This is a genomic window from Brevundimonas albigilva (assembly GCF_023503965.1).
In the GTDB taxonomy this organism is placed as follows: domain Bacteria; phylum Pseudomonadota; class Alphaproteobacteria; order Caulobacterales; family Caulobacteraceae; genus Brevundimonas; species Brevundimonas albigilva.
The window spans coordinates 2,774,727-2,829,007 of the sequence record NZ_CP097298.1 but is presented as its reverse complement, the minus strand read 5'-3'; the positions used below and the strand labels follow the sequence as shown (position 1 = coordinate 2,829,007).

Here is a 54,281-nt window from a genome sequence, read left to right as displayed (position 1 = left end):
GAGGCCCCCAAGGTGGATGAGGACGGCAAGCGCATCCACCCGAAGGAAAGGGGCCGGGCCAAGAAGCGGCTGCAGAGCCTGCGGGCGCTGGACAGCCTCAAGGCCTGGCGGGACGCCTAGATCCGTCCCCGCAGGCTGGCCCAGAGCAGGCGCAGCCGCTTGACCGGCTCGGGCTCGTCCTGACCGATCAGGGTTGCGGGCGCCACGGCGGGAAAGGCCGCCGTCGGCAGTCCCTTCAGGGCCGCGTTGGCGCCCGCGCGCGCCGCCTTGGCCTCGTCCGACCGGCCCACCTGCGCCATGCCCCGAACCCGTCCGGCTCCGACCGCCTTGTCCGCATGGCCTGGCCCCGCCAGGATATGCGTCGCGACCTGCATCGGCCCGACGTAGAAGGCGTCCAGGTCGTGCGGTTCGCCGTGAACCCGGCCGATGTGCGCCTCGATCAGGGCGTCGAACGGCGCCCGGTCCAGGCCGCGCCGCGCCACCATGTCGGTCAGGGCCTCCAGCACCGGGTGCCCCTTGCGCGCGACGCCGGCGAAGACCCCGTCCATCTGTTCCGCCCACCAGGTGTAGCGCATCTCGGCCAGCAGCGGCTGGGTCACCCGCGTCGGGATGGCCATCAGCTCGGCCTCGAACGCATGGAGCGCGATCAGGTCGGCGCGCGCGCGCGCATCCGAGACCAGGCGGCTGGACAGCCAGCGGTCCAGGTCTGCGTCCCGGACCTGTTGGTCCAGCAGCGCGTCGGTTGAAGGGGCGCCCTCGGTCAAGCCGCGCGCGACACCGCGAAGTCGGCCAGGTCTTCCAGCGCCGTGCGCCAGTCCGACGCCGGCAGGGCCGACACCGCCGCCTTGGCCCGGTCGGCGTAGTCTCCGGCCAGGTCCAGCGTCGCCCCGATGGCGCCCGATCCGACGATCAGTTCGCGCGCCCGGCCGAAGTCCTCGGGCGTGCGTTCGCCCTTGGTGATGGTGCGCTCCCAGAACGCCGCCTCGCGCCCGCGCGTGCGCGCCGCGCCCAGCAGCAGCGGCAGGGTGGCCTTGCCCTCGTTGAAGTCGTCGCCGGCGTTCTTGCCCAGGGCCTCGGCCGTCGCGCCATAGTCCAGCGCGTCGTCGGCCAGCTGGAAGGCGATGCCCAGCGCCATGCCGTAGTCGCGCAGCGCCTTGACCGCGGCGGCGTCGGCCCCCGCCCCGACCGCGCCCGCCTCGGCCGCGGCGGCGAACAGTTCGGCGGTCTTTGCCGAGATGATCTGCAAATAGACGTCCTGGTCCAGGTTCAGGTCGTGCGCCCGCGTCAGCTGCAGCACCTCGCCCTCGGAGATGACCCGCGACGCCTCGGCCAGGATGCCCAGCGCGCGCATCGAATCCGTCTCGACCATCAGCTCGAAGGCGCGGGCGAACAGGAAGTCGCCGACCAGGACGCTGGTGGGCGCGCCCCAGATCAGGTGCGCCGCCACTTTGCCGCGGCGCAGTTCCGAGGCGTCCACGATGTCGTCGTGCAACAGGGTGGCGGTGTGGATGAACTCGACAGCGGCGGCCAGCTTCCTGGGCGCGTCGATGTCGTCGCTGGCGCCGGTCGCGCGGGCGGCGGCGACGGTGATCAGCGGACGCAGCCGCTTGCCCCCGCCGAAACCAGATGCTCGGCCAGCTTGGGGATGATCGGCACGTCCGATTGCATCCGGTCCAGGATCAGGGCGTCCACGGCGGCCATGTCGGTCTGGGCCAGCCGGACCAGGGCGTCGACGTCCCCTTTCGGGCGGGCAGCGGCGGCGATGGCGACGTCCAAGGGAGAGACTCTTTCACAGGGGCGCGCGGTGGTCCGCGACAGGCGAAGGCGGGCCGACGACTTGCCGGATCGCGATGCGGCGCACAATGGTGGTCGGCCCCTTGAGGGTCAAGGAGATTGAGGCTTGGACCAGCCCGCCCCGGCGTCGCCGGACATCGTCGATAACGGCCTGCTGAACGGCCGCGTGCGCCTGCGCCAACCCGCGCGCGGCTACCGCGCGGGTCTGGATGCGGCCCTTCTGGCCGCCGCCGTCCCGGCCCTGCCCGGCCAGCGCGTGCTGGAGGCGGGCTGCGGCGCGGGCGGCGTGCTGATGCCGCTCGCCGCGCGACGGCCGGGCGTCACCCTGACCGGGTTGGAGCGCGACCCCGCGATGGCCGGCCTGGCGCGGGAAAACGCCGCCCTAAACGGGGTCCAGGACCGCACGACGATTCGCACCGGCGACGTCGCCGCCGGCTTTCGCACCCTGGACCTGCCGCCGTTCGACTGGGCCGTGTCCAATCCGCCCTTCTTCGACGACGCCGCGACCCTGCGCGCCCCGGCCGAGGGCAAGCGCGGCGCCTGGATAGCCGACGACGGCCTCCAGGCCTGGACGGCCTTCCTGCTGAAGGCGGTGCGCGAGGGGGGCGCATCGTCGTCATCCACCGCGCCGATCGGCTGGCCGACCTGCTGTCGCTGCTGGGCGACAAGGCCGGGGGCTTCGCCGTGCGCCCCGTCCACCCCTTCGCCGACCAGCCGGCCAAGCGGGTCCTGGTCCACGCCGTCAAGACCGGCCGCGCGCCCTTGCGCCTTCTGCCGCCCCTGATCCTCCACGACCGCTCGGGCGCCCAGCACACGCCCGAAGCCGACGCCATCCTGCGCGGCGACGCCGCCCTGGACTGGTGAGGCGCCGGCGCGTCCCGCCGTGGCGCGAATCCCCCGCGCGCCCTATCTTCGACGCCTCATGCCCATTCGTCGCCTCCCGCCCGAGACCGTCAACCGCATCGCCGCCGGCGAGGTGGTCGAGCGGCCGGCCAGCGCCATCAAGGAGCTGGTCGAGAACGCCCTGGACGCCGGCGCCGCCCATATCGAGATCCAGGCCGACGGCGGCGGCCTGTCGCGCATCCTGATCGCCGACGACGGCAAGGGTATTCCGCGCGACGAACTGCCCCTGGCGGTCGAGCGCCACGCCACGTCGAAGCTCGAGGCCGACGACGCCGGCGACGTGGACCTGCTTCGAATCCACACCCTGGGCTTCCGGGGCGAGGCCCTGCCCTCCATCGGCTCGGTCGCCCGCCTGTCGATCACCACCCGCGCCCGCGACGAACGCGACGCCTGGGCCATTCGCGTGGAGGGCGGCGATCACCGCCCCCTGGCCCCCGCCGCCTTCCCCGGCCCGCACGGCGCGCGGGTCGAGGTGCGCGACCTGTTCTACGCCACCCCCGCCCGGCTCAAGTTCATGAAGTCCGAACGGGCCGAGGCCATGGCCATCTCGGAAGAGATCAAGCGCCAGGCCATGGCGCACGAGGCCGTCGCCTTCACCCTCTCGCTGGACGGCAAGACCACCCTGCGCCTGCCGGCCGAACATCCCGGCGACGAGGGCCGCCTGAAGCGCCTGTCCGCCCTGCTGGGCCGCGACTTCGAGGCCAACGCCCTGCTGATCGACCAGGAACGCGACGGCGTGCGCCTGTCGGGCTACGCCGGCCTGCCGACCTACAGTCGGGGCAACGCCGCGCACCAGTATCTGTTCGTCAACGGCCGCCCGGTGAAGGACCGCCTGCTGCAAGGGGCCCTGCGCGGCGCCTACGCCGACTTCCTGGCGCGGGACCGTCACCCGGCGGCGGCCCTGTTCCTGGACATCGATCCGCTCTTCGTCGACGTCAACGTGCATCCGGCCAAGGCCGAGGTCCGCTTCCGCGATCCGGCCCTGGTGCGCGGCCTGATCGTCGGGGCCCTGAGGCACGCGCTGCACGCGGCCGGCCACCGCGCCTCCACCACCGTCGCCGCCGACGCCCTGTCCAGTTTCCAACCCCGCAGCGGCGCGTCGACCGCCCCGGCCTACAGCCCCAGCAGCCCCTCGGCCCAGGGTTTCAGCGGCTGGACCGGCTGGTCCCAGCCCGCCGCGGCCGCCCAAGTCCTGCCCGGCCTCAACGAACGCAGCGCCCGCGTGGAGCCGGCGTGGGACGGCCCCGTCACCAGTCATGACTTACGAGTCACGCCATACGACCCGCCCCTCGACCCCATCGACTACCCGCTGGGCGCCGCGCGGGGCCAACTCCACGCCAACTACATCGTCGCCCAGACCCGCGACGGCCTGGTCATCGTCGATCAGCACGCCGCCCACGAGCGCCTGGTCTATGAGCGGATGAAGGCCCAGATGGCCGAGGGCGCCGTGACCCGCCAGGCCCTGCTAACGCCCGAGGTGGTCGACCTGGACCCGGCCGAGGCCGAGCGCGTCGCCTCGCGCGCCGACGAACTGGCCGAGATGGGCCTGGTGGTCGAACCCTTCGGCGCCGGCGCCGTCCTGGTGCGCGAGACCCCGGCCATGCTGGGCGACGCGGACGTGCAGGGCCTGATCCGCGACATCGCCGACGACCTGTCCGAACACGGCCAGGCCCTGTCGCTCAAGGAGCGCCTCGCCGCCATCTGCGGCACGATGGCCTGCCACGGCAGCGTCCGCTCGGGCCGCGTCCTGTCCGCCCCCGAGATGAACGCCCTGCTCCGCCAGATGGAAGCCACCCCCACTCCGGCCAATGCAACCACGGCCGTCCCACCTATGTGGAGCTGAAGCTGCACGACCTCGAAAAGCTGTTCGGGCGGCGATGACGACCGCGCTCAATCGTCGGCCCCCGACCCCCTCCATCCTCTTCGTCTGCCTCGGCAACATCTGTCGCTCGCCGCTCGCCGAGGGGGCCCTGCGTGCGGACGCCGGGCGCCTCCGGCTCGATCTGATCGTCGATTCCGCCGGGACCGGGAACTGGCACGCGGGCGAGCCGCCGGACCCGAGGGCGCAGGCGACGGCGCGGCGGCACGGGGTCGACATCTCGGGCCTGAAGGCGCGGCAGGTGACGCCGGCGGACTTCCGCCGCTTCACCCACATCGTCGCCCTGGACCACGACAATCTGGCCAACCTGCGCCGCCTGGCCCCCGTCGACGCCGCCGCCGAACTCAGCCTGCTGCTCGACCACGTGCCCGGCCGCGAGGGCCAGGCCGTGGCCGACCCCTATTTCGGCGACGACGACGGCTTCGAGGTCACCTGGGCCGAGGTGACGGCCGCGGCCCGGACCCTGGCGCTCAGCCTGCGCGGCCGGTGATCTTGCGCCAGATGCGCTTGCGCGCCTCGACCACCGACACGCCCAGCAGGGCCGCCACGGTCCAGAAAAGGGCCTCGGTCGCCACCGCCGCGACGATGGCCAGGGTCAGGCGCGTCCCGCGCGGGACGTCCAGATAAAGCCCGATGCCCAGGGACGCCCACGCCCCGATGGCGGCGACCAGCAACAGGCCGGCCAGCACCTTCAGGAACCCTTTTCCCCGCGCCAGCGCGCCGGCCTTCGGTTGGTCCTCGACATCGCTCTGGATGGTCATGGCGAACTCCTCTCGTTTTTCGACGCCTGACCTGAAAGTCTCGGCCGACATCGGAGTCTTTCATCCCGACCGACGATTTTTCCGGAGAGCGCCGCGCTGGGACGCGACCAGACCTTCGAAGCCCTGCTGGCCGAACACGGCGCCATGCTGCGCCGCATCGCCTCGGCCTATGAGGCGGACCGCGAGCGGCGGCGCGAACTGGAGCAGGACATCCTGCTGGCCGTCTGGCGCGCCCTGCCGAAACATCGCGGCGACGCGCCGCTGCGCCACTTCATCGCCCGCGTCGCCCACAACCGCGCCGTCACCCATGTGGCGCGCGAGGCCGCAGAGCCGCGCCGCCAGCCTCTGGACGAGGCCGCCCCCAGCGACGCCCCCACCCCGCACGAGGCGGCCGAGGCGCGCGACCTGCACGACCGGCTGGCCGACGCCGTGCGCGCCCTGCCCCTGCCGCTGCGCCAGCCCGCCCTGTTGACCCTGGAAGGCTTCCCCGGCCGAGATCGCCGAGATGCTGGGCCTGAACGCCAACGTCGTCTCTATCCGCCTGACCCGCGCCAAGGCCGCCCTGCGCAAGGCCATGAACCCGGAGGCTCGGTCATGAGCACGCCCCCGAAGACCACGCCGACGACTGGACCGACCTGACCCGGGCGTGGAGCGCCGCGCCCGACGACGGCCCGCCGCTGGACGCCGCCCTGATCCGGTCGCTGCGCCGTCGCGACCGGCTGGCCCGGTTGAACTTCATCTCCGAGATCGTCGGCGGCCTGGCCGTCGTCGGCGTCATGGGCTGGGCGCTGTGGCGCGGCGTCGACCTGCCGGTCGTCCTGGCCGCCCTGGGCTTCGCCGTCTTCGCCCTGGTGATGACCTTGTGGTCGCGGCGCGGCGATCCGGGCCTTCTGACCGACACGCCCGAGGCCGTGCTGCGCTCGGCCCTGGGCCAGGCCCGCACGGGCTACCGCTGGGCCCTGGCCGGGGTGGCGATCAGCCTGGCGGGCATGGTCTTCCTGATCGTCATGCTGTGGGTCGCCGAACCGGTCGCGGAGATGCGCGGCCCGATTCTGGCGGGCGCCGGCCTGTTCCTGGCGGCCTGCATCGGCTTCTACCTGCGCCATGCGCGACGCTGCCGACAGCGCATGGCGGCGCACCGCGCGGCGCTGGAGGCGCTGCGGGACGGCCGCGCCTGAGCCTTGTTCAGACGCGGCGCCTCATTCGGCCCGCAGGAACAGCACCCGCGCCGCGCCATAGTCGCGCGCGTCCAGCCGGTCATAGCCCGGCGTGTCGATCTCGGGCTCGTCGGACCCGCGCTCGAACACCACCAGGGCCCCCGGCTTCAGCCAGCCGCCCTCCTTCAGCCGCGCCAGCGTCTGTTCCCCCAGCCCCTTGCCGTACGGCGGGTCCAGAAAGGCGATGTCGAACGCTTCGGCGACGGGACCCGGCCGCACGCCCAGATCGGTCGCGCTGCGCCGATGCACCCGCGTGCGCCCCATCAGGCCGTAGGTGTCGGCGTTCTCGCGGATGGCGCCGCGCGCGTCGTCGTCGATCTCGACGAACAGGCAGAAGGCCGCCCCCCGGCTGATCGCCTCGAAGCCCAGGGCGCCCGAGCCCGCATACAAGTCGATGACCCGCGCCTCGTGCAACGGCTCGGCCCAGGCGGCGTGCTCCAGCACGTTGAACACGGCCTGGCGCGCGCGGTCGCTGGTCGGGCGCGTGCCCCGCCCTTCCGGCGCCACGATGGCCCGGCCCTTCAGGCTGCCGGCGACGATCCGCACAGCTTTCAGGCCTCGGGTGGGGCGAACTGGGCGTAAAGTTCGGCCGTGGTCAGGCGCGGCCGATCCCCCGCTAGGGCGTAGGTCTCGGGCTTGCTCTCGATGCAGAACTCGTCCTCCAGCACAAAGCTGGACGCGTTATCGAACGCCTGGGCCGAGACCATGGTGATTCCCCCATCGTTGGCGCGCCAGAACAGGCCGGTCCCGCACGCCGGGCAGAACTGGCGCGTCCCCATTCGGACGAGGTGTAGGTCGCCACATCTCCCCGCACCTGGACGCTGTCGCCGCAATCCACGCTGAACAGGATCCCGCCCGACAAGCGTCGGCACGTGCCGCAATGGCAGGCGTGCATCCCGCCCTTGGGCGTGGCGCTGAAGGTCACTGCGCCACACAGGCATCGGCCGGTCTGGACGGTCATGGTCTCGCTCCTCCGCTAAGGGCGATCAGCGCGGACCCCGCGGCTTGCCGCCGGGGCTGCGTCCGCTGGTTCCCGACGGGCCGGCGGGCTTGCCGCCCGTGCGGGGCTTGAAGTCGCGCCCGCCGGGCTTGGCGCCCGCGCGCGGACCCGGCTTGGCGCCAGAGCGGCCCGCGGGCTTGCGCCGGTCGTCGATGAACTGGTCGTCGCGGGGCTTGAAGGGGCGCTTGGGCCGGTCGCCATCCGTCCGCGCCGGGCGCTCGCCCTCGGGGGCGGTGCGTTCGCGCGGCTTGAAGGTCTTGGCGTGCTCGAACTTGGGCTTGGCCTTGGCCCAGCCGTCCTTCTTCGGCGCCCGCTCACGACGCTCGACCGCCTCGGCCTGAGCGCTCTCGGCGGCGCGGACGCGGCTGGGCTTCCTCGACGGGTCGGACATGGCCGAACCCGAGCGGCCCTTGACGATGGGCGTCGAGATGCGCCTTCCGGGGATCGGCGCGGGCGTCTCGACCGTATTGCCGGTCGGCAGGTTCTCGGGCCGGATGTGCTCGCCCAGCAGCTCGCGGATCACGCGGGGCCCCACCTCCTCGACCGACCCGACCGGCAGGACGTCCAGCCGGAACGGACCATAGGCGAGGCGGATCAGGCGATTGACCGTCAGGCCGATCGACTCCAGCACCTTCCTGACCTCGCGGTTCTTGCCCTCGGTGATCGAGACCGAGACCCACAGGTTGGCCGGCGCCTTGCCATCGTCGGATTTCGACTCCTTGGCCTTGTCCAGCGTCGCCTCGATGGGGCCGTAGGACACGCCGTCCACGACCACCCCGTCCTTCAGCTTGTCCAGGTCGGCCTGGGTGATCTTGCCGCGCGCCCGGGCCCGGTACTGGCGGACCAGGGCCGTCGACGGCAGCTCCAGCGCCCGGCTCAGCTCGCCGTCGTTGGTCAGCAGCAGCAGCCCTTCAGTGTTCAGGTCCAGCCGGCCGACCGAGATCACCCGCGGCAGGCCCGCCGGCAGGGCGTCGAACACCGTCGGCCGCCCGGCCGGGTCGTTGTGGCTGGTCAGCAGGCCCGCCGGCTTGTGATAGCGCCAGACGCGCGTCGCCTGGGCCGCGCCGATCGGCTTGCCGTCCACGGTGATCACGTCGTCGCGCGTCACCAGGGTGGCGGGCGTGTCCAGGATGCGGCCGTTCACCGCCACCTTGCCCAGGCCGATCAGCCGCTCGACCTCGCGGCGCGAGGCGATGCCGGCGCGGGCCATGGCCTTGGCGATCTCGCTCGCTGCGGACCGGGGCGGCGTCGGCCTTGCCGGACTTGGGGGCGGCTTGCCGTCCTTGGCGGCGCGCGGACGATCGCCCGTGGGCTTGTCGCCAAACGGCTTTCTCGGCCTGTCGCCGAAGGGGGCCTTCCCGTCGCCGCTCTTGCGGGGACCGGAGGATTTGAAGGGCCGGGGCGACCGTTCGTCTTGACGGGCGCGGGGCTTCTTGTCGTTGTCGTCTGTATGGCGGACCATGATGAGCGGTTCATGCGCATGGCGCTGGACCAAGCGCAAGCGGCGGCGGACGCGGGAGAGGTCCCGGTGGGCGCAATTCTGGTCGATCCGGCCACGGGAGAGGTGATCGCCAGCGGCGCCAACGGCCCCATCGGCGCCCACGACCCGACCGCCCACGCCGAGATCGTGGCCCTGCGCCGCGCCGCGACGGCGCTGGGGAACTACCGCCTGACCGGCCTGACCCTCTATGTCACGCTGGAGCCCTGCGCCATGTGCGCCGGGGCCATCAGCCACGCCCGCATCGGCCGGGTCGTCTGGGCCGCCGACGATCCCAAGGGCGGCGCCGTGATCCACGGTCCGCGCCTGTTCGAGCAGCCGACCTGCCACTGGCGCCCGGCGACCGACTCGGGTCCTCTGGCGCAGGAGGCGTCCGCCTTGCTCCGCTCCTTCTTCCGTTCGCGGCGGGGAACGGCCGCGTCGGGCGCACGTTAGGACGCCGCGCCAAGCGGCGCCGTGGGAGGGACGACTGCCTTGATAAAGCTGGATCCGCCGCAATCCATCCTGTTCGCGGGCCTGGCGGCCCTGACCGTGATGACCGCCTGCGGCCCTGACCCGTCGCGCGCGCCCACCACGGGCGACGAGGTCAAGGAACGCGCCATCGAGGCCCAGACCGCCCGCAAGCGCACGGGCGCCGAGCTGCAGGACCGCATCCTCAACAACGTCGTCCACGCCGTCTATCTGTGCGACAACGGCGAGCGCCTGACCGTCGACTTCGACAATCCGCGCGAGATGGCGACCGTGCGCAACTCCTCTGGCGAGGCGGTCGACCTTTACCAGCAGCGCGCCGCCGACGGCATCTGGTACCGCGCCTCGGGCGTCGAACTACGCGGCAAGGGCGTCATGGCCACCTGGTCCGTCGAAGGCCGCCAGTCGACCGACTGCCGCGCGGTGGATTAACCCGCCGCACCTTCCTCGATCAGGAAGGCCCTGACGCTGCTCGCATCGACGCCCTTGGCCACGAAGGCCTGGCCGATCCCGCGCGCCAGGATCAGGGTCAGCGCGCCCCCCTCGGCCTTCTTGTCGCCGGCCATCAGGGCCAGCAGGCGATCCGCGTCGAACGTCCCCGCCTGGTCCAGCCGCGTCGGCAGGCCCGCCGCCGCGATCACGGCCTCGACCCGCCGGGCGTCGGCCTCCGGGCACAGACCCTCGCGCGCCGAATAGCGGAAGGCCAGGCAGCACCCCAGGGCGACCGCCTCGCCGTGCGCCAGGGCGGCCTTCTCGAAGCCCAGCTCCGCCTCGACCGCATGGCCGAAGGTGTGGCCCAGGTTCAGCAGGGCGCGACGCCCCGCCTCCTTCTCGTCCTCGCTGACGACGGCGCTCTTGATCTCGACCGAGCGCACCACGGCCCGCTCCAGCGCGGCCGGATCGCCGCACGCGCCGCCCGCCCCGTCGCCCGCCAGCCAGTCGAAGAAGGCCGCGTCGCAGATCAACCCGTGCTTCAGCACCTCGGCCCAGCCGGAACGCAGCTGCTTGTCGGGCAAGGTCGCCAGCACGTCGATGTCGGCCAGCACCAGGCGCGGCTGATGAAAGGCGCCGACCAGGTTCTTGCCCCTCGGCGTGTCGATGGCGGTCTTGCCCCCGACGGAGGAATCCACCTGCGCCAGCAGGGTCGTCGGGACCTGCACGAAGTCGATCCCGCGCATGTAGAGCGCCGCCGCCAGACCGGCCAGGTCCCCCACCACCCCGCCGCCCAGGGCCACCACCACGTCCTTGCGGTCCAGCCCGATCTCCAGCAGCCGGTCCAGCACCCGCTCCAGCTGAGCAAAGGACTTGGACGCCTCGCCCGCCGGCACGGTGATCGTCTGGGTCCGCACCCCGGCCGCCTCCAGCGACGCCGACAGGGCCTGGCCGTGGATCGCCGCCACCGTCTCGTCGCTGACGATCACGGTCCGTCCCTTGGCCAGCGGCGCGATGCGTTCGCCCGCGCGCGCCAACAGGCCGCGTCCCACCACCACGTCATAGGGCCGGAACCCCTGGCCGCCCACGGTAAGGGTCGTCATGTCTTCGTCTCCGCGCATCGCTTGCGCCGCCAATGCCGGCGCAGTTCGCGATGGATGGCGTCCACCGCCTGGCCGTGAGACCCCTCGCCCACGTCCACCGTCAGGTCCGCCTCGGCGTAGAGGGGGTAACGCGTCTCGGCCAGGCCTGTCAGCACCTCCCGCGGATCGCGCCCCCGCAGCAGGGGTCGCGTGTCGCGACGGGCCACCCGTTCCGCGATGACGCCCAGGTCGGCCCGCAGCCACACCGTGTCCGCCCGTTCGCGCAACAGCGCCCGGGTCTCGGCGTTCATCATCGCCCCGCCGCCCGTGGCCAGCACGATCGGCGGCCCCTCCAGAAGGCGGCGCATCACCCGGGCCTCTCCGGCGCGAAATCGCCCTCGCCCATGCTGGCGAAGATTTCGGCGATGGTCATGCCGGCCGCCGCCTCGATCTCCACGTCGCCGTCGGCGAAGGGCAGCTTCAGCCGGTTGGCCAGCCGGCGCCCGACCGAGGATTTGCCCACCCCCATCAGCCCGACCAGCGCTATGGTGCGTCGCGGCGGCGGATCGCGCGTCGTCTCATCCGGGCGCACCGGCGAACAGACGTGGCAAGAAGGCGGCGAGGCGGGCGGACATGATCGACCAACCCTCTACACGATGCGCCGCCCCGCGCCATACGCCGCGGCGCCGGATCGTCCGATGACGCCCCAGATCGAGGCCTTTCTGGAGATGATGGCGGTGGAGCGCGACGCCTCGCCCCACACCCTGGCCGCCTACGCCCGCGACCTGGCGACGCGGAGACGGCGACCGGCGGCCTGATGCAGGCCGATGCGGAGGGGCTGGAAACCTGGTTCGCCGACCTGTCGCGGCGGGGCCTCTCGGCCGCCACCGCCGCGCGTCGCCGTTCAGCGGTGCGTCAGTTCTATCGCTTCGCCCTGGCCGAGGGCTGGCGCGGCGACGACCCGTCGCGTCGCCTGGACGCGCCCAGGCAGGGGCGCGCCCTGCCCAAGGTGCTGTCGCGCGACGAGATCGACCGGCTGCTGCAGGCCGCCGCGCGCAAGGACGCGGCCGCCGGCCTGCGCCTGGTCGCCCTGGTGGAGCTGGCCTACGCTTCGGGCCTGCGCGTGTCGGAGCTGCTGGCGCTGCGAGTCGAGGCCGTGCGGCGCGATCCGGCCTATCTGATCGTGCGCGGCAAGGGCGGCAAGGAACGCCTGGCCCCCCTCAACGGCGCGGCGCGCGAGGCGGTCAAGGCCTGGCTGGCCGCCCGCGACGAGAAACGTAAGCCCGAGACGCCCGACAGCCCCTGGCTGTTTCCGTCCTCGGGCCGAACCGGCCGCCTGACCCCCCGCCGCTTCGCCCAGCTGCTGGACGAGGCCGCCCTGGCCGCCGGCCTGGATCCCGCCCGGGTCAGCCCCCACGTCCTGCGCCACGCGTTCGCGACCCATCTGCTGGAAGGCGGCGCCGACCTTCGCGTGGTCCAGACCCTGCTGGGCCACGCCGACATCGCCACCACCCAGATCTACACCCACGTCGCCACCGACCGGCTGACCCAGGTCGTCCGCCAGAACCACCCCTTGGCGCGCGACGACTGACGGCGCATATTCGCCGGATGGCGCACTCGTTCTACGTCAAGGCGATCTGGGACCCCGAAGCCGAGGTCTGGTGCAGCGAATCCAACATCCTCGGACTGGTATTGGAAACGGCGACTCTGGGTGAGTTTGAATCGCTAGCCCGCCATTTCGCGCCTGAGCTTCTGGCGGAAAACCTAGGAATCCACGGCGAAGTACCCGTTCGTTTCGAGGCCGTCGGCGGCTTCGACGTTGTCGCCGCATGATCTGCCTGTGCGTTGAGAACGCACGCCTCGAATCCATCATGAGCCATCTCATCTGATCGAGGCGGGCGTGCCCAAGGACTTCTATCCGCAACTCACCGCCCTCCTGTACGCCGCCGGTTGGCGACGCGTCGCGAACGCCAAGGGCAGCCACGAGAAATGGCGACATCCTGATCAGCCGCACGCCATCACTGTTCCTCGCTCCAAGAGCCGGCACACAGCCAACGAAATCCTCAGACAGGCCGGATTGCCCAAGGCCTTCTGAACCCCCGCTTGCCGGGCGGCGTTGACGTCTCTAGGTTCCGCCGCCTTCCCTTGGGTCGCCCCGCGCCCCGCTGTTCCGGACGCCTTAGATGGCCACGCACTACCTCGACTTCGAAAAGCCCATCGCCGATCTGGAAGCCAAGATCGCGGAGCTGTCGGCCCTGTCCGAGAGCGCAGGCTCCTTCGACGCCGAGATCGCTGGCCTGCGCCGGAAGGCCGACCAGCTGCGCAGGAAGACCTACGCCGGCCTGGACCCCTGGATGAAGACCCAGGTCGCCCGCCATCCCCAGCGTCCGCACTTCGTCGACTACGTCCAGGGCCTGTTCACCGACTGGAACGAGCTGCACGGCGACCGCCAGTTCGGCGACGACCAGGCCATCCTGGGCGGCCTGGCCCGGTTCCGCGGCCGGCCGGTGGTGGTCATGGGCCACGAGAAGGGCCACGACACCGACACCCGCCTGCGCCACAACTTCGGCATGGCCCGGCCCGAGGGCTATCGCAAGGCCGTGCGCCTGATGGACATGGCCGAACAGTTCGGCCTGCCGGTGCTGACCTTCGTGGACACCGCCGGCGCCTATCCCGGCCTGGGCGCCGAGGAGCGCGGCCAGGCCGAGGCCATCGCCCGTTCGACCGAGCGCGGCCTGACCCTGGGCGTTCCTTCCATCGCCACCATCACCGGCGAGGGGGATCGGGCGGCGCCATCGCCATCGCCGCCGCCAGCCGGGTGCTGATGCTGGAGCATTCCATCTATTCGGTCATCTCGCCCGAGGGCGCCGCCGGCATCCTGTGGCGCGACGGCGCGCGGGCCAGGGACGCGGCCATGGCCATGAAGATCACCGGCCCGGACCTGATTCAGCTGAAGATCGTGGATCGCCTGATCGACGAGCCCGTCGGCGGCGCCCACACCGAGCGCGCGGCGGCCATCGCCACGGTCGGCGACGTCCTGGCCGAGGAGCTCAAGACCTTCGACGGCCTGACGCCGCAACAGATCCGCAAGGCGCGCGCCGACCGCTTCTACGCCATCGGCGCCCTGGCCTGACCGCCGTCAAAGCCGCCTTGGGCGAACAGCGTTAACGCCCTGTCCACCCGGAATTGCGACCTTGGCGGCAGCTGACGGGGAATCGAGCATGATCCGCACCACGGGATCGACAAAGCGCGGGCACGCATGACCACGCTGGGCGATTCCCTGCGCGAAAGCGCCGTGTTCAACCTGGGCGGCGCGGTCACCATGATCGTCGACGATTCGCCGTTCTCCCTCACCCTGACGGCCAACGCCCTGGCCGGTTTCGGCATCCGCCCGGCCTTCACCGTCGGCAGCGGCGGGGACGCCAAGCGCATCCTTCAGGAAAAGCCCGTCGACCTTCTGGTGGTCGACACCGACATGCCCGACATCGACGGCTTCGAACTGGTGCGCTGGCTGCGCCGGTCGGGCCTGAACCCCAACGCCTTCTCTCCGGTGATCATGACCGCCAGCCACATCCGGCGCGGACGCCTGAACCAGGCCCGCGACTGCGGCGCCAACTTCCTGGTCACCAAGCCCTTCAGCGCGGCGATGCTGCTGGAGCGCATCCTGTGGGTCGCGCGCGACAACCGCCCCTTCCTGGAGGTGGGCGACTATTTCGGTCCCGACCGTCGCTTCCGCGACGAGCAATGGGACGGCCCCGAACGCCGCGCCGACCGCATGGGCGCGACGAAGGCCTCCAACACCGTGGAGATCGCATGACCGTCATCACCCACGTCCAGCGCAAGTCGCGCCTGGCCCAGATGGTCGACAAGCCCGGCGGGATCAGCGTCGGGGTCGCCCTGGCCCAGGCCAAGGCCAATCTGGACGGCCTTCAGGACCAGGCGATCGCGCTGATCGCCCAGAACATCGCCGCCCTGCTGGCGCCGCCCACGCCGGGCCTGCCGGAGAAGATGCGCCTGGAGATGGCCTACGCCTCCTCCAGCCAGATCATCGACGCGGCCAGCCCCTTCGCGATGGACGACCTTTGCATCGCGGCGCGGGGCCTGTGCGACCTGCTGGACGCCGCGCCGCGCGACGGCGGGTTCGACTGGCGCATCCCCACGGTCCACGCCCAGGCGATGAAGCTGCTGCTGGCCCTGCCGGGCGACGCGACCGAGGCCCGCCAGGCCATCGTCGACAATCTGCGCGAGGTGCTGCGGCGCAAGCTGGGCGCCGGTCAGGCGGGCTGACCCGCCCGGCCCGCGCGGGTCTGCTTCTTCCACAGGGCCGCGTATTCGCCGCCCACGCGGGCCACTAGTTCGTGATGGGCGCCCCGCTCCACGATGCGGCCGGCCTTCAGCACCAGGATCTGGTCGGCGTCGGCCACGGTCGACAGCCGGTGCGCCACCACCAGGGTCGTGCGCCCCGCCCTGGCCTTTCGAAGCGTCTTCTGGATCGCGGCCTCGGTGCGGCTGTCCAACGCGCTGGTCGCCTCGTCCAGGATCAGGATGCACGGATCGGCCAGCAGGGCGCGGGCGATGCCGACCCTCTGGCGTTCGCCGCCCGACAGCTTCAGCCCCCGTTCGCCCACCTTGGTCTCCAATCCCTCGGGCAGGGCGCGGATGAAGTCGGCCAGTTCCGCCGCCTCGGCCGCCGCCCAGACGGCTGCGGCGTCGGCGTCCGGCCGGGCGAAGGCGATGTTGGCGGCGATGGTGTCGTTGAACAGCGCCACGTCCTGCGGCACAGGGCCACCGCCGACCGCAGCGAGGTCTGCTTCACCGCCCGCACGTCCAGGCCGTCGATCAGCACCCGCCCCTGCTGCGGGTCAAGCAGCCGCAGGGCCAGCTTGACGATGGTGGACTTGCCCGCGCCCGACGGCCCGACCAGGGCCGTGGTCGTGCCCGGCGCCGCGAGGAAGCTGACGTCCTCCAGCCCGTTCGCCCGCGCGTCGTGGCGGAAGCCCACATGATCGAACGCCAGGGCGGCCCCGCGCGCGTCGGCCGGCCGCGGCAGGGCGACGGCGTCCGGCGCGTCGGCCACCTGCGGCGTCTGGCGCGTGACCTTCAGCATCTCCTCCATGTCGATGAAGGACTGACGGATCTCCCGATAGGCGAAGCCCAGGATGTTCAGCGGCGCGTACAGCGAGATCAGGATCAGCACCGCCGCCGTCACGTCGCCCGGCCCCATCCGTCCGGCCGCCGCCTCGAAACCGGCCATCACCGCCATGACGCCCAGGCCGACTCATTCATGATCAGGGCCTGCATCCCGTTCAGCAGGTTCAGCGAGGTGTTGGCCTTCAGCGCCGCCTCGGTGTAGTCGCCCAGCGCCTGGTCATAGGTCCGCGCCGCCCGCGCCTCGGCCCCGAAGGCCTTGACGGTCTCGTAGTTCAGCAGGGCGTCGACCGAGACGCCGGCCGCCTCGGAATCGGCGGCGTTCATCACCCGCCGATGTTCCAACCGCCAGTTGGACATGGCGAAGGTGGCGATGGTGTAGATCACCACGACCACCACCGCCACGGCGGCGAAGCGCCAGTCGTATTTCCCGCCCAGGACGAAGGCCGCCAGCAGCAGCTCCAGCGCCGTCGGGATCAGGTTGAAGGCCAGGATGCGCAGCAGGAAGTCGACCGCGCGCGATCCCCGGTCCAGCGTCCGCGACAGGGCGCCGGACCGCTTGGTCTGGTGGAAATCCATCGACAGCCCCAGCGCGTGGGCGAAGGCCTCGGCCGCCGTCCTTCGCTGGGCCGCCGCGCGCACCGGGGCGAACACCACATCCGAGACCTGCGGCGCCGCCGACGAGAGGAACCGCACCAGGGCCCAGCCGATCGCGAAGGCGGCGAAGCCCCAGCCCACGGCGACCGCCGCATCCTGTCCCGCCGCCAGCCGGTTCACCGCGGCGCCCAGCATCAACGGCGCCAGCACGCCCAGCCCCTTGCCGGCCAGCGTCAGGCCGATGGCGGCGGTCAGCCTGAGACGAAGTTGCGGCGCGCCCGAGCGCGCGACCAGCCGCACCAGGTCCGCCAGCGCCTTCAGCGTCGGCGGCCCTTCCACTCCGTCTTGTGAACTCCCTGCCTGCTGCGCCTTCACCAAGGGATCGCGTCGGCTTCCGGAGCGCTCTCCGCGCATGGCCATGCGGGGCATATGGGCGGGCGATGCGGCGACGAAAAGGCCTATTCCAGCCCGGCGACCGCCTCGATCAGCTCGTCCACAGCTTCGGTCGTCGTGGCCCAGGAGCAGACGAACCGCACCGAGCCGTCGTCGAAGGCGTAACAGGCCCAGCCCAGGGCGTTCAGCCGGGCGTGCGCCTCTGCCGGCATCCGCACGAAGACGGCGTTGGCCTCGACCGGATGGGCCAGGACGAAGCGCGATCGCGTGGCCACGCCCTCGGCCAGCCGCTGGGCCATCAGATTGGCGTGGGCGCCGCCCGCCTCCCAATCGCCGCTTTCCAGCAGACCCAGCATCGGCCCGGCCAGAAAGCGCGCCTTGGACGCCGTCTGCCCGGCCTGCTTCAGCCGGTTGTCCAGCCGCCGCGCCAGGCTCTTGTCGAACAGCACGATGGCCTCGGCGCAGTTGGCGCCCGCCTTGGCGCCGCCGAACACCAGGACATCGACGCCCAGGCGCGCGATGTCCTTCAGATCGAACCCGGCCGCCGCCGCATTGGCCAGCCGCGCCCCGTCCAGGTGCACGCCATGACCGCGCAACTTCACCGGCTCGATCAGGTGACGCAGCTCCTCCTCGGAATAGACGGCGCCGTATTCCGTCGCCTGGGTCAGGCTCAGCGCCGCCGGCGGCTGGCGATGGCCGACTTCCGGCTCGTCCAGCTGAGCCTTCAGCGCCAGCGGGTCGATCTTGCCGGAAAAGCCCGGCAAACCGATCAGCCCCAGCCCGTGGCCGAAGAAGCCGGGCGCCCCGGTCTCGTCGGTGCAGACGTGGGCGGCGTTGTGGGCCAGCACCGCCTCGAACGGAAAGGCCAGCATCGACAGGGCGATGGCGTTGGCCGCCGTGCCGCTGAACACGAACCGAACCTCGGCGTCCGCGTCCAGCCGCTGGCGGATCTGGTCGGCGGCGCGCGCGGTGACGTCGTCGGCCCCATAGGCGCGCGCGAACCCGTCGTTGGCCCGGACCAGCCCCTCCACCGCGCTCGGCGCCATGCCGGCGGTGTTGTCGGACCCGAAATCGTAACGCATCACTTGTCCCCGTCGACCGGTCCGACCGCCTTCAACTGGACCAGGGGCACGACGTCCTCGCGATAGGGCACGGCCACCTGGTGCGGGAACGGAATCTCGATCCCGGCGGCGTCCAGCGCCTCCTTGCCGGCCTGCATCAGGTCCGCCTGGGTCTGCCACCAATCCGAGACCTCGACCCAGGCGTGCAGCGTCACCTGAACCGCGCTGTCCAGCAGGCCCGTGACCCCGGCCCACGGCGCGGGGTCGTGCAGCACCTTGGCGTGCGCCCCGGCCACGCCGGTCAGGACGCCGCGCGTCTGGGTCAGGTCCTCGCCATAGCCGACGGTGAAGTTGATCTCGATCCGCCGTGTCTGCTGGCCGGTGATGTTGGTGACCGTGTCGCCCAGCACCTTGGCGTTGGGGATGACGATCTTATGGTTGTTGGCGTTCGACAGTTGCGTGGTGAACAGGTCCAGCCGCTGCACCGATCCGGCGATCCCGCCCACGTCGATGACGTCGCCGACCTTGTAGGGCCGCAGGATCAGCAACATGATGCCGGACGCCACGTTCGACAGCGTGCCCTGCAGCGCCAGGCCCACGGCCAGGGACGCCGCGCCCAGCACCGCGATGATCGACGTGGTCTGCACCCCCAGCCGCTGCAGCACGGCGATCATGCCGATGACGATGACCACCACCCGCACCACCTGGGTGGCGAAGCTGAGCACCGTCGGATCGTGGCGGAAGCCGCGAACGCGCGACAGCCCCCGCCGCGCCGCCCCCGCCGCCCACTTCGCGGCGAACAGGGTGACGACGAAGATCAGCACCGCGACGGTCAGGTTGATGGCGAAGTCGCCGGCCAGATCGATCAGCTTGGCGACCAGGGCGGCGTCGACGGCGACAGCCTGTCGACCCGCCGCGACGGCTTCGGCTATGGGCGTGGGATTGGACATGCGGCGGGTCTAACGCCTCAGCGGGGGATTGGAACCCCGTCGCGGAAATTCTGCTGCTTCGTCATGGGCGCGCGACACCGCGCCGCCTTGCCGAATCGCCAAAGCGCCCCCAACTGCGAAGCATTCCCAACGCGACCCCCGCCCGCGACAGGAGCCCCGATGCCGCATGCCGACAGCCTGATCCTTACCCTGGTGGGGGGCTTCGTCCTGGCCTTCGCCTTCGGCATGTTGGCTCATCGACTGAAACTGTCGCCGCTGGTCGGCTATCTGGTCGCGGGCGTCGTGGTCGGTCCCTATACGGCCGGTTTCGTCGCCGACACCGAACTGGCGCCGCAGTTGGCCGAGATCGGCGTCATTCTGCTGATGTTCGGGGTCGGGCTTCACTTCTCGCCCAAGGACCTGATGCAGGTCCGCAAGGTCGCCGTTCCCGGCGCCCTGGGCCAGATCGCCGTGGCCACCGTCCTGGGCTGGGCGCTGGGACGGTTCGTGCTGAAGCTGACGGATGTGGAGGCCCTGCTTATGGGCTTCGCCCTGTCGGTCGCCTCCACCGTCGTCCTGCTGCGCGCGCTGGAAGAGCGCAAGCAGGTCAAGGGCGAGATCGGCCGCATCGCCGTGGGCTGGCTGATCGTCGAGGACCTGGTCATCGTCATCGCCCTGGTCATGCTGCCGATGGTGGTGGTGCCCGCCGGCACGCCGATGGACCTGGGGGCCCTGGGCGCCAACGTCGGCTGGACCCTGCTGAAGGTGGCGCTGTTCGTCGGCGTCATGCTGGTCGTGGGCGGCCGCGTCATGCCGTGGCTGCTGATCCGCATCGCCCACACTAAGTCGCGCGAGCTGTTCACCCTGGGCGTCCTGGCCATCGCCCTGGGCATCGCCTGGGTGGCCTATTTCCTGTTCCACTCGTTCGCGCTGGGCGCCTTCCTGGCCGGCCTGGTGATGAACGCCTCGCCGCTGGGCCACAACGCCGCCGAGCGGTCGCTGCCGCTGCGCGACGCCTTCGCCGTGCTGTTCTTCGTGTCGGTGGGGATGCTGTTCGATCCGATGATCCTGGTGCGCGAGCCCTGGGCCGTGCTGGGGGTGCTGGGCATCATCATCGTGGGCAAGTCGGTCGCCGCCCTGGCCATCACCAAGCAGTTCGGCCTGGACCGCCGCACCGGCTTCACCGTCGCCGCCAGCCTGGCCCAGATCGGGGAGTTCTCCTTCATCCTGGCCGCGCTGGGCGTCAGCCTGGGCGCCCTCAGCCGCGAGACTCACGACCTGATCCTGGCCGCCGCCCTGCTGTCGATCTCGCTCAATCCGTTCGTGTTCAAGCTGACCGATCGCCTGGGCGGCAAGCCCAAGCCCCCCAGGGGCGCCGAGCCCGAGGCCGCCGACGGCCCGGTGACGGACGCCGTCAGCCCGCCCACCTCGGCCTGAGGCCCCTTGCGGGCGGCGCCGGCCGCGCTATCGTCGCCCCATGGACACCACAGCGACCGAACCCGCGACCCTTCACTACGGCGACGGCGAATTCGCCGTCCTGAAGCCGGGCCGATTCGTGCGGTGCGCCGTCACCGACAAGGCCATTCCCCTGGAGGCCCTCCGGTACTGGAGCCCGACGCGGCAGGAAGCCTACTGGGGTCCGGGCGAGTTCATCTCGCGGCTGAATCCGCCCGGCTGAAAGCGTCGTATGGCGAAGCTTGAACACCGATCTTCAACGGTTCGGCGTCACCGTGGCGGTCCATAGACTGAGCCTTCCATGACCGCCGCCCTGCAATCGCTCAACGTCCTTCTGGTCGATGACAACCAGCACATGCGCGCCATCGCGTCGGCCGTGCTGCATTCCGCCAATGTCCGCAACGTGCGCGAAGCCCCGGACGGCGCCTCGGCCTTCGAACTGCTGCGCCAGTATCCGATCGACCTGGCGATCGTGGACTTCAACATGTTCCCCCTGGACGGCGTGGAGTTCACCCGCCTGGTGCGCAACAGCCCCGACAGCCCGAACGTCTATCTGCCCATCATCATGATGACCGGCCACGCCGAGAAGAAGCGCGTGACCGAGGCGCGCGACGCGGGCGTCACCGAGTTCGTGGTCAAGCCGATCACGGCCAAGGCGGTGCTTGACCGGCTCAATGCGGTGATCTTCAGGCCCCGCGCCTTCGTCAAGACCGACGGCTATTTCGGCCCCTGCCGCCGCCGTCGCGACCTGGAGGGCTACGCCGGGCCGTTCAGGCGATCCGCCGACGGACGATCCAGCGCCGCATAAACCTTGTCGGGCCAGCGCTTGTGGACCCAGAACCAGTCCACGGGATGCTCCCGCACGCGGTCCTCGACGAAGCGGTTGGCGGCCTGCACGCCGGCCAGCACGTCGGCGGTCTTGTCCGGGGTTTCCTCCACCACGATCGGCTCGTGCGCGGTCACGCGGAAGCGCACGCCCGGCAGCCGCGTCACCGACAGCGGCTGCATGATGGTTCCGAACTTCAGCGCCAGGCGCGCCGCGCCGGGCGAGGCGTTGACCGGCTGGCCGAAGAACTCGACCTCCGGCCCCTGATTGTATTTCTGGTCGACCAGCAGGGCGATGGAATCGCCGCGCTTCATCCCCGCCATCAGCTCGCGCGTGCCGTCGCCCTTGGGCGCGAACAGGCGGATGCCGTAGCGCTCGCGGCTCTGGCGGATCAGGGCGTCGACATAGGGGTTGTTCGCCGCCCGATAGGTCACCTGGCACGGCACGCCCGAGGCCATGATCACCGCCGCCATCACCTCGAAGTTGGCCAGGTGGCCCGAGATCAGCACCGCGGGCCGGCCGCTGTCGCGAATGGCGTGCAGCCGCTCCATGCCGACCACTTCGACCCGCCCGCCCTCGGGCGTCAGCCGGTCCATCACCGCCAGCTCCGCAAAGGTGCGGCCGGTCTGGTCCCACTGGTCCAGCGCCAGCCGCTCGCGCTCGGCCGCGCCCATGTCCGGAAAGGCGATCCGCAGGTTTCGCATCACCGTCTTCTGGGTGCCCGTCAGCGGCCCCAAGGTCCGCAGCAGCCAGCCGCCCAGGCCGGACGCCCGCTCGACCCCCAGCAGCCGCAGAAAGGCGAACAGCGCCCGGAAGGCGAACGCCTCCAGCCGCCAGACGACATCCTGCCGAACGTCTTTCGCGCTACCGCCCTTCGGGCTGCTTGAGCGCGGATTTTGCTCTGCGCTATCGCCCTTCGGGCTGCTTGAGCGCGGATTTTGCTCTGCGCTATCGCCCTTCGGGCTGCTTGAGCGCTGTTGTTCACCAGGCAATCGTCAGTCCGCCGTCCACCACCAGGGTCTGGCCGGTCACATAGGCCGACGCAGGGCTGCACAGATAGACCGCCGTGCCCGCGATTTCATCGGGCTGGCCGATCCTTTTCAGCGGCGCGGGTTCGGTGACCGTCTTCAGCAGCTCGGGGTTCTCCCACAGGTATTTGGCGAAGTCGGTCTGCACCAGGCCGGGCGCGATGCAGTTCACCCGCACGTTCGACGGCCCGTATTCCACCGCCAGGTTGCGCGCCAGCTGCATGTCGGCGGCCTTGGAGATGTTGTAGGCGCCGATCAGGGCGTTGCCGCGAAGCCCGCCGATCGACGAGATGATCAGGATCGCCCCCTCCTTGCGCTCCAGCATCTGCGGCGCGACCATCTGGATCAGCCAGTGGTTGGAGATGACGTTGTTCTGAAGGATCTTCTCGAACTGCTCGTCGGCGATCCCCGCCATCGGCCCTGCATAGGGGTTGGTCGCGGCGTTGCAGACCAGGATGTCGATCCGGCCGAAGGCGCTGTTGGTCTCGTCCACCAGACGCTGCAGCTCTTCCTTCGAGGCGATGTTGGCGGGAACGGCGATGGCCCGGCCCTCGCCGTGCTTGCCGTTGATCTCGGCGGCGACCTCGTCGCACGGCCCGGCCTTGCGCGACGAGATCACGACCCTGGCCCCATGTTCCGCCAGCCGTTCGGCGATGGCCTTGCCGATTCCGCGTGACGAGCCGGTGATGACGGCGACCTTGCCGGTCAGATCGAACAGTTCCATGCGCTTCCCCTTGTTTCCGGCGGGGATATTTCCCGCGCCGCTCTAGCCGAACGTCCTTGATACCCCGATACTCGGGCGATTCCATACGGGAGCGACAAGCGCCACGATGCGCACCATCACCTCGGGCTTCCTCTATTTCGCCTATCTGTTCCTCGGGCTGACCGTGGGCGCCTTCCTGTGGCGCGCGGGGCTAGGGATCGGCGCGGGCGTGGCGGGGACGCTGGGGGCGCTGGGCCTGCTGGCCGCCTTCCACGGCATCGTCACCGGCGTCGCCGCGCGGCGCGCCCTGAAGAAGGAGATCGCCCAGGTCCGCGAGGCGCACCGCCTCTTGGCCGATGCCATGGAATCCACCCAGGGCGCCCTGACCGAACTTGCTGAGGCGATCGAGACCGGGGCCCTGGCCGGCGCCGACCAGCTGACCGGCGAGGTGCGGATGCTGGAAAGCCTGGTCCAGCAGATGAGCGACAGCATCGACCAGCGCCTGTCGGCCGCGCCGACCATCGGCCTGGACACCTTCGAAGGCCGCCGCCAGGCCCAGTCCAACGTCCTGCTCCAGACCATCCACGAGGCGCTCAGCGAGAACCGGGTCGACCTGTATCTGCAGCCGGTGGTGTCCCTGCCCCAGCGCCGGACCATCTTCTACGAAAGCTTCACCCGCCTGCGCGACGCCTCGGACCGCGTCATGATGCCGGCCGAATATCTGTCGGTGGCCGAGGGCGAGGGCCTGGTGCCGGCCATCGACAACCTGCTGCTGTTCCGCTGCGCCCAGATCGTGCGCCGTCTGGCGCGCCAGGACCGCAAGGTCGGCGTCTTCTGCAACGTCGCCCTGACCAGCCTGGGCGACGAGGCCTTCTTCCCCAAATTCCTCGACTTCCTCAGCGAGAACCGCGACCTGAACCAGGCGCTGATCTTCGAATTGGGCCAGGCCACCTTCGACGCGCGCGGCGCGGTCGAGGCGCGCAACATGGCCAAGCTGGCCGACCTGGGCTTCCGCTTCTCGCTGGACAAGGTCCAGACCCTGGACCTGGACTTCGCCGACCTGCAGCGCTCGGACGTCAAGTTCATCAAGGTCTCGGCCGACCTGCTGATCGAACAGTTGCTGGATCTGGACGGCGGCGCCCCTTGCGTTCCATGCCCGACATCCAGGCCGCCGACTTCGCCGGCCTGACCCGCCGCTACGGCGTCGAGGTCATCGCCGAGAAGGTCGAGAACGAGCGCCAGGTGGTCGACATCCTGGAGCTGGACGTCGGCATGGGCCAGGGTCACCTGTTCGGCGAGCCGCGCGCCATCAAGGAGCAGGTCCTGGCCGAGACCGATCCCCCGGCCGAATTCCTGCGCTCCACCCTGCGCAGCGCGGAACAGCGTCGCCGCTTCCACTGAGTTTCGTCATCCTCCGGCGAGCGCAGCGAGACCGGGGGACCCAGCGGCGCCACAGGCGAAATCCATCCGCCACACGATCTGAAGACCAAGTCCGCGACAGGTTCGCGCTATCGCGCGCCGCTGGATTCCGGGTCTCCGCTGCACTTCGCCGGGAATGACGAAGATTGAACGCGGGCGGGCGGCCTTCTCCCTCTTCGACAGACCGGCTAAGACCCCGCGCATGACCCTCCCCCATCCGCTTCCCCATCTCGGCGAGATCGCCGGCGACTACGACATCCTGCTCTGCGACGTCTGGGGCGTGATCCACAACGGCCGCGAAAGCTGGCCGGCGGCCTGCCAGGCCCTGACCCGCTTCAACCAGCGGGGCGGCCATGTCGTGCTGATCTCCAACTCCCCCCGCCCGGCCACGGACGTGATCGCCCAGTTGGACGGCCTGGGCGTGCCGCGCGAGGCGTGGAAGGCCTTCGTAACCTCCGGCGACGCCACCCGCGCCGAACTGGCCAAGCGCGCGCCCGGCCCGGCCTGGATCGTCGGACCCGAGCGTGACGACGCCCTCTACGCCGGGCTGGACCTGAACCGCGCGACCGGCGCCGCCGACGCCGCCTTCATCTCCGTGACCGGCCCGGTGGACGACGACACGGAAACGCCCGAGGACTATCGCGACCGTTTCGCCGCCGGCGCGGCCCGCGGCCTGGAGCTGATCTGCGCCAATCCCGACCGCGTGGTCCAGCGCGGCGACAAGCTGATCTACTGCGGCGGCGCGCTGGCGGACCTGTACGATCGCTGGGCGGCCGCGTCGTCATGGCGGGCAAGCCCTACGCCCCGATCTACGACCTGGCGATTCGCGAGGCCGAGACGCTAGCGGGCGGTCCGGTCGATCGTTCGCGCGTCCTGTGCATCGGCGACGGGGTGGTGACGGACGTGATGGGCGCCAATGCGCAAGGCCTGGACTGCCTGTTCATCGCCCAGGGCATCCACGGCGACCAGGCCAAGGGCCCGGACGGCGCCCTCGACCCCGCCCGCGCCGCCGACCTGCTGAAGGCGGAAACGACCTACGCCCGTTACGCCGCGCTGGAACTGGCGTGGTGAGGATGGCCATTTCGTCGCACCCCCGCTAAAGCCGTCCGATGGTCGATCTGGTTCAGCAGCATCCGTCCGGGGGCTATATCCTGGATGAACTTCACGTCGGCATGGCCGCCGAGAAGATCGTCGTGGCGACGGAGCAGCGCATCCAGCTGTTCGCCGAGGCGTCCGACGACTTCAATCCCGTGCATCTGGACGAGGCCTTCGCCTCCAAGACCGCCTATCGCGGCCGCATCGCGCATGGCCTGCTCAGCGCCTCGTTCGGCTCGGCCGTGGTCGGCACCATCCTGCCCGGCGCGGGCTCGATCTACATCTCCCAGACCCTGGCCTTCCACCAGCCGGTGCGGATCGACGACGAGGTGCGCATCGTGATCACCGTGATCGAGATCGAGCCGGACGCCGCCCGCGTGAAGCTGAGCTGCGAGGGCTTCGTCAACGGCGCCCTGATCATGGACGGCGTCGCGGTCGTCCGGGTGCCGCGCCGGCGCAAGCCCTCCGCCCGCTGATGCGGATCGTCCGGGACTGGCGCGGACTGTCCGACGCCGACCGGGGCGCGGCGGTCGCGGTCGGCGCCTTCGACGGCGTGCACCGGGGCCATCAGGCGGTCATCGCAAAGGCGCGCGCGGCCGCCGAGCGCCTGGGCGTTCCGCTGGGCGTGGTCAGTTTCGGTCCCCACCCCCGTCGGTGGTTCCAGCCCGACGCCGCCCCCTTCCGCCTGATGACGGCCGATCAGATGGCCCAGGCCCTGGCGCCGCTGGGCGTCGACGTCCTCTATCTCCTCCCCTTCGACGGCGAGATGGCGGGCATGGGCGACGCCGACTTCGCCCAGCGCGTCCTGGCCCAGGGTCTGGGGATCCGCCACGCCGCCGTCGGCTTCGACTTCACCTTCGGCAAGGGCCGCTCGGGCTCGCCCGAGGCGCTCAGGACCTATGGCGAGCGCCTGGGCTTCGGCGTCTCGGTGGCCCAGCGGATCGACGACGCGGACGGGCTGAAGCTGTCGTCCAGCGCCGTGCGCGAGGCGCTGAAGGCCGCGGACATGGCCCGCGCCGCCGCCATCCTGGGCCGTCCCTTCGCTATCCGGGGCGAGGTGATCCACGGCGACAAGCGCGGCCGCACCATCGGCGTGCCCACCGCCAACATCGACCTGGGCGACTATATGCGGCCGGCCTACGGCGTCTATGCGATCCGCGCGCAACTTCCCGACGGCCGGACCTTCGACGGCGTCGCCAGTCTGGGCGTGCGGCCCATGTATGCGCTGCAGACGCCTCTTCTCGAGGCCTGGCTGTTCGACTTCGACGGCGACCTGTACGGCCAGACGCTGGACGTCCAGTTGATCGCCTGGCTGCGCGGCGAGCAGACCTTCGACGGCCTGGACGCCCTCAAGGCCCAGATCGAGCGGGACGCCGCCGCGGCGCGGGCGGCGTTGACGACTTCCTGACTTCGTCATTCCGGGGCGTCCGCAGGACGAACCCGGAACCCAGCAGGACAGCGCCGGCGCCAACGACGCGGTATGGATCGCGATTGCGGTCCTGGGTTCCGGGTTCCTCGCGCGAAGCCCCGGAAGGACGATCAGAGCGGGCGCAACCCCGCCGCATACCGCTTCCAGTTCGCCACATAGTGGTCGGCCGACATCTTCAGCACCGCCACATGGTCGGGATCGCGCTCGCGCACCACCTTGCCGGGCTGCCCCACGACCAGGCTGTTGTCGGGGATCACCTTGCCCTCGGTGATCAGGGCGTTGGCGCCGATGATGCAATTCCTGCCGATCTTCGCCCCGTTCAGCACCACCGCCCCGATGCCGATCAGGCTGTAGTCCCCGACCTCGCAGCCGTGCAGCATGGCCTGGTGCCCCACCGTCACCCCGCGCCCCAGCGTCAGCGGCGAGCCCGGATCGGTGTGCAGCACCGCCCCGTCCTGAACGTTCGAGCCCTCGCCCAGGGTGATCGCCTCATTGTCCCCTCGCAGCACCGCGCCGAACCAGACGCTGGCGTCGCGATGAAGAATCACGTTCCCTATGACCACAGCATTCGGCGCGATCCAGTATTCGCCTTCCGGCGGAAGCTGAGGACCTTTGTCGTCAAGCGCGTAAACAGTCATCCGAACACCGATCATCTTCGAAAAAGAACGCTTTAAGCGTTTGGAAACCACGTTAGCATCAGAGTGTTGATGCGATTCGAGACCGACATATCGGCCCCGAATCCGAAGCCGGATCAAGCCCGGTCCGGTCAGTGACGGAGCTTCGCGTGGCGCGTTGGGATCCGGGTGCGGTCGTCAGGCGGCGGGACATCCCCGTTGCGGACGGCCCCGCTGTCGATCCGGGCGGCCATTCGGCAGGCTTCGACTTCTTCCTTCCCAAGTCCACCCAAGGCGGCGCCCACGCGGGTCCGCCTTTTTCATGCCCTGGAGGCGTCCATGACCAAGCGTGCGGCGATCAAGCGTCAGGCCCGTGAGCACGGGATTCTCGATTCACGGGACTTCATGGAGGAATCCAAGGTTCGGCGGCTCCATGCCCATGAGCAACGCGCGGATCGGGGCGGCTGGTCGCCCTACCCGTCCAACGACGACCGCGACCAGGCCTATCTGAAGACGCTGAAGCCCAAGTCGGACGGCCAGGCCGAACTGATGACGGCGATCGACCACCACAACCTGGTCATGGCCCTGGGCCCGGCCGGCACCGGCAAGACCTATCTGGCCGTGGCCAAGGCGGTCGAGGCGCTGGAGGCGGGCAAGGTCGGCCGCATCGTGCTGAGCCGCCCCGCCGTCGAGGCCGGCGAATCGATCGGCTTCCTGCCCGGCGACATGGAGGACAAGCTGGCCCCCTATCTGCGCCCCCTCTACGACGCCCTGTCGGACCGCCTCAGCATGAAGCGGGTCAAGGCGCTGATGGCCGAGGGCCTGATCGAGATCGCCCCTATCGGCTACATGCGCGGCCGCACCCTGAACAACGCCTTCATCGTCGTGGACGAGGCCCAGAACTGCACCTACGTCCAGCTGAAGATGCTGCTGACCCGGCTGGGCTGGCACTCCACCATGGTCGTCACCGGCGACCCGCACCAATCCGACCTGCTTCCCGGCGTCTCGGGCCTGGCCGACATCTCGGCCCGGCTTGAGGCGGTCGACGACATCGCCGTCGTCCGCCTGGCCGAACGCGACATCGTCCGCCACCCCCTGGTCGCCTCGATGATCGGGGTGCTGTAAAGCGATCGTTCGGCGCCGGCCATGAACGGTCGGTGCCGAACAGCACCCCATTGCGATAACGCCGGCTGACGAACTTGCCGATTCCCAGAGCGTGGCTGTAGGCTCCCCTCGTCTCCAAGGGAGTTTCTGATCATGCCGCACTCCGAAGTCGTCATCCGATCGGGCGACCCGCTCATCGATGGGATGTTTCTGGGCACGCGATGGACCGATGCGCGCCTGACCTACGCCTTCCCCGGATCCTCCACCGCCTACAACGGCGGGCAGCCAGGCTACCCCAGCGACTGGCACCTGCAGAACTTCCAAGCCTTCTCCGCAGCCTGGGCGACCCACGCCGTGGCCTTGCTGGATGAGATCGCCACCTTCACCACCCTGACCTTCGTGGAGGGCGACCCAGCCGCCTCACAGTTGCGCTGGGGCCGGTTCGACGATCCCGGAAACGGGGCCTACGCCTACGGCCCGGGAGACTTTCAGCAGAACGGTGATCAGTGGTTCGCCAACAACGCCAACGCCGATCCGGTCCTAGGCGATACGGTCTCGCACATCCTGCGTCACGAATTGGGTCATGCGCTGGGCCTGTCGCACCCGCACGAGGGCCAGTGGGGTCCCATCCCTCTCGCCTATGACTCCATCGAATATTCGACCATGTCCTACCGGCTGCACACCACGCAGCAGGACGGCGACTACAGCGGGTCGCATCACGAGCAGAGCTTCATGATGCTCGATATCGCCGCGCTGCAGTATCTGTATGGGGCGAACTTCGCTTTCAATGCGACGGACACCACCTACGTCTTCGACCCGGCGACCGGTCAGATGGTGGTCAATGGGGTGGGCGGAGCTGTTCCAGCCTATGACGTGGTGTTGCGGACGATCTGGGACGGCGGCGGCGTCGACACCTATGACTTCAGCAACTTCGACCGCGATCAAGTCATCAGCCTGCAACCCGGTGAGTGGTCGACCTTCGATTCCTCCATGCTCGCGACACTGATCCAAAGGGCCGATACACCGGGCGGCGCCCTCCGGCCGATCTATGCGGCGGGCAATCTGGCCAATGCGCTGCTCTATCAGGGCGACATCCGCTCGCTGATCGAGAACGCCATCGCGGGCGATGGAGACGACATCGTCACAGGCAACGTCGCCAACAACATCCTGAACGGCAATGGCGGCCACGACGATCTGCGCGGGATGGAGGGCGACGACGTTCTGATCGGGGGAGCGGGGAACGATCGTCTGGACGGTGGTGCGGGTCTGGACATGGCGGACTATCGCACCGCGCCGAATGCGGTCACGGTCAACCTAGCGACGGGTCAGGCCAACTCGGTCGCGCACGGGATCGACACTCTCGTCTCGATCGAGGGCGCCTACGGCACAGCCTTCAACGACAACTTCATTGGCGACGCCGCCGCCAACATCTTCGCCGCGGGCGCGGGAAATGACACCCTGACCGGCGCGGGCGGCAATGACCTGCTGGACGGCGGCGCGGGCGTGGACACGGCGCTCTACGCCTCGGCGCGGCGGATGTATGTGGCCGACAGCACCTCGATCTCTGGGGCCGGCGAAGGGACCGATGCGCTGGTCTCGATCGAGAACCTGCGCTTCGTCGACGGGACCCTGACGTTCGACGCGGCCAGCCAGGCGGCCCAGGTGATGCGGATGTACGACGCCGCCCTGGCCCGCCAGTCCGACCAGGGCGGCTTCGAGAACTGGCTCGACCGGCTGGAAGGCGGGCTGACCCTGACCCAGATGGCCCAGGCCTTCCTGGATTCCGCCGAGTTCCAGGCCAACTTCGGCGGCCTGTCCAACCAGGATTATGTCGCCCAGCTGTATCGCACCACCCTGCGGCGCGAGCCCGACGCCGGCGGCCTGGCCAACTGGACCGCACGCCTCGACAACGGCTCGCTGAACCGAACCGACATGCTGGTCGCCTTCTCCGAGAGCGCCGAGCACGTCAACAACACCGCCTCGGTGCTGAACCGCGGCCTGTGGGTCGCCGACGACCAGGCCAAGATCATCGCCCGTCTCTATGACGCCACCTTCGACCGCCTGGCTGACGTCGGCGGCCTGGCCGTCTGGACCCAGAACCTCAAGGACGGCACGGCCCTGATCGACATCGCCGCCGCCTTCGCCTCGGCCGCCGAGTTCCAGCAGAAGTACGGAAACCTGTCGAACGCCGACTTCGTGGCCCAGATGTACCGCTTCACCCTGAACCGCGAACCCGACGCCGGCGGCCTGGCCCACTGGACCAGCCAGTTGGACAGCGGCGCATCGAACCGCGCCCAGATGCTGCTCAACTTCTCCGAAAGCGCCGAGCACGTGGGGTTGACCGCCGGCCTGTGGCTGGGTGGGATTCAGGTCGCTGGCGGGAACAACGGCGCCCTGGCCGCCGCCGAGCCGGGCAAGGCGATCCTGGCCCCCGAAGACTTCCGCGATCCCATCGTGATCGGTTCGGACGGCCTCGACGACGACGCCTTCGTCCTGGCCGCCGACCTCGACCTGACCGGCCAGGTCATGCCGACGTTCGACGCCCACAAGGCGCCGGCCCCGGACATCGCCGCCGTCGACACCCTGCCGCCTGCCTGGTTCGACGCCCTGCACGCCGCCGACGCCGGGCCCGACGTGGCCGACCTCCACCGCATCCCCGCCAACGACATCGACCACATCCGCCAAACCCAGGACCACGCCTGGATCGTCTAGGGATCAGCCGGCGGGCTTCAGATGCTGAAGTCCGTCGGCGGTTCGGCCTGGTCCAGCCAGGCGGCGATGCGTTCGGCGGCCTGTTCGGCCGTCATGGTGGTGGTGTCCACCACGATCTCGGGCGCTTCGGGCGCCTCATAGGGGCTGTCGATGCCGGTGAAGTTCTTCAGCTCGCCGGCGCGGGCCTTCTTGTAGAGGCCCTTGACGTCGCGGGCCTCGGCCACGGCCAACGGCGTATCGACGTGCACCTCGACGAACTCGCCCGGCGCCATCAGGTCGCGGGCCATGCGGCGCTCGGCCCGGAAGGGCGAGATGAAGCTGACCAAGACGATCAGGCCGGCGTCCACCATCAGCTTGGACACCTCGGCCACGCGGCGGATGTTCTCGACCCGGTCCTCCTCGGTGAAGCCCAGGTCGCGGTTCAGGCCGTGGCGGACGTTGTCCCCGTCCAGCAGATAGGTGTGGCGGCCGTCGGCGTGCAGGCGCTTCTCGACCAGGTTGGCGATGGTCGACTTGCCGGCGCCGGACAGGCCGGTCAGCCAGACGACCCGGCCGCGCTGGTTCTTGATCGCGGCGCGGGCGGCCTTGTCGACCGACAGGTCCTGCCAGTGGATGTTGTGGGCCCGGCGCAGCGCGAAGTGCAGCATCCCCGCCCCGACCGTGCGGTTGGAGATGCGGTCGATCAGGATGAAGCCGCCCAGGTCCCGGTTCGCCGCATAGGGATCGAAGGCGACCGCGGCGTCCAGCGACAGGTTGCACACGCCGATCTCGTTCAGCTCCAGCCGCTTGGCCGGGCGCTGCTCCAGGGTGTTGACGTCCACCTTGTGCTTGGGCTCGGTGATCGTCGCCCCGACCAGCCGGGCGCCGACCTTCAGCAGATAGGGCCGGCCCGGCAGCATGGCCTCGTCGTCCATCCACACCAGGGTCGCCTCGAACTGGTCGGCCGCCTCGGGCGGGGCGTCGGCCGCCGCCAGCACGTCGCCGCGCGACACGTCGATCTCGTCGGCCAGGGTCAGGGTGATCGACTGGCCGGCGACCGCCCGGTCCAGGTCGCCGTCGGCGGTGACGATGCGCGCGACAGTCGAGGTCTTGCCCGACGGCGCGACCCGCACGGGGTCGCCCGGCCGCACCGTCCCCGCCGCGATCAGGCCGGAGAAGCCGCGAAAGTCCAGGTCGGGCCGATTGACCCACTGCACCGGCATCCGGAACGGATCGGCCGACAGGTCGTCGTCGACCGGCAGCGTCTCCAGCAGGGTCATCAGCGGCGGCCCGGCGTACCAGGGCGAGCGGCCGCTGGCCTCGGCGATGTTGTCGCCGCGCAGGGCCGACATCGGCACGGCGTGGAAATCCTCGACCCCGATCCGCTCGGCGAAGGCCGAGAAGTCGGCCACGATCTCGTCGAACACCGCCTGGGACCAGCCCATCAGGTCCATCTTGTTGACCGCCAGGATCACGTGGCGGATGCCCAGGAGGCTGACCAGATAGGCGTGCCGCCGCGTCTGGGTCAGCACGCCCCGCCGCGCGTCGATCAGGATCACGGCCGCGTCGGCGGTGGAGGCGCCGGTGACCATGTTGCGGGTGTACTGCTCGTGTCCCGGGGTGTCGGCGACGATGAACTTGCGTCGATCGGTCGAGAAGAAGCGATAGGCCACGTCGATGGTGATGCCCTGCTCGCGCTCGGCCGCCAGGCCGTCGACCAGCAGGGCGAAGTCGATGTCGCCCCCTTGGGTGCCGACGCGGCGGCTGTCCGCCTCCAGCGCCGCCATCTGATCCTCGAAGATCATCTTGGAATCGTAGAGCAGCCGCCCGATCAGGGTCGACTTTCCGTCGTCCACGCTGCCGCAGGTGATGAAGCGCAGCAGGCTCTTGTTCTGGTGCGCATCCAGATAGGCCGCGATGTCAGCGGCGATCAGGTCGGACGCTTCGTAGATCTTGGCGGCCATCAGAAATAGCCTTCCTGCTTCTTCTTCTCCATCGAGGCGGACTGGTCGTGGTCGATCACCCGGCCCTGGCGCTCGGACGTCGTGGTCAGCAGCATCTCCTGGATGATGTCGGGCAGGGTCGCGGCCGTGCTCTCCACCGCCCCCGTCAGCGGATAGCAGCCCAGGGTGCGGAACCGGACCGAACGCATCCGCGGCGTTTCGCCGGCACGCAGCGGGAAACGGTCGTCGTCGACCATGATCAGGGCCCCGTCGCGCTCCACCACCGGCCGCTCGGCGGCGAAATACAGCGGCACGATGGGGATGTTTTCCAGGTGGATGTATTGCCAGACGTCCAGCTCGGTCCAGTTGGAGATCGGGAAGACACGGATGCTTTCGCCCGGCCGCTTTCGCGTGTTGTATAGTCGCCAGAGCTCGGGCCGCTGGTTCTTGGGATCCCAGCGGTGCTCGGCCGTGCGGAACGAGAAGATGCGCTCCTTGGCCCGCGACTTCTCCTCGTCGCGCCGGGCGCCGCCGAAGGCCGCGTCGAAGCCGTGCAGGTTCAGCGCCTGCTTCAACCCTTCCGTCTTCCACAGGTCGGTGTGCAGGGCCGAGCCGTGGTCGAACGGATTGATGCCGCGCGCGAGGGCGTCGGGGTTCCGGTGCACCAGCAGCTCGAAGCCCAGTTCGGCCGCCATCCGCTCGCGCATCTCGTACATGGCGCGGAACTTCCACGTCGTGTCGACGTGCAGCAGCGGGAACGGCGGCCTGGACGGGAAGAAGGCCTTGCGGGCCAGGTGCAGCATCACCGCCGAATCCTTGCCGATCGAATACAGCATCACCGGGCGCTCGGCCTCGGCGGCCACCTCGCGCATGATGTGGATGCTCTCGGCCTCCAGGCGCTGCAGATGGGTGAGCCGCTCGCGCGACACGGCGGGGGTCAGGGATGCGGCGGGACTGACAGGCAAGGCGTTCGCTCGTTCAAAGGCGGCCCACTCACCGCAAAGCCATGCCGGGCGCAAACGATTGATACTATGACCGCCGAGCAGAAATCATCCCCGCATCTTCGTCGTCGGGGATCATTGCCCGATTTCGGCCACAAACGAACCAGCCATGCCGTGAATCCACGCCGTCCCTGTGGACGTTTTGAAAATCCGTCATTTTGTGATAGGTTCTGTTTCATTGGATCGGGCGGTCCGCGGAATCTTCGCGCCGCCCGTGTTTGCGACAGAATCCCGTCCATGAAGGCGGGATCGGCCAGAGGTTTGGTGATCCGTTTCCGCATCTGACGCCTGCATCTTTTCATCCAGCGGCCCCGCCGGTGGACGAGAACCTGTCTGCGTTCGACGCGCCTTCGCTTCGCCCGGCCCTGACCGGGAAAGGACGATTATGACGAGCAAGACGGGTCTGGAGTTCAAGGTCGGCGACGCGGTCGTCTATCCGGCGCACGGCGTCGGCAAGGTGGCGGCCATCGAAACCCAGGAAGTCGCGGGCATGAGCCTGGAGGTCTATGTCGTGACCTTCGACCACGAGAAGATGACCCTGCGCGTCCCGACCAAGAAGGCCAAGACCGCCGGCCTGCGTTCGCTGGCCGCCGACGACGTCGTGACCAAGGCCCTGACCACGCTGAAGGGCCGCGCGCGCATCAAGCGCACCATGTGGTCGCGCCGCGCTCAAGAGTACGAGGCCAAGATCAACTCGGGCGACCTGATCTCGATCGCCGAGGTCGTCCGCGACCTGCACCGCGCCGACACCCAGCCGGAACAGTCCTATTCGGAGCGCCAGCTCTATGAATCGGCCCTGGACCGCATGGCCCGCGAAGTCGCCGCGGCCAACAAGATCGACAAGGACGCGGCCGTCGAACTGCTGGCCAAGTCCCTCAGCGCCAAGAAGCCGATCCCGACCGCCGAAGCGGCCTAATCGCGCCCCATCGACGAACAATCGAAAGGCCCGGGAGCGATCCCGGGCCTTTTGTTTTGCGTGGTCGACCCGCCTTTAACGATTGTCCCTGAGGCTGGTCCGGACGTCGCCGGAGGAGATGAGCATGAGAGCGATGGCCATCGGGGCGGCGCTGACGCTTTTGTCCTTCGTGGCGGCGGGCTTGTTCCTGCGACTGCCGTTCCTCAAATCCCGAACCGCCATCCCTCACGATCCGCTCGCGGAGGACCTGACCGAATGGCCGGGCCTGATAGGCCTGATGCTCAAGCCGCGATGGCGACGCATCTACAACGCCATCGTCCTGGCGGGCGTGCATCTGCTGTTTCTTGCGTTTCACGTCTTCGTTGTCGTCAGCGTCAGTCGAGACCCTTCCGGGCTGGGCTTCGGCGTCCTCCTCGTCACGCTCATCTTGGCGTCGGGCATGTTCACGATCTGGGGCTCGGCCTTCCGGAATACGCAAGCACTCAAGAGCGGACCGGCTCAGGAAACCACCAGGTGAAGATCGACAAGGCGTGGGCGCTGATCTACGCCTGAACCCTCTCCCCCTCAGCTCAAGACCGCGCCCATGCCTTCCGGACTCATCGCCCTGCTCGACGACGTGGCGGGGATCGCCAAGCTGGCGGCGGCGTCGATCGACGATGTGGGGGCGGCCTCGGGCAAGGCGGCGACCAAGGCGGCCGGCGTGGTGGTCGACGACGCGGCGGTGACGCCCCGCTACGTCACCGGCCTGTCGCCCAGCCGCGAACTGCCGATCATCGCCAAGATCGCCGCCGGCTCGGTGCGCAACAAGCTGCTGCTGATCCTGCCCGTCGCCCTGCTGCTGACCAGTTTCGCGCCCTGGGCCATCACGCCCATCCTGATGTGCGGCGGGACCTATCTGTGTTTCGAAGGCGCCGAGAAGCTGATGGAGATGTTCGGCGGCGCGGGTCATGGCGAGGCCGCGCCCGCGACCGGCGACCCCGCCGCCCTGGAAGCCGCCACCGTCTCGGGCGCGGTGCGGACCGACCTGATCCTGTCGGCCGAGATCATGACCATCGCCCTGGCCGACGTGTCCGACGCGCCCCTGCTGACCCAGGCCGGCGTGCTGATCGTGGTGGGCCTGGCCATGACCGTGGCGGTCTATGGCGCGGTGGGCCTGATCGTGAAGATGGACGACATCGGCCTGCATCTGGCCGAGCGGCCGTCAGGCGCGGCCCGGGCGCTGGGGCGCGGCCTGGTCAAGGCCATGCCGGTGGTGATGAACGCCCTGTCGGCGATCGGCACCTTCGCCATGCTGTGGGTCGGCGGCGGCATCCTGCTGCACGGGTCGCACACGCTGGGACTGGCCTGGCCGGCTGAGCCGGTGGAGCATCTGTCCCACGCCGTCGCCCAGGCGACCGGGCCGCTGGGCGCCGTGGCGGGCTGGCTGACCACGGCGGCGATCTCGACCGTCATCGGCGTGGTGGTGGGCGGCGCCGTCGCCTTCGCCCTGCATCAGGTCATGCGGCTTCGAAAGGGCGGCGGGGCGCACTGATACTGCGCCCTGCGCCACGCCTGGCCTCAAGCCTGGGCCTGGGCCCACGCCTGGCGGGTCGGAAAGTCAGAAATATTCCGCATTGGCCGGGCACTGGGCGCTGATTCGCCGGGCGGTGATGCTGGCCGGGATATAGGGCGTGCCGCGCAGCAGCTGCGCGCCGCCGCTGAAGCGGAAGCTGGTCGTCTCATAGGTCCCGTTCAGCCGCACATTGACCCGGCGGCCCTTGTGGTCCTGGCACGTGCCCTCGAAGCGGGCGTTTCCGTCGCCCACCACCCGCGTCGGATAGGTGCAGCGCCACCGCTTGGTCGACAGGCCGCCGAAGAAGCGGTTGATCTCGCTGGGGCGCACGCACTTCTGTTCGGTGTCGCGCTGGCCCAGGGCGCTGGTGGTGTATTCCCAATAGCCGGGCAGCACTTCCGACTGGGCGGCGGTCTGGGCCGGCGCCATGGCGGGCGCGGCCAGCATCAGGCCGCCGGCCAGGAGCGGCGCGGCGATCGCGGCGGCCTTGCCCGGCGCGCGGCGGATCGGGGAAAGGATCATGGAAAGGCTCTTGGTCATGGTCATGATATGGATATGACGCCCGGCAATTGAATACAGGCTGAACGAGACGCGCGTCGCGGCGTTCGGCCGGCGCGGACTCAGGTTGACGCCCGCGCCCCTCTCCCTTATACGCCCCCTCTCTCGCGCGGGACCCGTTTCCGCGCGCACCTGTTTCATGCGTTCGCGTCCATTTCTCGGGCCGGGCGCCGCACCTTAAGGATCTGACGATGTCGCGTCGTTGCGAACTCACTGGTATCGGCCCGATGGTCGGCCACAGCGTGAGCCACTCGAACATCAAGACCAAGCGCCGCTTCCTGCCGTCGCTGAAGACGGTCAAGGTCACCTCGGACGCCCTGGGCCAGACCTTCAGCCTGCGCATCTCCAACGCCGCCCTGCGCACCCTGGACTACAAGGGCGGCCTGGACGCCTTCATCGTCAAGGCCCGCGACGAGCAGCTGTCGACCGCCGCCCAGCGCATCAAGCGTCAGGTCCGCGCCAAGCTGGCCGAGCAAGCCGCCGCCTGATCGGCGTCGCAAATCGATTTCGGGAAAAGGCCGGCGTTTCCGCCGGCCTTTTCTTTGCCCATCCCTCTCCCGCTTGCGGGAGAGGTGGCCCGTCGTTCGCGAAGCGAACCAGGGGTCGGAGAGGGAAGTGTCATCCAAAGAAGACACTCCCCCATCGTCAGGCGTGTCGCTTCGCGCCACGACCTGACACTTCCCCCGACAAGCGGGGGAAGGTCTTCGCGTCATCGCCTCAGGCCGCTTCCACCGTCACCGACTGACGCACCATCTCGCAGCGGTCCTGGGTGGTCAGAAAGGCGATGTCGGCGGCGTCGCGGCCGCAGGCGATCCGCACCAGCCCCCCGGACCGGCGCCAGGCCCGTGGGGTCGACCAGCCACCAGCCGTTGTCCAGCCAGACCTCGAAGATGGCGTGGAAATCCGGCGGCTCCAGCTGGTGGGCGAAGGCGCTGACCGCCCGCGCGGGAATGCCCGACGCCCGGCACAGCGTCAGGCCCAGATGGGTGAAGTCCCGGCACACCCCCGCCCGGTCGATGAAGGTGCGCGCCGCCGTCGTCTCGGTGTCCGACACCCCGTGCTCATAGTCGATGTTGGCCTTGATCCAGTCCAGGATCGCCAGCACCCGCGCCCCGCCCGACGTCTCGCCGAACGCGCGCGTCACGAAACGCCCGAACTGGTCCGACGGGCAGTATCGGCTGGGCGACAGATAGGGCAGCACCTCGGCGGGAAGATCGCCCCAGTCGTGCTGCGACACGTTCAGGGGCAGCCCCCTCAGCACGCCGTTGTCGACCACCGCCCCATAGGTCAGCGTCACCTCGCCCGACATATGGCAACGCAGCGCGCGCGGGCGCCGAACTCGGCGTCCTCGTCCTCATGGGCCTGGATCGGCGGCGAAAAGGTCAGCCGCTCCTCCAGGATGTCCTGGCCGGGCCAGTGCGCGACCTGGATCTTGTAGATGGCGTCCGTCGGCGGATCGAAGCGATAGACGAGCTCGGCGCGAACGCGCAGTTTCATGAAGGGCACCGGTTTTGAAGGTTTGGCTGGCCGCTCAACGCCATGAGACTGCGGCTGTTCCGTGACCCCGGGGCGCGCGGATGCAAAACGTACGGCGGCGTACACAACAGGCGAAAATCGACAAGCGGTCTCAATATGTTAGGATCGTCATTCATGTCGGCCTCCCCCGCCCTATCCGCCCTTCGCCGAGCGACCGCCGCCGACCACTCCGCGCTTGAGGACGAGGCGGCGATCGAGCGCCGCCTGGCCGATCCGGCCGCCCGGGCGCAGATGGTCCTGGCCTTCCATCGTTTCCACTTCGGCGTGGAGGCGGCCGCCCATCCGCTGGTCGCCTCGCTGGCGGGCGCGTTCAAGCCGCTTGCACGATCCGAAGGCGTCGCTCGCGACCTGGCGGACCTGGGCGTCGTCGCGCCCACGCCCGCCGCGCCGCCCCCGTCGCGACGCCCGGCGCCGCCCTGGGCTGGGTCTATGTCGCCGAGGGGTCGATGCTGGGCGGCCGCATCATCCGCCGCCGCCTGGCCGCCGCCGGGTGCGATCTGGCGGGCCTGTCCTTCCTCGATCCCCACGGCGACCAGACCGGCGACCGCTGGCGCGCCTTCCAGACCTTGCTGGAGCAGGCCTGCGCCGATGGCGCGGCCTCGGTCGAGCAGATCGTGGCCGGCGGCCTGCAGGGCTTCGCCTACGCCCGCGCCACGCTGGCGCCGCTGTCGCAAAGGGCAGCCGCATGACCGATTCCGCCATCCGCGACGAGATCGACCTGACCGATTGCGATCGCGAGCCGATCCATGTTCCCCAGGCCGTCCAGCCTCACGGCTTCCTGCTGGTGCTGGACCTGAAGCCCAGGTGGTGCTCAAGGGCGCCGGCCCCATCGAGGGCCTGACCGGGCGCGACGGCTGGCTGGATCGCCCGGTCGCCGACCTGCTGGGCGATTCCGTGGCCCGACGCGTGCGGGACATGGCGCGGCTGGAGGACAAGGGCTTCTGCGGACGCTGGCGCGCCGCCAACGGGCTGGAATACGATGTCGTCGTCCACTACGCGACGCCGTCGATGTCGGGCGAGGCGCCGCGCGTCGTCGTCGAGGTGGAGCAAAGCTCCCAGCAAAGCCGCCCGGGCGTGGAACTGATCGCGCGCCTCGACGCCGCCGGCGCCGACATGGAACGGGCCGGCACCCTGCAGGGCGTCAGCGACCAGGCGGCCGAGGCCTTTCGCAAGCTGACCGGTTTCGACCGGGTCATGATCTACCGCTTCCTGGACGACGAGGCGGGCCAGGTCGTGGCCGAGGCGCGCGGCAACGGCGCGTCCTCCTTCCTGAACCACCACTTCCCCGCGACCGACATCCCGCGTCAGGCGCGCGCCCTTTATCTGCGCAACCCCGTGCGGGTCATCCCCGACAGCCACTACACCCCCCAGCCGCTGCGCCCCGTCGATCCCGACGAGCCGCCGCTGGACATGAGCGACGCCGGCCTGCGCTCGGTGTCGCCCGTTCACCTTCAGTATCTGCGCAACATGGGCGTGCGGGCCTCGGCCTCGGTGTCGATCATCGTCGACGACGCCCTGTGGGGCCTGGTCGCCTGCCACAGCGCGGCGCCGCAGTTGATGCCGTACGAGATTCGCGTCGCCTGCACGACGCTGGCCCGCAACCTGGCGCGCCAACTCAAGGCCAAGGCGGATGCGGAACTGTACCGCGAACGGGTCCGCCTGCGTCGTCTCGAGGACGAGCTGGTCGCCCGGCTGCCCGCCGAAGCGGCGCTGGACGAGGCGCTGGCGGCGCGCTCGGCGCAGTTGATGGAACTGGTCGACGCCGACGGCCTGGCCCTGATCGGCGACGGGCGCGTCGTCCGCTTCGGCCATACCCCGCCGGAAGAGGGCGTCGCTCGCCTCGGCGCCTGGCTGGAGGGCCTGCCCGGCCTTCGTCCCGTCTCCTCCAGCGCCCTGTCCAGCATCCTGCCCGAGGCCGAGGCGTGGCGCGCCCACGGCAGCGGCCTGCTGGCCGTCCGCCTGACCGGCCGCGCGCCGGTCTCCATCCTGTGGTTCCGCTCGGAAATCGTCGAGACGGTGCGCTGGGCGGGAAATCCCGAGACGGCGGTGAAATCCGGCGCGTCCGGCGCCCTGAACCCGCGCGCGTCCTTCGAGGAGTGGTCCCAGACCGTCTCGGGCCGCGCGCGCCGCTGGTCCGCCGCCGCGGTGGAGTCCGCCGCGCGCCTGCGCGACGCCCTGGCCGACTTCGCCGCCGTCAGCCAGCTGCGCAGCCTCAACCAGTCGCTTCAGACCCGCCTCAACGAGCGCGACCTGCGGCTGGAGCAGCAGCAGTATCTGATGCGCGAGGTCAATCAATCACCGCGTGCAGAACAGTCTGACGCTGGTGTCCAGCTTCCTGGGCCTGCAGGCGCGCGACCAGGCCGACGGCCCCGCCGCCGTCGCCCTGCAGGAGGCGCGCCGCCGGGTGCGCGCGGTCTCCACCGTCCACAGCCGCCTCTATCGGGGCGACAACACCACCACCATCGACCTCAGCCGCTACATCGGCGAACTGGTGACGGATCTGGGCGGCAGCATGGGGCCTGATTGGGCCGCCGCGATCCAGACCGACCTGGCGCCGGTCTGCGTCGACGCCGGTCGGGCCGTCACCCTCGGCCTGATCCTGACCGAGCTGATCATCAACGCCCAGAAGTACGCCTATGACGGCCAGCCGGGTCCGCTGTTCATCACCCTGGCCGAAGCCGACGATCAGCTGCGCCTGACCGTCGCCGACGACGGCAAGGGCGGGCACCAGGCGGGCAAGGGTTTCGGCTCCATGATGATCCGCAGCCTGGTCGGCCAGCTGGACGGCCAGCTGGCCTACCGCGACCGCAAGCCGGGGCTGGAAGTGACGCTGAAGGCGCGCATCGACCCCCTGGCCTGACGCCCGCTCTGGCTGGCCGCCGATCCCGATGGCGCGGTCGCGCGGCGCGGCCTAAACAGCCGCCATGACCGCCCCCTCCCCCGAACGTCTCCGCTCGCGCCGGCCCTGGCGGTGCTGCTGGTCGCGGCCTGCGTCCTGGGCCTGGCCCCGATCCTGGTGCGCCTGACCGAGACGGGGCCGGCGGCGGCGGGCTTCTGGCGTTTCGCCTTCGCCCTGCCGCTGCTGGCGGTGCTGGCGGGGCGCGAACCGGGAGGCGTGGCCCGGCCGTCGAAATGGGCGCTGCTGGCCGGCCTGTTCTTCACGCTCGACCTCAGCTTCTGGCACTACGGCATCGTCATGACGTCGGTGGCCAACGCCACGGTGCTGTGCAACCTGACGCCGGTGGTCGTGACCCTGTTCGCCTGGGTCGTGCTGAAGGAGAAGCCGCGCCGGCTGTTCCTGCTGGCCCTCGCCCTGGCGATGGGCGGCGCCCTGGCCATGGCGGCCGGGGCCGACGGCGGCCAGGGGACCAACCCCTTGCTGGGCGACCTGTTCAGCCTGTCGGTGGCGGTCTGGTATTCCGGCTACTTCCTGGCGGTGAAGGCGGCGCGCGCGACGGCCGGCGCGATGCGGATCACCTTCTGGGCCACGCTGCTGGGCGCGCCCCTGCTGTTCCTGGTCGCGCTGGGCCTGGGCGAGGACGTTCTTCCCGCAACCCTGGCCGGCTGGGCGGCCTGCGTCGCCATGGGCGTGATGCACGTCTTCGGCCAGGGCGGCGTGGCCTGGGCGCTGGGCCGCCTTCCCGCCTCGGTCACCGCCGTCACCATCCTGGTCCAGCCGGTGGTCGCGGCCCTGCTGGGCTGGCTGGTCTTCGGCGAGACCCTGACCCCGGTTCAGGCCGGCGGCGGCGCCCTGGTCCTGGTCGCCGTCATCCTGGCCCAGCGCTCGAACCGAGCGCCCGCCGCGCCCTTTTCCGGCCTGGCCGCCGAGCCATCCGCAACCGCCGGACCCCCGCAGCGCGAAGCGCGGTAGCCCAGGCAACATGGGCTCAAGCAGCGCGAAGCGCGGTAGCCCAAACAACATGGGCTCAAGCAGCGCGAAGCGCGGTAGCCCGCCCTAAAAAGAAAACGGGCGCGGAGGATGCCCCCGCGCCCGCTTCCCAGCCTGTTCGGCTGTCGACTTAGAGGACCTTGAGGTCCACGGCCGAGGTCTTGCCGCGCTGGGTTTCCAGCTCGTATTCGACCTTGGCGTTCTCATCGAGGCCCTGAAGGCCGGCCTTCTGAACGGCGGTGACGTGAACGAACACGTCGGACCCGCCGCTATCGGGCTGGATGAAACCATAGCCCTTGGTGGGGTTGAACCACTTGACCGTACCGGTCGCCATGTCTGCGTCTCCGTAAACGCGCTTTCCAGGCGGGCCCCTTTTCAGAGGGACCCGTCAGTCCATCTGGAACAAGCTCGTTCAGGCGAAGGAGCGAGACGCGGGTGTGGACCCCACGCAAAATCCGGACTGCGCCCGTGTTGTCACCCGCCTTTACGGGCCGGTCAACAGCAAAGCGATTCCACAAATCGGCGTTAGGTGGTTAATCGAACCTTAGCCGCACACCCCGCGCGGGGCCGCGTCCAGATGCAGATGGTCGGCATGGGCGGCGTTGTACTCGGGCGTCAGGACATTGGAGAACAGCCGGCAACCGCCCTGCCCCACGCGCTTCAGGAAGCGCCCGCCCTCGGCGCCGGCCGGCCCCTGCCCGGCCCAGTCGGCCTTGACGCTGACCCGGCGCCCGTCGGCCAGGGTCACCGCCGCGACGTCCAGCGCATTGGCGCGCGCGTGTTCGCTGGGCCGGTCGCCGGTGTCGGTCGACCCATAGATGCGACGGCACGAGTAGGTCCCGAAATTCTCCACCCGCGCCACCGGAGAGCCCAGCACGTCCCGCGCGGCCGGTTGCAGCACCTGGCGGTCCCAGAGGACGTAGCGCAGGGCCAGCGGGCACTGCATCACCACCCCGGCCGGCGCCAGGGGCGTGGCCCCGCCGACGATCCGCACCGCGCCGCGCACCTGGCAGAAGCCGCCGTCGTCGCGATCGGGCGCCCGCTCCACCTGCACGCCGGCCTCGCGCAACAGCCTCATGCAGGCCTCGGTGGGCGCCGCGACCTGTTCGGGCGTGGCGGCGCGGGGCAGGTCGAAGGCCGCCACCTTGGTCGCCGTCGCCCGCCCGATCGGCCGATCCAGGTCCAGCGGCTTCCACGGCAGGTCTTGCGGCGGCGCATAGGCGTTCAGCAGGGCGAAGGCCGCGCAGACCAGCAGCGCCGCCTCCCACAGCAGGTTCCAGAAGTCCGCGAAGTCCCGCCTCATGCCGCCCCGCGTCCTCCCTGCGCCCCGCGCCGGGCCGCAACGGCCCCGCTTCCCAACGCACCGGGGGGCCGATCCGTTCATCGCGATCGACCGGCCGACGCGGCCCTATCCCAGCGCGCGCACCAGTCCGGGCATCAGGCCGTTGGCGGCGCCGGCCTCGACGCTGACGTTGGCCAGGCCGATCAGGGCGACGCCGCGACGAGGCGCGACCGCCGCGACGGCGTGCCACAGGGTGTTCGACCCCTCGTGCATCAGGGCGGGACCCCCGGCCCAGGGAACGGCGGGCGGCGCGATCCAGCCCAGGGCGTAGGGCTGGCCCTGGCCTGCGCCCGCATCGCTCAGGACCGCCACGCTCTCCGGCTTCAGCCAGCCGCCCCCGTCGTTCAGGAACACCCGCAGCCACGTCGCATAGTCCGCCAGCGTCATGTGCGCGGTGCCCGCCGGCCCCAGAGCGGCGGGGTTGTCGGCGCCGGGATCGGCCGGATCGACCGGCGTGTGCGTCTGCCCGCCAGCCCAGCGATGCCCCCAGGCGTTGGCCCCGCCATGAACGTCGTGGACCGGCGCGCCGAAGCCCGCCGACGCCAGGCCCAGCGGCCCGAACATCTCCGCGCGCGTCACCTCCTCCCATGACTGGCCGGTCAGGGTTTCGATGGCCGCCCCCGCCAGGATGTAGTTGGCGTTGGCGTATTCATATCCGCCCGGCGTACCGGTCGGCGGCGTCGACAGGATGCGTTCGGCGATCGCGCGGCGCTGTTCGGGCAGCGGCCGGGGATCGGCCCGCGCGGTCATGTAGAAGACCATGCCCAGGGCGTCGGCGTCCTTCACCCCGGCCCGGTGGCGCAGGAAGTCGCGGATCGTCACGGCCTCATAGGCCGGATCGACCGTCGCGGCCGGGAACAGGACCGACAGGGGCGCGTCCCAGTCCGCCCGTCCCTGCTCGACCAGCCGGGCGTAGAGCGCCGCCGTCATCGCCTTGGTGTTGGACCCCAGGTGCCAGCGGTCGTCCAGCGTCGCCGGGTCGTCCCCGCCGAACCGGCGCACCCCGCGAACCCCGGACCAGGCCAGGCCCTCGCGCGTCACCACCCCGCCGGCCAGGGCCACCGGCCGGGTCTCGGCGAACACCGCCTCCAGCACGGCCTCATAGGCGGCCGGATCGGCGCCGATGTCCGCCCGCGCCGGCAGGGCGGCCAGCCCGGCCACGGCCAGGCTTCCGGCCAGGACGGTTCGGCGGTCGGTCTTCATGGCGGCGCTCTCCCTGTATTCGGCGACAGCCTAGCGTCCCGGCGGCGCGAACGCACGGCCCTTGCCCTGTCCGCCCGCGCCGGTCACTGTCGGCGCATGGGAAAGAAATCCGACGCCTACGACGACGAACTGGAGCAGCTCCAGCTCGCCATGGTCCAGACCCAGGCCTGGACGATCGAACACGGCCTGCGGGTCGTCATCGTCCTGGAGGGGCGCGACACCGCCGGCAAGGACGGCGCCATCAAGCGGCTTACGGAATATATGTCGCCGCGCCAGACGCGCGTGGTCGCCCTGCCCAAGCCCAGCGACCGCGAATCCAGCCAGTGGTATTTCCAGCGCTACGTCGCCCACCTGCCGGCGGCGGGCGAGACGGTCATCTTCAACCGCTCCTGGTACAACCGCGCGGGCGTCGAGCCGGTGATGGGGTTCTGCACCCCCGCCCAGTACGCCCAGTTCATGGCCGACACGCCGCGCTTCGAGCGGATGCTGACCGACGACGGGATCGTCCTGATCAAGCTGTGGCTGGACATCTCGCGCGAGGAACAGGCCCTGCGGCTGAAGGAACGCCGCAAGGACCCGCTCAAGAAGTTCAAGCTGTCCTCGCTGGACGCCGAGGCCGAGGCCCGCTTCGACGCCTATTCCGACGCCCGCGACCGGATGCTGGCCGAGACCGACCGCGACTTCGCGCCCTGGACCATCGTGGCCACCGACGACAAGAAGACCGCCCGGCTGAACATCATCCGCCACATCCTGGCGGTGCTGGATCATGTTCCGGGCGAGGTGAAGAAGCCCGATCCCGACATCGTCTTCGGCGCCGAGGAGGCCAGGAAGCGCCTGGCCCGCTGATCCGCCTCACATCCTGAACAGGCCGAAGGTGGTCTCCGGAATCGGGGCGTTCAGGCTGGCGCTGATGGCCAGGCCCAGCACGTCGCGGGTCTGGGCCGGATCGATGATGCCGTCGTCCCACAGGCGGGCGGTGGCGTAGTAGGGATTGCCCTCGTCCTCGTACTTCTGGCGGATCGGCGCCTTGAAGGCCTCGGCGTCTTGCGGCGTCCAGGTCTCGGCGTCGCGGTGCACGGTGGCCAGGACGCTGGCGGCCTGCTCGCCGCCCATCACGCCGATGCGGCTGTTGGGCCAGGTGAACAGGAAGCGCGGCGAATAGGCCCGGCCGCACATGCCGTAATTGCCCGCGCCGAACGATCCGCCGATCAGGACGGTGAACTTGGGAACCTCCGCCGAGGCCACCGCCGTCACCAGCTTGGCCCCGTCCTTGGCGATGCCGCCCGCCTCGTACTTTCCGCCGACCATGAAGCCCGAAATGTTCTGCAGGAACAGCAGCGGGATCTTGCGCTTGCAGGCCAGTTCGATGAAGTGCGCCCCCTTCTGCGCGCTCTCCGAGAAGATCACCCCATTGTTGGCCAGGATCGCCACCGGATAGCCCCAGATGCGGGCGAAGCCGCACACCAGGGTCGAACCGTACAGCGTCTTGAACTCGTCGAAGTCGGAGCCGTCGACGATGCGGGCGATCACCTCGCGCACGTCATAGGGCGCTCGCACGTCCTCGGGGATCAGGCCGTACAGCTCCTCGGGGTCGAAGGCCGGCGCGCGCGGTTCGCGCACATCCATCTCTACCGGCTTGGTCGTGTTCAGATTGGCGACGATGGAGCGCACCACCTCCAGCGCGTGCTCGTCGTTCTCGGCCACGTGGTCGACCACGCCGGACCGACGCCCGTGGGTCTCGGCCCCGCCCAGCTCCTCGGCGGTGATCACCTCGCCCGTCGCGGCCTTCACCAGCGGCGGCCCGGCCAGGAAGATCGCGCCCTGGTTCCGGACGATGACCGTCTCGTCCGACATGGCGGGCACATAGGCGCCGCCAGCGGTCGACAGGCCCATGACGCAGGCGATCTGGGCGATGCCCTTGGCGCTCATCCGCGCCTGGTTGAAGAAGATGCGGCCGAAATGGTCGCGGTCCGGAAACACCTCGGCCTGGTGCGGCAGGTTGGCCCCGCCGGAATCGACCAGATAGACGCACGGCAGGCGGTTCTGCTCGGCGATCTCCTGGGCGCGCAGGTGCTTCTTGACCGTCATCGGGAAATAGGCGCCGCCCTTCACCGTCGGGTCATTGGCGACGATCATCACCTCGCGGCCCGAGACGCGCCCGATCCCGGCGATCACCCCGGCGCCCGGCGCCTCGTCGTCGTACATCCCGTTCGCCGCCAGCTGCCCGACCTCCAGGAAGGGCGAGCCAGGGTCCAGCAGGCGCTCTACCCGGTCGCGCGGCAACAGCTTGCCCCGCGAGACGTGCCGCTCGCGCGCCTTGTCCGACCCGCCGCGCGCGGCCTGCGCCACGCGCTCGCGCAGGGTCGCGGCCAGGGCGCTGTTGTGCGCGTGCAGGGACTTGTAATCGGGGCTTTGCGGATCGACCGCTGACGTCAGCTTCGGCATGGGGACGGTTTAGGCGGGGAGCGCGGCGGGGAAAGCCTCTCCCTCCCCTTCATGGGGAGGGTGGTCGCGAAGCGACCGGGTGGGGGCGGCCCGGCAGGGTCGCACCTGCTTGATGAAGTCCAGGTCTGTAGGGCGTCGCCGCGCCCTCCCCGCCCTCCCCGCCCGACCTCCCCGCGGGGGAGAGAGAAATGTTGCGCTCCCGCCCCTTTTCCCCTATACGCGCCCGCTTTCCAGGGCTTCGGTCCTGACGCGGACCACCAAAGGGACGGACGCTCGGTCCGGCCGCCGCGCCAGGAGCCATCGTGGAGATCGACTTACCCGGTCGTTTCCGCGCCGACGCCCGAAAAGGGAGACTACCGCATGGCTCTTTACGAGCACACGGTCATGACGCGCCAGGACATCTCGGCGCAACAGGCCGAAGCGCTGAATGACACCATCAAGGATCTGATCGTCGCCGGCGGCGGCTCGGTCGCCAAGATCGAATACTGGGGTCTGCGCAACCTGACCTACCGCGTGAAGAAGAACCGCAAGGCGCACTATTCGCTGCTGGCCGTCGACGCCCCCCCGGCCGCCATGGCCGAGGTCGAGCGTCAGCTGTCGATCAACGAAGACGTGCTGCGCTGGCTGACCGTCCGCGTCGAGGAACTCGACCTGGAACTGTCGCCGCTGCTGGCCCGCCGCGAGCGTGAACGCGAGCGTGAGCGCGAGCGCACCCCGCGCGACGACGCCTCTTCCGACGCCGAATAAGGAAACCGGACATGACCGATACGACTGCCCCCACTCCGGGCGCTCCGGCCGGCTCCGGCCCGGCCCGCCGCCCCTTCTATCGTCGCCGCAAGGTGTGCCCGTTCTCGGGCGCCAACGCGCCGAAGATCGACTACAAGGACGTGAAGCTGCTGCAGCGCTACGTCTCCGAACGCGGCAAGATCGTGCCTTCGCGCATCACCGCCGTCTCGCAGAAGAAGCAGCGCGAACTGGCCAAGGCCATCAAGCGCGCCCGCTATCTGGCCCTCCTGCCGTACGTGGTGAAGTAAGATGAAGGTCGTTCTGCTGGAACGCGTCGAAAACCTCGGCGCCATCGGCGACGTCGTGTCCGTCAAGGACGGCTTCGCCCGCAACTTCCTTCTGCCGCGCGACAAGGCCCGCCGGGCCACCGCCGCCAACCTGAAGGCCTTCGAACTCGACCGCGCCGCCATCGAGCAGCGCAACGAGAAGAACAAGGCCGACGCGCAGAAGGTCGCCGACAAGATCGACGGCGAAACCTACGTCATGATCCGCCAGGCCGGCGAAACCGGCCAGCTGTACGGTTCGGTCGCGGGCCGCGACGTCGCCGAGGCCATCCAGGCCGAAGGCGGCAAGGTCGAGCGTTCGCAGGTCGTGCTGAACACGGCGATCAAGACCCTGGGCGTCCACGAAGTGCTGGTCCGCCTGCACGCCGAGGTCCGCGCCACGGTCAAGGTCAACATCGCCCGTTCGGCCGACGAAGCCGAGCGTCAGGCCAAGGGTGAAGACGTCATCCGCAGCCAGTTCGACGACGAGCGCCAGGCCGCCGAGCAATCGGCCCAGGAGCTGATCGAGGGCGGCGCCGGTCAACAGGAAGGCTTCGGCGACGAAGCCTGATCCGACCGGATCGACGACAAGGACAAGGGCGCGTTCCGCACGGGACGCGCCCTTTTTCCTGCCCGCGGGCCAGCCCCCGCCGGCCCGCCGCGTAAGGATTTCTAAAGACGCGGCCAGAAAATCTGGCGCATGGCCCGGATTGACGCGCCCCGATGCGGTCTCAATATCGCCTCTGCCGCGACACGCCTCCCCTGTGCCGCGCCTGGAGGGGCCTCATGCGCCGCAACCTGTTCCGAAACGCCTGTCGCGCCCGGCGATGTCGCCGCGGCTGAGGCCGCCGCGCGTCCCCTTTCCGATCCCGACCTTTCCCAACCGGCGGCGACCCAAGACCGCCGGATGCTCTCCCGCGCCTTCAAGAAGGATTCCTCCATGACCTCCCGCCTGTCCGCCCTGCTGGGCGCCGCTTCCGCGATCGCCCTGTTCGGCGCCGCCCCCGCCCTGGCCCAGACCGCGCCTGAGGCCGACCCGAACGACATCGTGGTCACCGGCACGCGCGTGCCCAACCGCTCGCGCCTGGACACCCTGGCCCCCGTCGACGTCGTGACCAGCGAGACCCTGCAGCAGCGCGGCACCACCGAGTTCGCCGCCGCCCTGTCGCAGACCGTGCCCTCGCTGACCTTCGCCCGCCCGACCGCGGTGGACGGCACCGACTCGGTGCGGCCGGCGACCCTGCGCGGCCTGTCGCCGGACCAGACGCTGGTGCTGCTGAACGGCACGCGCCGCCACGCCTCGGCCCTGGTCAACGTCAACGGCTCGATCGGGCGCGGCTCGGCCGCCGTGGACCTGAACGCCATCCCCACCGGCGCCCTTGACCGCGTCGAGGTGCTGCGCGACGGCGCCTCGGCCCAGTACGGCTCCGACGCCATCGCCGGCGTCGTCAACCTGCGCCTCAAGGAGGCCTCAAGCGGCGGCGGCGCCAGCGTCACCTACGGCCAGTACGTCACCACCGTGGAGACCGCGCGCGGCGAACGCGACGAGAACGACGGCCAGACCGTCACCGCCTCGGCCTGGCAGGGCCTGGCCCTGGGCTCGGACGGCTATCTGACCCTGTCGGCGGAATACCTCCAGCGCGACCCGACCAACCGCTCGGACTACGATCCGCGCGCCGCCGCCAACGGCGCCGTCACCGCCCGCGCCGGCGACCCCGAGGTCGAGCAGTGGACCGTCTTCGCCAACGCCGGCAAGCCCCTGGGGAACGGCTGGGAGGCCTTCGGCTGGGCCGGCTATCAGGATCGCCAGAGCGAAAGCGCCGCCTTCCCGCGCCTGTCCGACAATGTGAACAATGTCGCGGCCATCTATCCGGACGGCTTCCTGCCCAAGATCGGCGTGGACAGCCAGGACGTGTCGGCCGCCGGCGGCGCGCGCGGCCAGCTGGGCGGCTGGGACGCCGAGATCAGCCTGGTCTATGGCCGCAACGCCCTGGATTTCGAGACGCGGGAGTCGCTGAACTCCACCTATGGCTCGGCCTCGCCGACGACCTTCGATTCCGGTTCGCTGATCTATGACCAGCTGGTCCTGGGCGCCGACTTCAGCCAGGCCTTCGAGGTCGGCCTGTCCGGCGGCCCGCTGAACTTCGCCTGGGGCCTGGAGCAGCGCTGGGAGACCTACAAGATCGAGGCCGGCCAGCCCGAGAGCTACAACCGCGGCCCGCTGGGCGCCAACACCGCCCTGGCCGGCGGCGCCCAGGGCTTCGTCGGCTTCCAGCCCTCGAACGAGATCGACGTCGACCGCGACAACTTCGCCGCCTACGCCGACGTGGAGATCCCGCTGACCGAAAAGCTGACGGTCGAGGGGGCCGTGCGGTCGAGGACTATTCCGACTTCGGCGACACCCAGACGGGCAAGTTCAGCGCCCGCTACGACTTCACCCCCGCTTTCGCCCTGCGCGGCTCGATCTCGACGGCCTTCCGCGCGCCGTCGCTGCAGCAATCCTTCTTCACCTCCACCGCCTCGGTGATCCAGGACGGCGCCGTGGTCGAGACGGGCACCTTCCCGGCGACCAGCGTGGTGGCGACGGCCCTGGGCGGCCGCCCGCTGGAGCCCGAGACCTCGACCAACTATTCGCTGGGCGCGGTGGTGCGGCTGGGCCGCTTCGACCTGACGGTGGACGCCTACAAGATCGACATCGACGACCAGATCGTCCTGTCGGAACTGATCCGCAATCCGGCGGTGCTGGGTCCGCTGGGCGTGCAGGCCGCGCGGTTCTTCCTGAACGGCGTCTCGACCGAGACCGAGGGCGTGGACGTGGTCGGCCGCTATCGCCTGCCGACCGAGGCGGCCGGCGACTTCGACTTCACGGTCGCGGCGAACTTCAACGACGTGTCGCTGAGCACCGACCTCTCGCCCACCCTGTTCGCCCGCCAGCGCATCCTGACCATCGAGGAGGGCACGCCGGCGACCAAGGTCTCGGCCTCGGCGGACTGGCGTCTGGACCAGTGGGGGGCCACGCTGAAGGCCACCTACTACGGCGACGTCCTGCAGCCCGGCTCGACCGCCGCCAGCGACTATTCGACCGGCGCCAAGACGGTGGTGGATCTGGAAGGCCGCTATCGACTGACCGACCGGGTCGGCCTGGCCGTCGGCGTGGACAACGTCTTCGACGAATATCCGGACTATGTGCCGGCCAGCCTGAATTCCAACGGCGTGCTGGGCTTCCCCTACTATTCGCCCTTCGGCTTCAATGGCCGCTACGCCTATGCCCGGGTCAGCCTGAACTGGTGACCCGGCCCCGCGCCTGACGGCTCAAGGGGGCGTTCCTTCGGGAGCGCCCCTGTCGTTTCGCGCCCCGTCCACAGCCTATCCCCGTTCATCTTCGGACGTGCGTCGGATTCCGTCCGCATCCGACGCAGGGCGGCGCTAAAGCCTTAACCGACATGAACGCCTTCGCCCCGCTGCCCTTTTCCGCCTCGCCGACCGATCACGGCGGCGTCTCGTCGATGCCGCACAATCTGGAGGCCGAGCAGGCGCTGCTGGGCTCGCTGATGTTCGACAACGCCGTGTTCGAACGGCTCAGCGACCGGCTGCGCGGCTCGCACTTCTACGAGCCCTTCCACCAGCGTCTGTTCGAGGCGATCGAGGACCACATCCGCCAGGGGATGCTGGCCGAGCCCACCATCCTGATGGAGCGGTTCAAGCAGGACCCGGCGTTTCAGGAGTTCGGCGGCCTGCGCTATCTGGCCGACCTGGTGGACCGCGCCCCGCCCGCCGCCAATGCGCCCGACTACGCCCGGGTCGTCTATGACCTGGCCCTGCGTCGCGACCTGATCCGCATCGGCGGCGACATCATCAAGGAGGCGCCGAACCCCGAAACGCCCGCCGACGAGCAGATCGAACAGGCCGAGCAGACCCTGTACTCCCTGGCCGAAACCGGCAAGCCTTCGTCCGGTTTCGTCAGCTTTTCCCACGCCTTGTCCGGCGCGGTTCAGATGGCGGCCGAGGCGTATCAGCGCGACGGCAAGCTGGCCGGCCTGGCCACCCACCTGAACGACCTGGACTCCAAGCTGGGCGGCCTGCACCCGTCCGACCTGTTGATCCTCGCCGGCCGTCCGTCGATGGGCAAGACGGCGCTGGCGACCAACATCGCCTTCAACGTGGCGCGCAACTATCAGTGGGAGCCGACGCCGGAGGGGCGCAAGACCGTCAACGGCGGGGTCGTGGCCTTCTACTCGCTGGAAATGAGCGCCGAACAGCTGGCCATGCGGATCCTGGCCGACGCCTCGGGCGTGTCCTCCGACAAGCTGCGCAAGGGCGAGATCGACGCCACCGACTTCGGCAAGATCCGCGACGCCGCCGTCGAGATCGGCGAAAGCCCCCTCTACATCGACGCCACCGGCGGCCTGTCCATCTCCAAGCTGGCCGCGCGCGCGCGGCGGCTGAAGCGGATGGAGCACGGCCTGGACCTGATCATCGTCGACTACCTCCAGCTCGTGACCACCGGCGAGAACAGCCAGAAGAACCGGGTGCAGGAGGTGTCCGAGATCACCGGCGGGCTGAAGGCCCTGGCCAAGGAGCTGTCGGTGCCGATCATCGCCCTGTCGCAGCTGTCGCGCCAGGTCGAGCAGCGCGAGGACAAGCGGCCCCAGCTGTCGGACCTGCGCGAATCCGGCTCGATCGAGCAGGACGCCGACTGCGTGATGTTCGTCTATCGCGAGAGCTATTACCTGGGCCGCGCCGAACCGCGCGAGGGCACCGAGGAACACCTGCAGTGGCAGCAGGACATGGACCGCCTGCAGCACCAGGCCGAGGTCGTCATCGGCAAGCAGCGCCACGGCCCCATCGGCATCGTCAAACTGGCCTTCGACGCCGACACCACCAAGTTCGGCAACCTGGCCCACGACGGCCGCTACCAGGACAGCTACGAATAGGGCCGCACGGCGGGCGCGTCGCCTCGGCCATCCCAATTTCTGAACATTTCCGTTTTCAGAACAACGCCATACGGTGACGGTCCGGCGATCGACCTTTCGCACCTTCGCGATCGGTTATGATCGCCGCCCCCCCGGCCTGCGGGGCGCCGCGACCGGATTTCACACCATTCATACTATTCACACTGTCTTTTTCGCGAACCGTGCGGTCGCGGCGTCGCTTCCGGCCCGGATTTCACACTATTCGCACTCTTCGCACGGTGTTTTTCCGCACGGCTCGGGCTCGCCGCCCTTCCATTGCAAGAAACTTGCGTCATAAGAGCCCGATGCCCTCCCCCGCCACGCTTTCCGTCGATCTCGGCGCCCTCGCGCGCAATTTCCACGCGCTTC

52 protein-coding genes and 14 pseudogenes (2 of these 66 cut by a window edge) are annotated in these 54,281 nt (G+C 70.0%); 40 read left to right on the top strand and 26 right to left on the bottom strand.

Annotated features, from left to right (window positions below; genetic code table 11):
• Window positions 1-120 (top strand): annotated as a pseudogene (gene trmFO / locus MU852_RS14930) (methylenetetrahydrofolate--tRNA-(uracil(54)-C(5))-methyltransferase (FADH(2)-oxidizing) TrmFO); it begins 1,274 nt to the left of the window's first position.
• Here trmFO and MU852_RS14925 read toward each other — a convergent pair.
• Both MU852_RS14925 and MU852_RS14920 read right to left on the bottom strand, forming a co-directional pair.
• Window positions 117-764 carry a squalene/phytoene synthase family protein gene (locus MU852_RS14925; protein ID WP_249750216.1) on the bottom strand — a complete coding sequence of 216 codons (648 nt, stop codon included), beginning with the start codon at window positions 762-764 and terminating at the stop codon, window positions 117-119. The pseudogene trmFO and the gene MU852_RS14925 overlap by 4 nt on opposite strands.
• Window positions 761-1,701, bottom strand: a pseudogene (locus MU852_RS14920) (polyprenyl synthetase family protein). The gene MU852_RS14925 and the pseudogene MU852_RS14920 overlap by 4 nt, the downstream one beginning before the upstream one ends.
• A gap of 244 nt (window positions 1,702-1,945) precedes the next feature.
• Between MU852_RS14920 and MU852_RS14915 the strand changes: the two are divergent.
• The 3 genes and pseudogenes from MU852_RS14915 (at window position 1,946) to MU852_RS14905 (ending at window position 5,066) form a co-directional block, all read left to right on the top strand.
• Window positions 1,946-2,658: pseudogene (locus MU852_RS14915) on the top strand (tRNA1(Val) (adenine(37)-N6)-methyltransferase).
• A 58-nt stretch (window positions 2,659-2,716) separates the two neighbouring features.
• Window positions 2,717-4,540 (top strand): DNA mismatch repair endonuclease MutL, encoded by a 1,824-nt coding sequence (gene mutL, locus MU852_RS14910; protein ID WP_430641156.1) that lies wholly within the window; start codon window positions 2,717-2,719, stop codon window positions 4,538-4,540.
• A 34-nt stretch (window positions 4,541-4,574) separates the two neighbouring features.
• Entirely contained in the window at window positions 4,575-5,066 is a 492-nt protein-coding gene (locus tag MU852_RS14905) for a low molecular weight protein-tyrosine-phosphatase (RefSeq protein ID WP_249750215.1), read from the top strand.
• Here the strand turns inward: MU852_RS14905 and MU852_RS14900 are convergent.
• Window positions 5,047-5,337 (bottom strand): hypothetical protein, encoded by a 291-nt coding sequence (locus tag MU852_RS14900; protein WP_249750214.1) that lies wholly within the window; start codon window positions 5,335-5,337, stop codon window positions 5,047-5,049. The genes MU852_RS14905 and MU852_RS14900 overlap by 20 nt on opposite strands.
• A gap of 75 nt (window positions 5,338-5,412) precedes the next feature.
• On the opposite strand from MU852_RS14900, the gene MU852_RS14895 reads away from it, so the two are divergent.
• Both MU852_RS14895 and MU852_RS14890 read left to right on the top strand, forming a co-directional pair.
• Window positions 5,413-5,976, top strand: coding sequence for an RNA polymerase sigma factor (locus MU852_RS14895; RefSeq protein WP_347342401.1), 564 nt, complete (start codon window positions 5,413-5,415; stop codon window positions 5,974-5,976).
• 89 nt (window positions 5,977-6,065) lie between these two features.
• On the top strand, window positions 6,066-6,515 hold the full coding sequence (locus MU852_RS14890) for a hypothetical protein (RefSeq protein ID WP_249750212.1): 450 nt from the start codon (window positions 6,066-6,068) through the stop codon (window positions 6,513-6,515).
• A gap of 21 nt (window positions 6,516-6,536) precedes the next feature.
• Here the strand turns inward: MU852_RS14890 and rsmD are convergent, their stop codons facing one another.
• The 4 genes and pseudogenes from rsmD to MU852_RS14875 all read right to left on the bottom strand — a co-directional run bounded on the left by rsmD (window position 6,537) and on the right by MU852_RS14875 (window position 9,016).
• Window positions 6,537-7,100: a 16S rRNA (guanine(966)-N(2))-methyltransferase RsmD gene (rsmD, locus tag MU852_RS14885; RefSeq protein ID WP_249750211.1), complete on the bottom strand. Its 564-nt coding sequence runs from the start codon at window positions 7,098-7,100 to the stop codon at window positions 6,537-6,539.
• Between the two features lie 5 nt (window positions 7,101-7,105).
• Entirely contained in the window at window positions 7,106-7,333 is a 228-nt protein-coding gene (locus tag MU852_RS14880; RefSeq protein ID WP_249750210.1) for a GFA family protein, read from the bottom strand.
• A gap of 68 nt (window positions 7,334-7,401) precedes the next feature.
• A pseudogene (locus tag MU852_RS18385) lies at window positions 7,402-7,449 on the bottom strand (GFA family protein); the annotation flags it as partial.
• A gap of 91 nt (window positions 7,450-7,540) precedes the next feature.
• Entirely contained in the window at window positions 7,541-9,016 is a 1,476-nt protein-coding gene (locus MU852_RS14875; RefSeq protein ID WP_249750209.1) for a pseudouridine synthase, read from the bottom strand.
• Between the two features lie 12 nt (window positions 9,017-9,028).
• Here MU852_RS14875 and tadA point away from each other — a divergent pair, with 12 nt between their 5' ends.
• Together tadA and MU852_RS14865 are read left to right on the top strand one after the other, a co-directional pair.
• Complete coding sequence (gene tadA / locus MU852_RS14870) at window positions 9,029-9,487, top strand: tRNA adenosine(34) deaminase TadA (RefSeq protein ID WP_249750208.1); 459 nt, start codon at window positions 9,029-9,031, stop codon at window positions 9,485-9,487.
• Window positions 9,488-9,526: 39 nt separating this feature from the next.
• A complete protein-coding gene (locus tag MU852_RS14865; protein ID WP_249750207.1) occupies window positions 9,527-9,952 on the top strand; it encodes an MliC family protein in 426 nt (141 codons plus the stop codon).
• Here MU852_RS14865 and aroB read toward each other — a convergent pair.
• Entirely contained in the window at window positions 9,949-11,055 is a 1,107-nt protein-coding gene (gene aroB / locus MU852_RS14860; RefSeq protein ID WP_249750206.1) for a 3-dehydroquinate synthase, read from the bottom strand. The genes MU852_RS14865 and aroB overlap by 4 nt on opposite strands.
• A pseudogene (locus tag MU852_RS14855) lies at window positions 11,052-11,563 on the bottom strand (shikimate kinase). The gene aroB and the pseudogene MU852_RS14855 overlap by 4 nt, the downstream one beginning before the upstream one ends.
• A gap of 169 nt (window positions 11,564-11,732) precedes the next feature.
• On the opposite strand from MU852_RS14855, the pseudogene MU852_RS14850 reads away from it, so the two are divergent.
• From MU852_RS14850 to MU852_RS14825, 6 genes and pseudogenes are all read left to right on the top strand, one after another.
• Window positions 11,733-12,625 (top strand): annotated as a pseudogene (locus MU852_RS14850) (tyrosine recombinase).
• 17 nt (window positions 12,626-12,642) lie between these two features.
• Window positions 12,643-12,867 (top strand): DUF1902 domain-containing protein, encoded by a 225-nt coding sequence (locus MU852_RS14845; RefSeq protein ID WP_249750205.1) that lies wholly within the window; start codon window positions 12,643-12,645, stop codon window positions 12,865-12,867.
• Between the two features lie 67 nt (window positions 12,868-12,934).
• Window positions 12,935-13,129, top strand: coding sequence for a type II toxin-antitoxin system HicA family toxin (locus MU852_RS14840; protein ID WP_249750204.1), 195 nt, complete (start codon window positions 12,935-12,937; stop codon window positions 13,127-13,129).
• A gap of 88 nt (window positions 13,130-13,217) precedes the next feature.
• Window positions 13,218-14,167, top strand: a pseudogene (locus MU852_RS14835) (acetyl-CoA carboxylase carboxyltransferase subunit alpha).
• A gap of 126 nt (window positions 14,168-14,293) precedes the next feature.
• Complete coding sequence (locus MU852_RS14830) at window positions 14,294-14,851, top strand: response regulator (protein WP_249750203.1); 558 nt, start codon at window positions 14,294-14,296, stop codon at window positions 14,849-14,851.
• A complete protein-coding gene (locus MU852_RS14825; RefSeq protein WP_249750202.1) occupies window positions 14,848-15,321 on the top strand; it encodes a chemotaxis protein CheE in 474 nt (157 codons plus the stop codon). Before MU852_RS14830 ends, MU852_RS14825 begins: the two co-directional genes overlap by 4 nt.
• Here MU852_RS14825 and MU852_RS14820 read toward each other — a convergent pair.
• The 3 genes and pseudogenes from MU852_RS14820 to MU852_RS14810 all read right to left on the bottom strand — a co-directional run bounded on the left by MU852_RS14820 (window position 15,309) and on the right by MU852_RS14810 (window position 19,183).
• Window positions 15,309-17,193: pseudogene (locus MU852_RS14820) on the bottom strand (ABCB family ABC transporter ATP-binding protein/permease). The gene MU852_RS14825 and the pseudogene MU852_RS14820 overlap by 13 nt on opposite strands.
• 44 nt (window positions 17,194-17,237) lie before the next feature.
• Window positions 17,238-18,254 carry a threonine aldolase family protein gene (locus MU852_RS14815; protein WP_249750201.1) on the bottom strand — a complete coding sequence of 339 codons (1,017 nt, stop codon included), beginning with the start codon at window positions 18,252-18,254 and terminating at the stop codon, window positions 17,238-17,240.
• On the bottom strand, window positions 18,254-19,183 hold the full coding sequence (locus tag MU852_RS14810) for a mechanosensitive ion channel family protein (protein ID WP_249750200.1): 930 nt from the start codon (window positions 19,181-19,183) through the stop codon (window positions 18,254-18,256). Before MU852_RS14810 ends, MU852_RS14815 begins: the two co-directional genes overlap by 1 nt.
• Before the next feature lie 159 nt (window positions 19,184-19,342).
• Here MU852_RS14810 and MU852_RS14805 point away from each other — a divergent pair, with 159 nt between their 5' ends.
• The 3 genes from MU852_RS14805 (at window position 19,343) to MU852_RS14795 (ending at window position 21,425) form a co-directional block, all read left to right on the top strand.
• The gene (locus tag MU852_RS14805) at window positions 19,343-20,599 is read left to right on the top strand and encodes a cation:proton antiporter domain-containing protein (RefSeq protein WP_249750199.1); all 1,257 of its coding nucleotides are present in this window, start codon (window positions 19,343-19,345) and stop codon (window positions 20,597-20,599) included.
• A 40-nt stretch (window positions 20,600-20,639) separates the two neighbouring features.
• Window positions 20,640-20,840 carry a DUF2093 domain-containing protein gene (locus tag MU852_RS14800; RefSeq protein WP_249750198.1) on the top strand — a complete coding sequence of 67 codons (201 nt, stop codon included), beginning with the start codon at window positions 20,640-20,642 and terminating at the stop codon, window positions 20,838-20,840.
• 78 nt (window positions 20,841-20,918) lie between these two features.
• Window positions 20,919-21,425 carry a response regulator gene (locus tag MU852_RS14795; protein WP_249750197.1) on the top strand — a complete coding sequence of 169 codons (507 nt, stop codon included), beginning with the start codon at window positions 20,919-20,921 and terminating at the stop codon, window positions 21,423-21,425.
• On the opposite strand, the gene MU852_RS14790 is transcribed toward MU852_RS14795, so the two are convergent.
• Window positions 21,374-22,435, bottom strand: coding sequence for a lysophospholipid acyltransferase family protein (locus tag MU852_RS14790; protein WP_249750196.1), 1,062 nt, complete (start codon window positions 22,433-22,435; stop codon window positions 21,374-21,376). The two genes, MU852_RS14795 and MU852_RS14790, sit on opposite strands and share 52 nt — an antisense overlap.
• Entirely contained in the window at window positions 22,425-23,195 is a 771-nt protein-coding gene (locus MU852_RS14785; RefSeq protein ID WP_249750195.1) for an SDR family NAD(P)-dependent oxidoreductase, read from the bottom strand. Before MU852_RS14785 ends, MU852_RS14790 begins: the two co-directional genes overlap by 11 nt.
• A 106-nt stretch (window positions 23,196-23,301) precedes the next feature.
• Between MU852_RS14785 and tipF the strand changes: the two are divergent.
• The 4 genes and pseudogenes from tipF to MU852_RS14765 all read left to right on the top strand — a co-directional run bounded on the left by tipF (window position 23,302) and on the right by MU852_RS14765 (window position 27,096).
• Window positions 23,302-24,575, top strand: a pseudogene (gene tipF / locus MU852_RS14780) (flagella assembly cyclic-di-GMP phosphodiesterase TipF).
• 220 nt (window positions 24,576-24,795) lie between these two features.
• A pseudogene (locus MU852_RS14775) lies at window positions 24,796-25,664 on the top strand (TIGR01459 family HAD-type hydrolase).
• A gap of 38 nt (window positions 25,665-25,702) precedes the next feature.
• A complete protein-coding gene (locus MU852_RS14770; protein WP_249750194.1) occupies window positions 25,703-26,164 on the top strand; it encodes a MaoC family dehydratase in 462 nt (153 codons plus the stop codon).
• The gene (locus tag MU852_RS14765; RefSeq protein WP_249750193.1) at window positions 26,164-27,096 is read left to right on the top strand and encodes a bifunctional riboflavin kinase/FAD synthetase; all 933 of its coding nucleotides are present in this window, start codon (window positions 26,164-26,166) and stop codon (window positions 27,094-27,096) included. The genes MU852_RS14770 and MU852_RS14765 overlap by 1 nt, the downstream gene beginning before the upstream one ends.
• Window positions 27,097-27,227: 131 nt before the next feature.
• Here the strand turns inward: MU852_RS14765 and MU852_RS14760 are convergent, their stop codons facing one another.
• Entirely contained in the window at window positions 27,228-27,755 is a 528-nt protein-coding gene (locus tag MU852_RS14760; RefSeq protein ID WP_249750192.1) for a gamma carbonic anhydrase family protein, read from the bottom strand.
• A gap of 303 nt (window positions 27,756-28,058) precedes the next feature.
• On the opposite strand from MU852_RS14760, the gene MU852_RS14755 reads away from it, so the two are divergent.
• Together MU852_RS14755 and MU852_RS14750 are read left to right on the top strand one after the other, a co-directional pair.
• Window positions 28,059-28,856, top strand: a complete 798-nt coding sequence (locus tag MU852_RS14755) for a PhoH family protein (protein WP_249751976.1) — start codon at window positions 28,059-28,061, stop codon at window positions 28,854-28,856.
• A 132-nt stretch (window positions 28,857-28,988) separates the two neighbouring features.
• Window positions 28,989-31,547 carry a DUF4214 domain-containing protein gene (locus MU852_RS14750; RefSeq protein WP_249750191.1) on the top strand — a complete coding sequence of 853 codons (2,559 nt, stop codon included), beginning with the start codon at window positions 28,989-28,991 and terminating at the stop codon, window positions 31,545-31,547.
• Between the two features lie 17 nt (window positions 31,548-31,564).
• Here the strand turns inward: MU852_RS14750 and cysN are convergent, their stop codons facing one another.
• Window positions 31,565-33,490, bottom strand: coding sequence for a sulfate adenylyltransferase subunit CysN (gene cysN, locus MU852_RS14745; RefSeq protein ID WP_249750190.1), 1,926 nt, complete (start codon window positions 33,488-33,490; stop codon window positions 31,565-31,567).
• Entirely contained in the window at window positions 33,490-34,488 is a 999-nt protein-coding gene (cysD, locus tag MU852_RS14740; protein ID WP_430641155.1) for a sulfate adenylyltransferase subunit CysD, read from the bottom strand. Before cysD ends, cysN begins: the two co-directional genes overlap by 1 nt.
• Window positions 34,489-34,855: 367 nt before the next feature.
• Between cysD and MU852_RS14735 the strand changes: the two genes are divergently transcribed.
• The 3 genes from MU852_RS14735 to MU852_RS14725 all read left to right on the top strand — a co-directional run bounded on the left by MU852_RS14735 (window position 34,856) and on the right by MU852_RS14725 (window position 36,917).
• A complete protein-coding gene (locus tag MU852_RS14735; protein ID WP_249750188.1) occupies window positions 34,856-35,386 on the top strand; it encodes a CarD family transcriptional regulator in 531 nt (176 codons plus the stop codon).
• Window positions 35,387-35,510: 124 nt separating this feature from the next.
• Window positions 35,511-35,903, top strand: a complete 393-nt coding sequence (locus MU852_RS14730; protein WP_249750187.1) for a hypothetical protein — start codon at window positions 35,511-35,513, stop codon at window positions 35,901-35,903.
• Window positions 35,904-35,969: 66 nt separating this feature from the next.
• Window positions 35,970-36,917, top strand: coding sequence for a DUF808 domain-containing protein (locus MU852_RS14725; protein ID WP_249750186.1), 948 nt, complete (start codon window positions 35,970-35,972; stop codon window positions 36,915-36,917).
• A 66-nt stretch (window positions 36,918-36,983) separates the two neighbouring features.
• Here MU852_RS14725 and MU852_RS14720 read toward each other — a convergent pair whose 3' ends face one another.
• Window positions 36,984-37,460, bottom strand: coding sequence for a DUF3617 domain-containing protein (locus MU852_RS14720; protein WP_249750185.1), 477 nt, complete (start codon window positions 37,458-37,460; stop codon window positions 36,984-36,986).
• 227 nt (window positions 37,461-37,687) lie between these two features.
• Here MU852_RS14720 and rpmB point away from each other — a divergent pair, with 227 nt between their 5' ends.
• Window positions 37,688-37,984: a 50S ribosomal protein L28 gene (rpmB, locus tag MU852_RS14715; RefSeq protein WP_249750184.1), complete on the top strand. Its 297-nt coding sequence runs from the start codon at window positions 37,688-37,690 to the stop codon at window positions 37,982-37,984.
• Between the two features lie 221 nt (window positions 37,985-38,205).
• Here the strand turns inward: rpmB and MU852_RS14710 are convergent, their stop codons facing one another.
• The 3 genes from MU852_RS14710 to MU852_RS14700 form a co-directional block, all read right to left on the bottom strand.
• Entirely contained in the window at window positions 38,206-38,793 is a 588-nt protein-coding gene (locus tag MU852_RS14710; RefSeq protein WP_249750183.1) for a transglutaminase-like domain-containing protein, read from the bottom strand.
• Window positions 38,790-38,993 carry a hypothetical protein gene (locus tag MU852_RS14705; RefSeq protein ID WP_249750182.1) on the bottom strand — a complete coding sequence of 68 codons (204 nt, stop codon included), beginning with the start codon at window positions 38,991-38,993 and terminating at the stop codon, window positions 38,790-38,792. The genes MU852_RS14710 and MU852_RS14705 overlap by 4 nt, the downstream gene beginning before the upstream one ends.
• A 171-nt stretch (window positions 38,994-39,164) precedes the next feature.
• The gene (locus MU852_RS14700) at window positions 39,165-39,314 is read right to left on the bottom strand and encodes a hypothetical protein (RefSeq protein ID WP_249750181.1); all 150 of its coding nucleotides are present in this window, start codon (window positions 39,312-39,314) and stop codon (window positions 39,165-39,167) included.
• Between the two features lie 164 nt (window positions 39,315-39,478).
• On the opposite strand from MU852_RS14700, the gene MU852_RS14695 reads away from it, so the two are divergent.
• The 5 genes and pseudogenes from MU852_RS14695 to MU852_RS14675 all read left to right on the top strand — a co-directional run bounded on the left by MU852_RS14695 (window position 39,479) and on the right by MU852_RS14675 (window position 42,903).
• Window positions 39,479-39,721 carry a heme oxygenase-like domain-containing protein gene (locus MU852_RS14695; protein ID WP_249750180.1) on the top strand — a complete coding sequence of 81 codons (243 nt, stop codon included), beginning with the start codon at window positions 39,479-39,481 and terminating at the stop codon, window positions 39,719-39,721.
• The gene (locus MU852_RS14690) at window positions 39,718-39,873 is read left to right on the top strand and encodes a phytochrome family protein (RefSeq protein ID WP_249750179.1); all 156 of its coding nucleotides are present in this window, start codon (window positions 39,718-39,720) and stop codon (window positions 39,871-39,873) included. The genes MU852_RS14695 and MU852_RS14690 overlap by 4 nt, the downstream gene beginning before the upstream one ends.
• A gap of 74 nt (window positions 39,874-39,947) precedes the next feature.
• A pseudogene (locus MU852_RS14685) lies at window positions 39,948-41,162 on the top strand (GAF domain-containing protein); the annotation flags it as partial.
• Between the two features lie 172 nt (window positions 41,163-41,334).
• Window positions 41,335-41,892 carry a sensor histidine kinase gene (locus MU852_RS14680; protein ID WP_347342313.1) on the top strand — a complete coding sequence of 186 codons (558 nt, stop codon included), beginning with the start codon at window positions 41,335-41,337 and terminating at the stop codon, window positions 41,890-41,892.
• Window positions 41,893-42,003: 111 nt separating this feature from the next.
• Window positions 42,004-42,903 (top strand): DMT family transporter, encoded by a 900-nt coding sequence (locus MU852_RS14675; RefSeq protein WP_249750177.1) that lies wholly within the window; start codon window positions 42,004-42,006, stop codon window positions 42,901-42,903.
• A gap of 148 nt (window positions 42,904-43,051) precedes the next feature.
• On the opposite strand, the gene MU852_RS14670 is transcribed toward MU852_RS14675, so the two are convergent.
• The 3 genes from MU852_RS14670 to MU852_RS14660 form a co-directional block, all read right to left on the bottom strand.
• Window positions 43,052-43,255, bottom strand: coding sequence for a cold-shock protein (locus tag MU852_RS14670; protein WP_249750176.1), 204 nt, complete (start codon window positions 43,253-43,255; stop codon window positions 43,052-43,054).
• A gap of 210 nt (window positions 43,256-43,465) precedes the next feature.
• Window positions 43,466-44,224, bottom strand: a complete 759-nt coding sequence (locus MU852_RS14665; RefSeq protein ID WP_249750175.1) for an extensin-like domain-containing protein — start codon at window positions 44,222-44,224, stop codon at window positions 43,466-43,468.
• 105 nt (window positions 44,225-44,329) lie between these two features.
• Window positions 44,330-45,466, bottom strand: coding sequence for a serine hydrolase domain-containing protein (locus tag MU852_RS14660; RefSeq protein WP_249750174.1), 1,137 nt, complete (start codon window positions 45,464-45,466; stop codon window positions 44,330-44,332).
• Between the two features lie 96 nt (window positions 45,467-45,562).
• On the opposite strand from MU852_RS14660, the gene ppk2 reads away from it, so the two are divergent.
• Complete coding sequence (gene ppk2 / locus MU852_RS14655; RefSeq protein ID WP_249750173.1) at window positions 45,563-46,312, top strand: polyphosphate kinase 2; 750 nt, start codon at window positions 45,563-45,565, stop codon at window positions 46,310-46,312.
• Window positions 46,313-46,318: 6 nt separating this feature from the next.
• Here ppk2 and MU852_RS14650 read toward each other — a convergent pair whose 3' ends face one another.
• Window positions 46,319-47,911 carry a carboxyl transferase domain-containing protein gene (locus tag MU852_RS14650; RefSeq protein ID WP_249750172.1) on the bottom strand — a complete coding sequence of 531 codons (1,593 nt, stop codon included), beginning with the start codon at window positions 47,909-47,911 and terminating at the stop codon, window positions 46,319-46,321.
• Between the two features lie 51 nt (window positions 47,912-47,962).
• Here MU852_RS14650 and rpsF point away from each other — a divergent pair.
• Window positions 47,963-48,493: pseudogene (gene rpsF / locus MU852_RS18305) on the top strand (30S ribosomal protein S6); the annotation flags it as partial.
• 19 nt (window positions 48,494-48,512) lie between these two features.
• Here rpsF and MU852_RS18300 read toward each other — a convergent pair.
• Window positions 48,513-48,692 (bottom strand): hypothetical protein, encoded by a 180-nt coding sequence (locus MU852_RS18300; protein ID WP_353745004.1) that lies wholly within the window; start codon window positions 48,690-48,692, stop codon window positions 48,513-48,515.
• Between MU852_RS18300 and rpsR the strand changes: the two genes are divergently transcribed.
• The 6 genes and pseudogenes from rpsR to alr all read left to right on the top strand — a co-directional run.
• Window positions 48,670-48,945 carry a 30S ribosomal protein S18 gene (rpsR, locus tag MU852_RS14640; RefSeq protein ID WP_249750170.1) on the top strand — a complete coding sequence of 92 codons (276 nt, stop codon included), beginning with the start codon at window positions 48,670-48,672 and terminating at the stop codon, window positions 48,943-48,945. The genes MU852_RS18300 and rpsR overlap by 23 nt on opposite strands.
• Before the next feature lies 1 nt (window position 48,946).
• Complete coding sequence (gene rplI / locus MU852_RS14635) at window positions 48,947-49,531, top strand: 50S ribosomal protein L9 (protein ID WP_249750169.1); 585 nt, start codon at window positions 48,947-48,949, stop codon at window positions 49,529-49,531.
• Between the two features lie 129 nt (window positions 49,532-49,660).
• A pseudogene (locus tag MU852_RS17990) lies at window positions 49,661-50,347 on the top strand (TonB-dependent receptor plug domain-containing protein); the annotation flags it as partial.
• A 761-nt stretch (window positions 50,348-51,108) separates the two neighbouring features.
• Entirely contained in the window at window positions 51,109-52,251 is a 1,143-nt protein-coding gene (locus MU852_RS17985; RefSeq protein ID WP_347342400.1) for a TonB-dependent receptor domain-containing protein, read from the top strand.
• Between the two features lie 152 nt (window positions 52,252-52,403).
• Window positions 52,404-53,894: a replicative DNA helicase gene (locus tag MU852_RS14625; RefSeq protein ID WP_249750168.1), complete on the top strand. Its 1,491-nt coding sequence runs from the start codon at window positions 52,404-52,406 to the stop codon at window positions 53,892-53,894.
• A 323-nt stretch (window positions 53,895-54,217) separates the two neighbouring features.
• Window positions 54,218-54,281 (top strand): annotated as a pseudogene (alr, locus tag MU852_RS14620) (alanine racemase); it runs 972 nt beyond the window's last position.

Excerpts from the sequence above, each read along its gene's own strand:
- mutL (WP_430641156.1), top strand. The coding sequence starts at position 2,717 with ATGCCCATTCGTCGCCTCCCGCCCGAGACCGTCAACCGCATCGCCGCC.
- MU852_RS14905 (WP_249750215.1), top strand. The coding sequence starts at position 4,575 with ATGACGACCGCGCTCAATCGTCGGCCCCCGACCCCCTCCATCCTCTTC.
- MU852_RS14900 (WP_249750214.1), bottom strand. The coding sequence starts at position 5,337 with ATGACCATCCAGAGCGATGTCGAGGACCAACCGAAGGCCGGCGCGCTG.
- MU852_RS14880 (WP_249750210.1), bottom strand. The coding sequence starts at position 7,333 with ATGGGGACGCGCCAGTTCTGCCCGGCGTGCGGGACCGGCCTGTTCTGG.
- MU852_RS14875 (WP_249750209.1), bottom strand. The coding sequence starts at position 9,016 with ATGGTCCGCCATACAGACGACAACGACAAGAAGCCCCGCGCCCGTCAA.
- tadA (WP_249750208.1), top strand. The coding sequence starts at position 9,029 with ATGCGCATGGCGCTGGACCAAGCGCAAGCGGCGGCGGACGCGGGAGAG.
- aroB (WP_249750206.1), bottom strand. The coding sequence starts at position 11,055 with ATGACGACCCTTACCGTGGGCGGCCAGGGGTTCCGGCCCTATGACGTG.
- MU852_RS14845 (WP_249750205.1), top strand. The coding sequence starts at position 12,643 with ATGGCGCACTCGTTCTACGTCAAGGCGATCTGGGACCCCGAAGCCGAG.
- MU852_RS14830 (WP_249750203.1), top strand. The coding sequence starts at position 14,294 with ATGACCACGCTGGGCGATTCCCTGCGCGAAAGCGCCGTGTTCAACCTG.
- MU852_RS14825 (WP_249750202.1), top strand. The coding sequence starts at position 14,848 with ATGACCGTCATCACCCACGTCCAGCGCAAGTCGCGCCTGGCCCAGATG.
- MU852_RS14815 (WP_249750201.1), bottom strand. The coding sequence starts at position 18,254 with ATGCGTTACGATTTCGGGTCCGACAACACCGCCGGCATGGCGCCGAGC.
- MU852_RS14810 (WP_249750200.1), bottom strand. The coding sequence starts at position 19,183 with ATGTCCAATCCCACGCCCATAGCCGAAGCCGTCGCGGCGGGTCGACAG.
- MU852_RS14805 (WP_249750199.1), top strand. The coding sequence starts at position 19,343 with ATGCCGCATGCCGACAGCCTGATCCTTACCCTGGTGGGGGGCTTCGTC.
- MU852_RS14800 (WP_249750198.1), top strand. The coding sequence starts at position 20,640 with ATGGACACCACAGCGACCGAACCCGCGACCCTTCACTACGGCGACGGC.
- MU852_RS14795 (WP_249750197.1), top strand. The coding sequence starts at position 20,919 with ATGACCGCCGCCCTGCAATCGCTCAACGTCCTTCTGGTCGATGACAAC.
- MU852_RS14785 (WP_249750195.1), bottom strand. The coding sequence starts at position 23,195 with ATGGAACTGTTCGATCTGACCGGCAAGGTCGCCGTCATCACCGGCTCG.
- MU852_RS14770 (WP_249750194.1), top strand. The coding sequence starts at position 25,703 with ATGGTCGATCTGGTTCAGCAGCATCCGTCCGGGGGCTATATCCTGGAT.
- MU852_RS14765 (WP_249750193.1), top strand. The coding sequence starts at position 26,164 with ATGCGGATCGTCCGGGACTGGCGCGGACTGTCCGACGCCGACCGGGGC.
- MU852_RS14760 (WP_249750192.1), bottom strand. The coding sequence starts at position 27,755 with ATGACTGTTTACGCGCTTGACGACAAAGGTCCTCAGCTTCCGCCGGAA.
- MU852_RS14750 (WP_249750191.1), top strand. The coding sequence starts at position 28,989 with ATGCCGCACTCCGAAGTCGTCATCCGATCGGGCGACCCGCTCATCGAT.
- cysN (WP_249750190.1), bottom strand. The coding sequence starts at position 33,490 with ATGGCCGCCAAGATCTACGAAGCGTCCGACCTGATCGCCGCTGACATC.
- MU852_RS14735 (WP_249750188.1), top strand. The coding sequence starts at position 34,856 with ATGACGAGCAAGACGGGTCTGGAGTTCAAGGTCGGCGACGCGGTCGTC.
- MU852_RS14730 (WP_249750187.1), top strand. The coding sequence starts at position 35,511 with ATGAGAGCGATGGCCATCGGGGCGGCGCTGACGCTTTTGTCCTTCGTG.
- MU852_RS14725 (WP_249750186.1), top strand. The coding sequence starts at position 35,970 with ATGCCTTCCGGACTCATCGCCCTGCTCGACGACGTGGCGGGGATCGCC.
- MU852_RS14720 (WP_249750185.1), bottom strand. The coding sequence starts at position 37,460 with ATGATCCTTTCCCCGATCCGCCGCGCGCCGGGCAAGGCCGCCGCGATC.
- rpmB (WP_249750184.1), top strand. The coding sequence starts at position 37,688 with ATGTCGCGTCGTTGCGAACTCACTGGTATCGGCCCGATGGTCGGCCAC.
- MU852_RS14705 (WP_249750182.1), bottom strand. The coding sequence starts at position 38,993 with ATGAAACTGCGCGTTCGCGCCGAGCTCGTCTATCGCTTCGATCCGCCG.
- MU852_RS14700 (WP_249750181.1), bottom strand. The coding sequence starts at position 39,314 with ATGGGCGGCCGCCTCCACGCCGAAGTGGAAACGATGGAAGGCCAGGAC.
- MU852_RS14695 (WP_249750180.1), top strand. The coding sequence starts at position 39,479 with ATGCTGGGCGGCCGCATCATCCGCCGCCGCCTGGCCGCCGCCGGGTGC.
- MU852_RS14690 (WP_249750179.1), top strand. The coding sequence starts at position 39,718 with ATGACCGATTCCGCCATCCGCGACGAGATCGACCTGACCGATTGCGAT.
- MU852_RS14670 (WP_249750176.1), bottom strand. The coding sequence starts at position 43,255 with ATGGCGACCGGTACGGTCAAGTGGTTCAACCCCACCAAGGGCTATGGT.
- MU852_RS14665 (WP_249750175.1), bottom strand. The coding sequence starts at position 44,224 with ATGAGGCGGGACTTCGCGGACTTCTGGAACCTGCTGTGGGAGGCGGCG.
- MU852_RS14660 (WP_249750174.1), bottom strand. The coding sequence starts at position 45,466 with ATGAAGACCGACCGCCGAACCGTCCTGGCCGGAAGCCTGGCCGTGGCC.
- ppk2 (WP_249750173.1), top strand. The coding sequence starts at position 45,563 with ATGGGAAAGAAATCCGACGCCTACGACGACGAACTGGAGCAGCTCCAG.
- MU852_RS14650 (WP_249750172.1), bottom strand. The coding sequence starts at position 47,911 with ATGCCGAAGCTGACGTCAGCGGTCGATCCGCAAAGCCCCGATTACAAG.
- rpsR (WP_249750170.1), top strand. The coding sequence starts at position 48,670 with ATGACCGATACGACTGCCCCCACTCCGGGCGCTCCGGCCGGCTCCGGC.
- rplI (WP_249750169.1), top strand. The coding sequence starts at position 48,947 with ATGAAGGTCGTTCTGCTGGAACGCGTCGAAAACCTCGGCGCCATCGGC.
- MU852_RS14625 (WP_249750168.1), top strand. The coding sequence starts at position 52,404 with ATGAACGCCTTCGCCCCGCTGCCCTTTTCCGCCTCGCCGACCGATCAC.